This is a genomic window from Foliimonas ilicis (genome assembly GCF_039939195.1).
GTDB classification, from domain to species: Bacteria; Pseudomonadota; Alphaproteobacteria; order Rhizobiales; family Rhizobiaceae; genus Foliimonas; species Foliimonas ilicis.
In genome coordinates, this window is the sequence record NZ_JBDUUH010000001.1 from 343904 (window position 1) to 399349 (window position 55446).

Genomic DNA, 55446 nt, shown 5'->3' on the forward strand with positions numbered 1-55446 from the left:
AGCTTTTCTTCATTCGCCCTCGCCTTCCGCCTGCTCGCCATCGCCACCTGCCGACCATTCGAGTACGCGGGCCAGATGGTCATAATCGCCATCCGTCTCGCCCTGCCGGAACGGCATTGCGCGCGAAAGATAGCCGCTGGACGGGTCGTCATAGTGCCGCAAAAGCTCTTCCAGACGATGCCAGGCGTCCTCCGAAAGATCGGCTGCGGTGCGCGGCTTGCGATTATATTCGAGAATAGACTCGTCATTCACTTCGCCATTCGGCTTGAGGCGTACGAAAACCAGATCAGAGGGTTCCGCCTTGCCCAAATCGGTGAATGCACCGCGTCTCAACAAAGCGCCTTCAAGCGCAAGCTGCGGGGCCAAAAGCGTATGCGCCTGCGCCTTCGACGGCGACGAGCCGGTCTTGTAGTCGAGAATATCGGCCATGCCGCCATGTAGGAGGTCGATGCGATCAGCATAGCCAGACAAGGTAACGCCCGACGAGCCGACGAGCGTCTTTTCGGCACGCGCTTCGGCATGGCGGGTCTTTATGCTGTCGGCACGCCTCGTTTCCCAACCGAGAATGCCAACCGCCATTTTCTCGAAGCGCGGCCACCATATGGCGCGCACATCGTCGGGAAGCGAGGCTTCCGAAAAACACTGCCTGCCGACATCGATAAGCGTTTCAAGTGCGACGGGCGCGCGGGGATCGACACCGGACGTCGAAAAGCGATGCAGGATTTCATGAAACAAAGTGCCGCGTTCGGCTGCACCCGGATCACGCACCAAAGGCTCAAGCGGCATCAGCGAGAGAATGCGCCGCGCGTAAATCGCATAAGGATCGCGCCGCAGCGTCTCGATCTCGGTTACCGAGAAATGGCGCGGCCGCACATCAAGCGGCGGGGTCGGGAAAGGCCGTTTCGCGAAGGCCACTTCCGGTGCATTGTCGAGCGCTTTTGCCCAACCAAGCAGTTCGTTCCCGCGCGCGCGCAACTCGTCCGCATGGCCCTTGCCGATGAAAGTCAGTAGGCGCTGCAACCAGCGCGAGGCGACCGCAGGTGCATCACCCGAACGAGCCGAGCGCGCCAGCACGACATTCTTCGCGCCCATCGCCATCTGGAAGTCATGCGCTGCCTGCCCGATACGGCGTTCCGGCGGTTCGAGATCGATGCCGGTCTTCATGACGCGCGACATGAAGCGATCCGCTTCCGCCTTTCGCGGCCAGCTTCCCTCATTCAGATCGCCAAGGATCAGCGTATCGACATGCTGAAGCCGCGCTTCGAGCGTGCCCCAGATCGCTATTCTTCGGTCCGAACCAGCGCGCGGTTTTACAGTTTCAGGCGCGATCAACGCCTCCATCACATCCGGCCACTCGCCGGACAAGACCGGAAAACTGGCCTGTGACGAGACGAGGCCCCGCAAGAGTTCGGCCAGCTTTTCGCCCGCGTCGCCCGCATAAAGCGTTTCCAGCGCGCCGCTTTCGTCGCGTCCAAGCGCTTCCAGCGCCGTCACACTAACGCGCACCAGTTCGCTGAGTTCGGCCTCGGTGCTGTCTCGCAAGCCAGCCAAGGGTTGCAGCGCCTTGCAAAGCCTCGAAAGAACCGCTTTCGCTTCCTCGATGCGCCGGGCCGATAGCCTCGGAAACCACGCAGGGGCACGACGATCAGTGCCGAGCGAGACAAGACGTGCATCGAAAACATCTTCTAGATATACAATGTCGGGCCTGCCGGTGCCGCCACGAAGACAGACGAGCTCTATCGTTTCGGCAGCCGACCGAACCGCCTTGCGATCCAGCCCAAGCATCAGCAGCGGGTGCTTCAGCAGGGACAGGACGGCAACCGGATCGCCCGGGCGGAAACTCGCTTGCAAAAGGATACGCAGCAAAGAGGCAGGCGGCGTCGAGGAAAGCAGCGTGCCGCCGGAATCATCGACGCGAATTCCAAAACGCAGCAATTCGGTCGAGACACGGCGCGCCAGATTGCGGTCGCCCGTCACCAATGCAGCCGTGCTTTTCGGATCGTCCAGCGTTCGTCTCAGCGCGATTGCGATCGCAGCGGCCTCGTCCCGTTCATTGGCCGCTTCGATCAGCGTTACGCCCGCCAATGCGTTGCTGAGCGCATCTGAACTCAACTCTGGCCTTGTTTGCGACCAGACGTCAGTTGTTTCCGCAGGGCGCAGGGCCTCGCTGACGACACCGGCGCGGACCAGAAGCGCGTCTTCCACTTCCCCGATTTCATCGATGTCGTTTCGCAAAGCACCCATTTTGCGCAACAGGCGGGAAAGCCCATACTGCGGATGGCCGAGGATTGCGGGTTCGGGTGCCGGAGAGCCGATCACTGACCAGGAGTTCTCGTCGAGCATCTTGTCGAGGCCGGGCAAAACCACCGCGCCTTGGGGCAGGCCGGCGATGGTTGCCAGCAATTGTGCGGTCGCCGGAATTGAGCCGGTCGAGCCTGCCGCGATTACCGGGCCATCTGGCGGATTGCGACGCAGCCGGTCTGAATAAAGCTTGATAAGCGCGCTGCGGTGGGCTGCCGGATTGGACAGGCCGCGCTCTTGCAGCATGCCCGGCCAATGGCTCGAAACGATATCGAGGAAATCGAGCGTCACCTGCCACCAGCCCGCCAGATCGCCCGAGACGAGATCGCGCAGGCGCTTCCAGTCGGTACCTTCCGTCTCGACCTCGTCCATCAGATTGGCAAGATCGCGCGCCAGCCAAATGGCATCCGCCGACGAGGCAGGCACCACCATTTCTTCTTCGAACAGGGCCGCGACATGCGCCGGAAGCCGCCGCTTCCACGCGCGCACCAGCGGCGCCAGTAGCAATATGCGATCTATCGCGGCAATCGGTGGATCGAGCGTCAGCTCGTCAGCACCGGAAGAATCGAACGCCGTTTCGTCCTCGTCGAATTCGCCCAGCGGGCGGATCGTCGGCAAAATGGCAGACTGAACGTCGGCCTTTTCCACGAACACACTGCGCAATTCGCGGGCGGCGCGTCGTGTCGGCACGAAGATGGTAACGGATGCAAGGGCCAGCGGGTCGCCATCGAAACGGAAACCGGGAACCAGAGTGCCGTCGATCAGCCGGTCGGCAAGCGTTCGCAGGAAATCGGCGCCGGAAGGTATCGATAGAATGCGTGGCGTGTGCCGTCCCGTCATGCCCTGCCAGCCGTGGCCGCCAGAAATGCCGCTTCCGCCTCGGGAATTGCCTGCGGCGTGCCGACCGTTATCCAGCTTCCATTCATCTTCATGCCGTGGAGACGCCCCATCTTTATGGCGCGATTGAAATAGGCATTCAGCGAATGCGGCGTCGCTTCCGCGCCTTCGAAAATGCGCGGATGAACGATCGCTGCGCCAGCATAGATCAGGCCAGCCGGATCGCCTGCGGCACGGCTCAGCGTACCATCATCGGACACGAGAAAATCGGTGCCGCCGCTATGGCCCGTTGCCTGATCGAGTTCTGCCAGCATCAGAAGAATATCCATCTTCGAGGCATCCCATGCAAGGGCAAGCCTTTCCAGATTGGGCTTGCCTGCATCGATCCAGAACGTATCGGCATTGAGAATGTAAAACGGATCGGGGCCAATTTCCGGGAGCGCTTTGACTATACCACCAGCCGAATCGAGCAGCATGTCACGCTCGTCTGAAATGATGATCTTCGGCTCAGATCGGTCCGCAACATGCGCGATTATCTGATCTCGCAGATAATGCACATTGACGATGATCTTCGCTACGCCAACCTCAGCCAGACTGTCCAGCCCATAGTCGAGCAGGGTCTTCCCCGCGATCTTGACCAGCGGTTTTGGTATCGCATCGGTGATCGGTCGCATGCGCTTGCCAAGACCGGCGGCCAGCACCATCGCAGTTTTAGGCGCGGCAATCGTCAAATTTTGCGCTCCTCGAGCAGGCCGTGGCGTTCGTAAAGATCGGCCAGATCGGACAAAGCGGGATGTTGTAGCGCGCGGCGCACATAGTCGCGGATACGCGGCAGATGCGTGAGATATTGCGCCTTGCCATCGCGCCGGTGCAGGCGAACAAAGATGCCGAGTATCTTCGAATTACGTTGCGCGGCCATGATCGAATAGGCTTCCTCGAAGGCTTGTTCGTCAAAGACCCCTGCGGCGTGGCGTGCCTGCCTGTAGGCAGCGAGCGTCGTCGCCTCGATTTCGCACGGTATGTCGACACGCGCATCCATTGCAAGCGAGGCGACGTCGTAGGCGGCAGGGCCGATCATTGCATCCTGAAAATCGATAATGCCGAGGCGCTCATGATTTTCATGCTCCGGCCGCCAGATGATGTTCGGTGAGTGGAAGTCTCGAAGAACAATGCTTTGTTCCTTGCTTTCCAACCGGTCGAAGAGCGCGTTCCAGATGGCAGCGAATTCCTCGCGCAAGCGTTCGTCCGCCACCACGCCCGTAACTGCTGGAATGTACCACTCCAAAAGCAATTCGACCTCGATCATCAGTGCGTCGCGGTCGAAGGACGGGATTTTATGAAACTGATCGGGCGCGAATTCGATGTCAGCTTGCCATTCCTGCGCATGGATCATCGCGAGAAGTTCAGCGGCGGCGGCATATCGCTCTGCTACCGGCTTGCCCTCATCATCCAGAAAACGCCCGCTGCCAAGATTTTCCAGTATCAGGAAACCCTGCTCCAGATCGGCCGTAATGATTTCTGGAACCGTTACGCCAGCCTGCTGCAAAGCATGATCGATGCCCACAAAGGCCGAAACATTCTGCGCCGTGTGGGCGATCTCGGCATAGGGCCTGCCGTTTTTGACAGGCGGTCCGAGCACCAGCGCGGGTGCATTCATCAGCAGCAGTTCCGGCTCACCGTCCTGTCTCAAGCGCTCATATGAACGCGCCGATGCATCGCCCTGAAACGGCGTTCTGCGCGCGCCGCGATAGCCCGAATTGTCGAGAAAATCGCGGATGGAAAACGAGCGTTCAATACGCGAGAACGGTGCGTCGCTGCCGGAAATCCTGACTCGGCGACCTTCGCCTTCATGAAAAAGCTCAATACGGACCAAATTGTCAGGAAATGCGCCTTCGGCTTTTTCAGGCCATTCGACGAGCGCGGCGCCGTCGGAGATCGCCTCATCGAAGCCAAGCTCGGCAAGTTCGCCTTCCGACGAGAGCCGATAGAGATCGTAATGATGAACCGGCGGCGAGGTCCCATAGCTCTGCACCAGCGTATAGGTGGGGCTCGGCACTTCGTGGAACGGGTCGTCCGCCAAAGTGCGGATCAGGCTGCGCGCAAGCGTCGTCTTGCCGGTGCCGAGATCGCCGGACAGAGCCAGCACGTCGCCCTTGCGAAGTGCCAGCGCCAAATCTTCACCCAGCCTCGCTGTCGCTTCCTCGTCGGGAAGGAACCTCTCCACAACCCCGCCACTCATGCGGTGTTCTACTCTGCCGCGACCCGGACACCGCCCGATGGCGTTTCCGGGAAAAGGCAGATCACCGTCGTCCCACGATCAGCACCCGTTTCGAACTGCACCTTTCCACCGTGCAGCTCCACGAAGCTTTTGACGATTGAGAGTCCGAGGCCAGCCCCGCGACGGCGTCCACCATTCACGCGCGGCTCGAAACGCTTGAACACCGTGTCCAGCATGTCAGGCGTCATGCCGGGGCCATCGTCATGAACGGCAAATTCCACACCTGTCGAAATCTGGCGGCAGGAAAGCGAGATCGTGCTGGCCTGCGGCGCATAATTCACCGCGTTGCTCAAGAGATTGTAGAGGATCTGGCGAATGCGCGTTTCGTCGCCATAAAAACTCTTCGGGGCGGAAGCCTGATCGATCTTCAGCTTGATGGAATGTTCTTCCATACGCTCGGACACCAGTTCTGCTGCAGCCGCGATGGTGCGGTCTACGCGCACTTCGGCAATGTCCAGTTCCATGATGCCGGCATCGACGGTCGCCAGATCGAGAATGTCGTTGACGATTGTCAGAAGCGTCGATGACGACGATCCGATATGGCCGACATATTCGCGCTGGCGCGGGCTTAGCGGGCCGGTGGCAGGTAGCGACAGAAGCTCGGTAAAGCCAATGATGTTGGTGAGCGGCGAGCGAAGCTCGTAGTTCACATGCTGAACGAAGTCGTTCTTGAGCTGATCGGCCTTCTGCAAGGCCTCGTTCTTTTCCTTCAGCGCACGCTCGACATTCACGCTGTCCGTCACGTCGACGAAGGTCATCATGACCTGCCCGTTTGGCAGATGGATGATGCCGTAATGCAGCACCGAGCCGTTTTGAAGTTCGGTCCGGCCCTGCCTGTTGCTGCGGTCTTCATCGAAACCGGTAACGGCTGCCACGAACCCGCCCCATGGGCTGTCGGTGGCTCGCGCTTCACACTGCGTGCGGATCGCGGAGATGTGGGCATCCGGTTTCACCGCGCCTTCATCCAGGCCCCAAAGCAGGCTGAATGCTGGATTGGACAGGCGCAAGCGCCCATCCGGGCCAAACACGCAGACGCCTTCTGCAAGATTGTCGAGCGTTTCGCCCTGAACCCGCACCGCCGTCTGATAGCGGCTTTCGAGATTGATCTTTTCCGTGACGTTTTCGAAAACCCAGGTAACGCCGCCCTTTGGCTGCGGATTGGCGATGACCCTGATCGTGCGGGAATCCGGCAGATGCCACCAATGCGACTGCGATTCGACCGCGCGATAGGCGTCGAGAAGGTTTTCTTTCCAGCGGCGCCATTCAGGCTGTTCCGGGATTTTCCCTTCGCTGCGCAGACGATCGAGCAGCAATGCATTCTCCGGCTTGCTCTCCAGAAACACCTGATCGAGATTCCATAGTTTCTGGAATGCCTGATTGAAGAAACGCAGCTTTTGATGCTCGTCAAAAATCGCAACGGCAGTGGTGAGCTGGTCGAGCGTATCAGCATGACTGCGAACCGTGCGCTCATATTCTTCGCGAATGGCTTCAACACCGCTCATGTCGGCAGCAATGCCGGCAGAGCCATCCTCGCCCGCAACATCCGTCACAGCAAATACGCGGCGGTCGCCGCCGATCACCGTAGAAAGTGTCTGGCTGAAAACCGGGTTTGCACGATGCTGATGCGCAATCGTCTCCCGCGCCTGCGTGCCCAGAAACTCTGCTGCATCGCGCACAGCCGTTTCGCTGTTATCGGCTTCAACCGCCTTTGCATATGCACGGTTGACCCATTTCAGGCGCCCGTCCGACGACCTGATCCAGAACGGCATTTCGAGCCGGTCGACCAGGCCGATCATGTTGTCATGTTCGGCAGACAGGCGCTTGTTCTCTATTCTGAGACGCGCTTGCACGCGCTGCGTTTCAGACAAGGACACGAAGCGTACGATCGTATGCGCCGCGTTCTTTCGGCCCTGAACCTCCAGAGGTGCGCCGATCTGCGATTCAATGACGAGATCGAACGGAGTGCCTTTCTCGCGCAGGCTGGCGACTGCGTGGTCGAGCGCTGCCGCAGAAGCGGGCATCAGCCACCTGCCGAATGCGAGGAAGGAGGCGCGCTCTTCCGGTGCACCGGCTTCAGCAGTCAGGCTGCCGACGATTTCCGGCTTCTTGTGCTCGCGTTCCCAGATAATGACGCGCTGGTCGCGCAGATTGAGAAGCGCTTCCGAGCGCTGCAGCGAAGCGGTAAGATCGGCAACGCGGCCACGCAGATCGACATTGTCAGAAGCGATACGTCCCTTTTCGCGGATCAGCCAGATCGCGCAAAGCAGTGCCGAACCGATAATGCCTGCAAAGACGGCGAGTTGAATGACTTCGACGGCACCCACGGACAGTCCAAGTTCCTGAAGCGGTTGTTGCTGCGCATGCGCTTCGAAAGCCAGACCAGCCAAGGCACTGGTTGCCAGTGCGCGTTTTACGAAAAATCGCGTGATGAGCCTTGCGCCAAACCCTTTGCGGGCAGGCGTTCCATTGCTCGAATCCCGATGGCCGCCGGAGACGGCCTGTCCCGCGCTAAGCGGGTTTTCCCCCGGCATGTCTTGTTCCTCTCCGCCGCATGAATGCAAGACCGCCCAATCACTCCGAAGTCCCCCGACCACGGAGCCGAGGCGTCGCGAATCACTCCACAATAACCTTTGCGCGAATCGTCGTGAAGGCGGCACGGCGGCAAAAAAGAAGCCGGGCAAAAGTCAATCGCCCGGCTTCCATATGTAGTGTTTTACTTGAGGCTGATCAGTACCTGTAGTGTTCAGGCTTGAACGGACCCTTCGGCGTCACGCCGATATAGGCTGCCTGTTCATTGCTGAGCTCGGTCAGTTTCGCGCCGAGCTTGTCGAGATGCAGGCGCGCTACTTTCTCGTCGAGATGCTTCGGCAGCACGTAGACCTGGTTCTGATACTGGCCGGGCTTCGTCCAAAGCTCGATCTGCGCGAGAACCTGATTGGTGAACGAGGCGGACATGACGAAGCTTGGATGGCCGGTCGCGTTGCCTAGATTGAGCAGACGGCCTTCCGAAAGCAGGATCATGCGCTTGCCATCCGGGAAGGTGATCATGTCGACCTGCGGCTTCACATTCGTCCATTTGAGATTGCGCAGCGCAGCGACCTGAATCTCATTGTCGAAATGTCCGATATTGCCGACGATCGCCATGTCTTTGAACAGGCGCATATGGTCGAGCGTGATGACATCCTTGTTGCCGGTCGTGGTGATGATGATGTCTGCATAAGGTGCAGCATCTTCCAGCGTTACGACTTCGAAACCGTCCATCGCGGCCTGAAGCGCGCAGATCGGATCGACTTCCGTCACCTTGACGCGGGCGCCGGCGCCCGAAAGCGACTGGGCCGAACCCTTGCCGACGTCGCCATAACCGCAAACGACAGCTACCTTGCCGGCCATCATGACGTCGGTGCCGCGGCGGATGCCATCGACCAGCGATTCCTTGCAGCCGTATTTGTTGTCGAATTTCGACTTGGTGACGCTGTCATTCACATTGATCGCTGGGAAGGGCAGCAGGCCCTTCTTCTGCAACTGGTAAAGCCGGTTCACGCCGGTCGTCGTCTCTTCCGTCACGCCGCGGATCGCTTCACGCTGTTTGGTGAAGAAACCTGGCGTCTCGGCAAGACGCTTCTTGATCTGTGCGAAGAGAATTTCCTCTTCCTCGCTGCCGGGATTGGACAAAACATCCTCACCAGCCTCGGCGCGCGCGCCGATCAAAATATACATGGTGGCATCGCCGCCATCGTCGAGAATCATGTTCGACTGGCCGCCATCCGGCCACTGGAAAATCCGGTCGGTGTACTGCCAGTAGTCGTCAAGCGTCTCGCCCTTGATCGCGAATACCGGAACGCCGGAAGCAGCGATTGCTGCCGCTGCATGGTCCTGCGTCGAGAAAATATTGCACGAGGCCCAGCGAACTTCTGCACCAAGCGCCGTCAGCGTCTCGATGAGCACCGCGGTCTGGATGGTCATGTGCAGCGAGCCGGTGATGCGCGCGCCCTTGAGCGGCTTGGTCGTGCCGAACTCTTCGCGGGCGGCCATAAGGCCGGGCATTTCTGTTTCGGCGATGTCCATCTCCTTGCGGCCCCAATCGGCCAGCGAGATGTCGGCGACGATGTAATCCTGTTGACCTGCCATGGCAGTTCTCCGATTCAATCTGTTGTTCGATGCGCCCGGCAGCGGAAAGCGAAGGTGGCGCGGAAATGCAAATGCAGCTAGCAGAAGAGCCGCAAAATCACAATAGATATAAAGAAATCTTTATTCGTGCATATGGCGTAGTGCCGTATGTCTTTGTCCTCAGACTTCCTCGCCGAAGCGGGCCGCAACGAGCTCTTCGAGCGCCTGCATGGCTTCTTCCGCCTCGGGCCCGGTGGCGCTGACATTGATGCTGCAGCCAGGACTGGCGGCCAGCATCATAAGGCCCATGATGGAGGTTCCGCCAACGCTGATGCCGTCTTTCTCGACGGATATGGCGGCATCGAACTTGCCCGCGACCTGTACGAATTTCGCAGAGGCCCGCGCATGCAGCCCGCGCTGGTTTACGATCGCAAGCACCTTGCTGATCGCCCCATTCTTGCGCACATCCGATGTCCCGATCATTTACTGCTCAAAAGCTGCGACGCGACATTGATGTATTTTCGGCCTGCGGTTTGCGCTTCTTCAAGCGAAGCCTGCATGTTTCCGGCCTTGCGTACACTCGAAAGCTTGATGAGCATCGGCAGGTTCACGCCTGCGATAACCTCGGTGCGACCCGATTCCATCACCGATATTGCGAGGTTGGACGGCGTTCCGCCAAACATATCAGTCAGCACGATTACGCCCGACCCCGTATCGACGCGGGCAACTGCATCGACGATGTCGCGGCGACGCTGTTCCATATCGTCATCGGCACCGATGCAGACCGTGTCGAAAAATTCCTGCGGGCCAACGACGTGCTCGACGGCGTTGCGGAATTCTTCAGCCAGCCGACCGTGCGTAACGAGCACGAGTCCAATCATTGTGCCTCGGCTCCCGTCATCGCCCCTTCACGGACCCTTGGTATGGTTACCTGCATTTCAATCCTTCACGGTCGGCAAGGAGGGCTATCTTGTCGAGGCGTGAATCGTTTACAAGCCCAAACTTTCATCAAATGCTGTCATTTTGACGCATTTTGGTCGCTCGACCGCCCGCTTTGGCCAAAAGGCAACAGCGAAAACCAGGCCTCGACCGCCTGAGCGGCACCCTGAACATCACGCAGCGGCAAATCGAGACAAGCTATGGTTGTGCCAAACATCGGTTGCGGCAACGCTTCCTGAAAACGCGGCGCGTTTTCCGAATCGACCAGCCGGACAACCATATCGAGAACCGCTTCGCCAACAAATGCAACGCGGCTGGGCTGAAATCCGCGAATCTCGACCAGCCCCGCGATTGGGTCCGGCGCACGACAAAGCAATTGTCCGCCCGGAAGCGCATCGAGAAAGAGCTGATCATCCGAAAGTAGCCGCGAAAATATGCCCTTGGCGCGAAAACGCCGGATAAGGACAAGCGCCAGACCAGTCTTGCCCGATCCGGATTCGCCGGTAATCATCACGCATCGATCGCCAAGAACGACCGCAGTTGCATGCGTGTTGTTGGCGGCCATGTCGAGGATCAGTCTTCGGTGGGCAATGCGACCGTGAAGCGCGCACCGCGCAAATCGCCGGGTTTCGTGCCCAGAATATTCTCGGCCGTCAGCGTACCGCCATGCGCTTCCACAATCTGGCGGCTGATGGAAAGACCAAGCCCGGAATTCTGCCCGAAAGCCTCGCCCGAAGGGCGATCCGTGTAAAACCGTTCGAAAATCCGCTCGATATTCTCGGCCCTGATACCCGGACCATTGTCCTCGACGGTAACGATGTTGAACTTGCCCACCCGCGACAGCGAAATGGTAACGGCACCGGTATCGTCCGGCACGAAAGAGCGCGCATTCTCGATCAGATTGGTGATGACCTGCCCGAGCCGCAAATCGTGACCATTGACGAAATAGCCCTTATTGCCTTGCAGCTTGGCAGACTTGAACTCGATCTTGACCTTCTTTTTGTGACGGCCCGTATCCTGCGAAACCTCGACCAGATCGCTGATAAAACCATTCAGATCGACCTTTTCGGCATCCTCGCGCGCCAGTTCGGCATCGAGACGCGAAGCATCTGAAATGTCGGTGATCAGGCGATCGAGACGACGAACGTCGTGCTGAATGATCTCCATCAGCCTTGCCCGCGAATTCTCGTTCTTGGCAAGTGGCAAGGTTTCGACCGCACTGCGCAACGAGGTCAGCGGATTTTTGAGCTCGTGACTGACATCTGCCGCGAAGCTCTCGATCGCCTCGATGCGCGCATATAGCGCGTTGGTCATGTCGCGCACCGATGCGGAAAGATTGCCGATTTCATCCTGGCGATCCGAGAAATCAGGAATTTCCTCACGGCTTTTTGTGCCTCTGCGCACGCGCACCGCAGCGGCCGAAAGACGGCGCAGCGGATTTGCAATGGTGGACGCCAGAAGCAGCGACAGGATCGCCATGACGAGTGCTGCCACGCCGAACACACGCAGGATCGCCTTGCGTTCGGCAGCGACGATCTTGTCGATGTCGCCACCCTCCGTCGAAAGCATCAGCACGCCGAGCACGCCGCGAAAGCGCTGGATCGGCACCGCGACCGAGACGATCTGCTCGCCCTGCTCGCTGATACGAACGATGGTGGACGGGCTGCCGGTCAGCGCCTGCATGACTTCGGGAAACGCAGCGCCGCTGCCGCCCGGCTGCTCGCGATAGACGGGAAGCTCACCGTTGCGGAAAAAGTCGAACACGAATTTCTGCGCCCGCTCGAAAATGTCAGGTTTGTCTTCCTGCACGGGTGGCAGATCATAACGAAGGATCTGCCCGCGCGAATAGAGATGGCGTGAATCGAGCAGAAGGTTGGTGTCGCGGTCGTAAATACGAGCGCGTGTTTTGGTTGGCGAGATCAGCCGCCGAAGAACAGGCGCCACACGTTCGGGATTGATCGGGAAATCAAGACTGTCGAGCTGATCCGAGCCCGGCCCGATGCTCTCGCCTGCCTGAAGCTCCAAAAGCTTTTCCGGGTCGATGCTGATGGAATCGGTTTCGACGGTCGCCGAAGCGGCGATCGCGCCGGCAATGATCTCGCCCTGCGTCATCAGGCTTTCGACCCGCGCGTCGATCAGGCCGTCGCGGAAAGTATTGAGATACAGAATGCCGACGAGAAGAACGGCGAGGCCTGTCAGATTGAGAAACAGGATTCGCCGCGTAAGGCTCGAAAACACGTAATGGCCGAGCGTGCGCCGGATCGCCAGAAATATACGCGACAGCCAACCGGGCAGGTTCCAGCCTGCGCGCTTGGCCGCCGATCTGGGCTTCTTTAAATGGGCATCAATCGCCATGAATCAGCCGTTGCCGCGCTCACGCCTCGCGGAATCTGTAGCCAACTCCGTAAAGCGTCTCGATCATCTCGAAATCGTCATCGACCGACTTGAACTTCTTACGCAGCCGCTTGATGTGGCTGTCGATGGTGCGGTCATCTACATAGACCTGCTCATCATACGCCGAATCCATCAGCGCATCACGGCTTTTTACGACGCCGGGACGCTGCGCCAGCGAATGAAGGATGAGGAACTCGGTGACCGTCAGCGTCACAGGCTCGCCCTTCCAGGTGCAGGTGTGACGTTCCTGGTCCATGACGAGCTGGCCGCGCTCGAGCGAACGCGCCTGCTGGTTCGGCGTTTTGGCAGCCGCTTCGCGTGCACTTGCACGGCGCAGCACAGCCTTGACGCGCTCTACCAGAAGGCGCTGCGAGAACGGTTTGCGGATGAAATCGTCGGCGCCCATCTTGAGGCCGAAAAGCTCATCGATCTCATCGTCCTTGGATGTCAGGAAGATTACCGGCAGATCGGACTTCTGGCGCAGCCTGCGCAGCAGCTCCATTCCATCCATGCGCGGCATCTTGATGTCCAGAATGGCAAGGTTCGGCGGACGCGCTGCCAGACCCTCGAGCGCGGAAGCACCATCCGTATAGGTCTCGACCCGATAGCCTTCGGACTCCAGAGCGATCGAAACCGATGTCAGGATGTTGCGGTCATCATCGACCAGGGCGATTGTTGCCATGTCAAGCTGCTCCCTCATGAGCGGGTCCCTTCTAGTTGGAAACCGGCTTTTGCAGGACAAATTAGGTACAAAATGTGGCATAGACCCTTCGAAGTGCCACCGCAACCCCATGGCGGAGGCGCTCGAGGCGCTTAAACTTGTGCCGGGCAGCCAGCCACGCGGATCATCCGTTGCCGGCATGGTATGAATATTCCGCGCAATATAAACGATTTAAAAATAAATCAAAAAATTTAAATCGATTAATGATTTGAAATTGTTCGTTTTTTCTGTTTCTCCCAAATCTCGCCTCTAAAATCTGGAGGTTAGTCCAAGCGGCGGGTTCGTCCCGGCCTGATCTGAAACTTGGCCTCACGAGGGGTAAATGAGCGAAATCGGCAAACGTAATCACGGTATCGAAAAAGCGGGCCTGAAGACCTCAGGCGCGGTCCACTACAATTTGAGTGAGGCCGAGCTTTATGAGCAGGCTATTGCTCGCGGCGAGGCAAAGCTCACCGCAGCGGGCGCGCTGGTCGCTTATACCGGCCAGCATACGGGCCGTTCGCCGAAGGACAAATTCGTCGTTCGCGACGCCGCGACCGAGCCGCATATCTGGTGGGACAACAACAAGCCGATCACGCCGGAACAGTTCGATACGCTGCTTGCAGATTTTACAGCGCATCTGTCGGACAGGGATCTCTTCGTTCAGGATCTGATCGGCGGCGCAGACGCCGCGCAGTCGCTGCCGACGCGCGTCATCACCGAATATGCCTGGCATTCGTTGTTCATCCGCAATCTTCTGATCCGTCCGGAGCGTTCGGCACTGGCTGATTTTGCGGCAAAGATGACGATTATCGATCTGCCGTCCTTCAAGGCCGATCCGGCCCGTCACGGCTGCCGTACCGATACCGTCATCGCAATCGATTTCTCGCGCATGATCGTGCTGATCGGCGGAACTTCTTACGCGGGCGAAATGAAGAAGTCCGTTTTCACGGCGCTGAACTACCTTCTGCCCGAAAAGGGCGTCATGCCCATGCACTGCTCGGCAAATGAAGGGCCGGATGGCGACGCCGCCGTGTTCTTCGGCCTTTCCGGCACCGGCAAGACGACGCTTTCCGCCGACCCTTCGCGCACGCTTATCGGCGATGACGAGCATGGCTGGGGACCGGAAGGCATCTTCAATTTCGAAGGCGGCTGCTATGCCAAGACGATCAAGCTTTCGGCCGAAGCCGAGCCTGAAATCTTTGCGACCACGCAGCGTTTCGGTACGGTTCTGGAAAACGTCGTTCTGGATGAAAGCCGCGTTCCCGATTTTGACGACGGTTCGCTGACCGAAAACACGCGCTGCGCCTATCCGCTGCATTTCATTCCGAATGCCAGCGCTACCGGGCTTGCAGCGCATCCGAAGAACATCATCATGCTGACCGCAGATGCGTTCGGCGTCATGCCGCCCATCGCGCGTCTCACGCCCGCACAGGCCATGTACCACTTCCTTTCCGGCTACACGGCCAAGGTTGCGGGCACCGAAAAGGGCGTCACCGAACCGGAGGCGACCTTCTCGACCTGTTTCGGCGCGCCCTTCATGCCACGCCACCCTTCCGAATACGGCAATCTGCTGCGCGATCTCATCGCCCGTCACGGCGTCAATTGCTGGCTGGTGAACACCGGCTGGACCGGCGGTGCTTATGGCGTTGGCAAGCGCATGCCGATCAAGGCAACGCGTGCGCTGCTGGCTGCAGCACTCGACGGTTCGCTGAACGAAGTCGAGTTCCGCACGGATGCCAATTTCGGGTTCTCCGTGCCGGTATCTGTGCCGGGAGTCGACAGCTCGATCCTCGATCCGCGCTCGACCTGGGCGGATCAGGCAGCCTACGACCGTCAAGCTTCCAAGCTCGTCGGCATGTTCATCGACAATTTCGGCAAGTTCGAAAGCCACGTCGATGCCAGCGTGCGCGGTGCAGCGCCGCAGTCGCGCGAAGCAGCCGAATAGGTTTTCATATCGTTCCAGATCAGGCCCGGCTCGTCCGGGCCTTTTCTTTTGCGCTTTGTCGCGGCATGAGTAACCTCATGAGCGCCGACGAAATCATCACAATCAGCCATGAGGCCGTCATTCACCCTGACGATCTGTCGGAGAGCTTTATCCGCTCATCCGGCCCCGGCGGGCAGAACGTCAACAAGGTCGCGACCGCCGTCCAGCTCCGCTTCGATGCGAAAAATGCCGCTGGCCTGTCAGAGCGTGTGCGCGAACGGGTCATCTCCATGGCGGGCAGCCGCGCTACCAAGGACGGCGTAATCGTCATCGAGGCCGGGCGCTTCCGCACGCAGGAGCAAAACCGCTCCGACGCGCGAGACCGATTGAGCGAACTCGTCGGCAAGGCTGCCGAACCGCCACCCAAGCCACGTCGCAAGACGCGGCCTTCGAAAGGCTCCGTCGAACGCCGCTTGAAAAGCAAGGCCGGGCGCTCGACCGTGAAAAAGCTGCGCGGCAAGATTTCGGACGACTGATGCGCCCGCGCGCACTACATTCGATCTATGCAGGTTCTTCCCAAAGGCATTCGCCACATCCCCTCTTTTCTCGACATTCAGGCGCAGCGCGCGCTTGTTGAAGAAATTCGCGAGATCGTGAAACAGGCGCCGCTTTACGTGCCGGAAATGCCGCGTACCGGAAAGCCGCTCAGCGTGCGCATGACCAATTGCGGGACGCTCGGCTGGGTCACCGACAAGGATCGCGGCTATCGATACCAGCCGACGCATCCGGCGACCGGCGAACCATGGCCGCCGATACCCGCATCGCTGCTGTCTCTCTGGAATGAAATTGCCGGTTATCCGCTTCCGCCAGAGGCATGTCTCGTCAATTTCTACACGGACACGGCCACGATGGGGCTGCATCAGGATCGCGACGAGAACAATCTCGAAGCGCCCGTACTGTCCGTATCATTGGGAGACGATTGCCTGTTTCGCGTCGGCGGCAAATCCCGCCACGACCCGACCGTCTCGTTCAAGCTGCGAAGCGGCGACATCGTCGTTCTGGGCGGCGAAGGACGGCTGGCATTCCACGGGGTCGACCGGATTTATCCGACAACTTCCGCACTTCTGAAAAAGGGCGGGCGGATCAACCTCACGTTAAGGCGTGTGACCAAGGCCGCCTAAATCTTACGAAGCGCCACTTCCGCAACGCGATGATTGTCGCTCTTGCGCATGATGAGATCGGCGCGCGGGCGCGTCGGCAGAATATTCTCGCGCAGATTCTTCAGATTGATATTCGACCACAGCCCTTCGGCAATTGCCTGCGCGGAATCCGGCGAGAGCTGCGAATAGCGATGGAAGAAGGATTGCGGGTTGCGAAATGCCGTGTCGCGCAGGCGCATGAAGCGCTGAATGTACCAATTGTGGATCAGATCTTCGTCAGCATCGATGTAGATCGAGAAATCGAAGAAATCGGACACGAAGGGCACGAACTTCCCATCCTTGGGCAATTCTCGCGGCTGAAGCACGTTCAGCCCTTCGAAAATCAGAATGTCCGGCCGGTCGATGGTGACATATTCGCCGGGCATCACATCGTACGTAAGATGCGAATAAAGCGGCGCGCGGACATTTGGCTGGCCGGACTTAATCGCCGACAGGAACCGCAGAAGCGATCCGACATCGTAGCTGTCTGGAAAGCCCTTGCGCTCCATCAGGTTTTCGCGCCGCAGGACGGCGTTCGGATGAAGAAAGCCGTCGGTCGTCACCAGATCGACCTTGGGGCTGGACGGCCAGCGCCCCAAAAGTTCCTTCAGGACACGCGCGGTCGTCGATTTCCCAACCGCGACCGATCCAGCCATGCCGATAATGAACGGCGTCTTGACCGGCTCACCGCCGCTGAAAAACACCTGCCGCTGCCGGAACAAAAGCTGGCTCGCCTCGACATGCGCATAGAGCAGCCGCGACAGCGAGAGATAGATGCGCCGCACTTCATCGAGATCGATGGGCTCGTAAAGCGAGGAAAGCCGCTGGACCTCGTCTTCGGTCAGCGTCAGCGGCGTGTCGGCACGAAATTCCGCCCAGCGTTCGGCGGTAAAGAACCGGTAGGGCGAATATCGTTCAGTGGGTGCGAGCTGGTCCATCGATCCACGAATCTCCCCGGCTCCGAACATTTCGGTCAGGCCTTGTCACCGCGGGCGGCCTTTTCGGCAACGCCTGAACGGCCGGTACGGCTTTGCAGTTCCGCAAGTACATCGGAAAGCGGTACACCTGACAACGCCAGAACCACGAGCCAATGATAGATAAGGTCGGCGCTTTCTGAAACGACCGCCTCACGATCCTTGTGAACTGCCGCGATCACCGTTTCGACGGCTTCCTCGCCGAGCTTCTGCGCCGCCTTGTCGATGCCGCGCGCAAAAAGCTTCGCCGTCCATGAATCCGGGTCGCCGGAACGCGCGCGCTCCGCAATGATCTTTTCGAGGTCGTCAAACGAAAAATCGCTCATAACGGGCCGTTTAAGACTGTTGCGCTGGAGAGTCCAGCCGCATGGGCAGGCCAGCCGCCGCCATGTGGGCCTTGGCCTCCGCGATCGTATAGGTGCCGAAGTGGAAAATCGAGGCTGCCAGCACCGCCGTCGCATGCCCGTCCCGAATGCCCGCCACCATATGGTCCAGCGTTCCGACACCGCCAGAAGCGATGACCGGCGCACGAACCGCATCGGCCACGGCGCGCGTCAGTGCGATGTCATATCCGATTTTCGTACCATCACGATCCATCGAAGTCAGCAGGATTTCGCCCGCGCCCAGATCGACCACCTTGCGCGCGAATTCGACCGCATCGATGCCGGTGTTCTCGCGTCCGCCATGGGTGAAGATTTCCCAGCGATCCGCCTCGCCAGCGCCGGACACTTTCTTGGCGTCGATCGCAACGACGATGCACTGATTGCCGAATTTATCAGCGGCTTCGGCAACGAAATGCGGATTTTTCACCGCTGCCGTGTTGATCGAGACCTTGTCGGCGCCTGCCAGCAGCAGCTTGCGAATGTCGCCGACCTGGCGAACGCCGCCACCGACCGTCAGCGGCATGAAGCACTGCTCGGCAGTGCGCGCAATAACGTCGAAAATCGTCTCGCGATTGTCGGATGACGCCGTAATGTCGAGGAAGCAAAGCTCGTCTGCACCAGCCAGATCGTAAGCTTTCGCTGCCTCCACCGGATCGCCTGCATCGACCAGATCGACAAAATTGACGCCCTTGACGACGCGGCCATCCTTCACATCAAGGCAGGGAATTACACGGGCCTTGAGAGTCAACGCACGGCCTCCTTCAGAAGAGCCAGCGCCTCTGCCGGATCGATGCGCCCGTCATAGAGCGCCCGGCCGGAAATCGCGCCTTCGAGCTTTTGAGCGTCGGGCATGGTCATGCGAACGATATCGGCAATCGAGGCCAGACCGCCGGATGCGATGACCGGGATGGAAACCGCGTCTGCCAGCGCAATCGTCGATTCCCAATTGATGCCGGTCAAAATGCCGTCGCGGTCAATATCCGTATAGATGATCGCGGAAACGCCCGCGCCTTCGAACTTTTGAGCAAGTTCAGCCACGCCCAGCGACGAGGCTTCGGCCCAGCCTTCAACGGCGACCTTGCCGCCCTTGGCGTCGATGCCCACTGCAACCTTGCCCGGAAACAGGCGGCAGGCTTCTTTCACCAGATCGGGATCGCGCACTGCGACAGTGCCGAGGATGACCCGCGCGAGACCCTTGTCGAGCCAGCTTTCGATATGGGCCAGCGTGCGAATGCCGCCGCCAAGCTGCACAGGGTTTTTCGTCGCTTTAAGGATCGCCTCGACCACCGTGCCATTGACGCTTTCGCCTGCAAACGCGCCGTTCAGATCGACGACATGCAGCCACTCGAAACCCTGATCTTCAAACGCTTTGGCCTGCGCGGCAGGGTCAGGGTTGTAGACCGTCACTTGTGCCATATCGCCGAGTTTCAAGCGTACGCACTGGCCGTCTTTGAGGTCGATTGCCGGAAAAAGGATCAAGGCTTCCACCTCAGGAAATTTGCAATGAAGGCCAGACCGAGCGCCTGGCTTTTTTCAGGATGGAACTGGGTTCCGACGAGATTGTCGCGCGTAACAGCAGCCGTAACCGGCCCGCCGTAATCTGCAACGGCCAGAACCTGCTCCGCGTTGGTTGCGTCGAGATGGTAGGAGTGCACGAAATAGGCATGAAGCCCGTCCGCGCCGGTCCGAATACCGTCGAAAAGCGGGTGGTTTTGACGAATTTCGATCGTGTTCCAGCCGATTTGCGGAATTTTCAGCGCGGGATCTGAAGGTTTTATCTCCTTCACGTCACCGGAAATCCACCCGAAGCCCTTCGTAGTGGTCTTTTCCAGACCGCGTTCCGACATCAATTGCATACCCACGCAGATGCCCAGAAAGGGCCGCGCCTGCCGGACCGCGACTTCCTCGATCGCGTCCGCCATGCCTTCGACGGCATCAAGCCCGCGCCTGCAATCGGCATAAGCGCCGACACCCGGCAGGACGATGCGGTCTGCGGTGCGGACGCGTTCGGAATCTGCCGTCAGTTCGATTTCAGCGGAAATTCCGCTTTCGCGCGCGGCACGCTCGAAAGCCTTGGTGGCCGAGCGAAGATTGCCCGACCCGTAATCGATAATCGCTACCCGCATTTTTACCGCCCGCCCGGATATTGCAAAAGCCCAAGCGACGGCTGGCGTGGTGCCGCCGGACCCGTGCGCTTGTCTGTGATCGTCACCGTTTCGATCGGAGCATCGTCATCCGGGAGATCGGCTGCGCTCAGATAGCGAACTTCGGCATCGGGAACGGATGCCGCTTCCAGCGCACCCCATTCGCGCCAGCCCTTACGGCGAAGTGCAGCAATGCGCATATTCTGTCCTTCGAGGCCGACATAGATCGAAACGAGCAGCGACAGAAGCTGCCCTGTCAGCCCTAGACCCAGCGCCTGCCCGATTGCTGCAATTGCAAGTGCCGCCAGAACAGCAAACGCCGCCTCGATCCAGAGCTTGTTCCACAGCAGCCAGAAGGGCGGGATGAGGAACCCCAGAAAGGCAAAGCCATCGCGGATGAAAACGGCTTCATCCGCTGGATTTTTCGCGCCTTCCGGTGGCTCCATTACCACGTAAAAAGCCATGGTCGCCTTATCCTTTCAGGCTTCCCTTGGTGGAGGGAACGGCATCGGGCTGGCGCGGATCGAATTCCAGCGCCATGCGCAAAGCGCGCGCAACCGCCTTGAAGCAGGTCTCGGCAATGTGATGGTTGTTCGCGCCGTAATGATTGGTGACATGCAGGGTGATGCCCGCATTCTGCGCGAAAGCATGGAAGAATTCGCGCACCAGCTCGGTGTCGAACGTGCCGATCTTCGGCGCGGAAAACTTCACGTCCCAGACGAGAAACGGCCGGCCGGAAACGTCGAGCGCTGCGCGCGTCAGCGTCTCGTCCATCGCCAGATCGATTGACGCATAGCGCATGATGCCGCGACGCTCGCCAAGCGCCTTCGACAGAGCCTGACCGAGCGCAATGCCGCTATCTTCTACTGTGTGGTGATCGTCGATGTGAAGGTCGCCTTCGGCGCGCACATTCATATCGATCAACGAATGGCGCGAAAGCTGGTCCAGCATATGGTCGAAAAAGCCGACGCCGGTCGCGATTTCCGACTTGCCGGTCCCGTCAACATTCAGCGATACCGAAATCGCCGTTTCCTTCGTCCTGCGACTTGTTTCGCCAGAACGCGCCACGATGCTCGACGCCATGGAAAATCCCTTTACTGCAAAAGCAAGCGCCTTCTAGCAGCAACGTCACCCGATTTCCAGTTCGCGTGCGCGTAACCCGGCTGATTTGCCGTGGTTGGCAATCGCCAGCGAGATGCATACATACTGGCGCATCGAAACACTCGTACCGCGCGCGCTGCCATATGGAGCCGTGCGTCATCGGAGAAATACATGTCGAACGAAATCAGCATGCACGCAACGACGATCATTACCGTGCGCAAGGGCAACAAGGTCGTCATCGCCGGCGACGGTCAGGTCAGCCTCGGCCAGACCATCATGAAGGGCAACGCCAAGAAGGTTCGCCGCATCGGCAAGGGTGGCAGTGTCATTGCAGGCTTTGCGGGCGCGACCGCCGATGCCTTCACGCTTCTGGAGCGCCTTGAAGCCAAACTCGAACAATATCCTGACCAGTTGACCCGCGCATGCGTCGAACTTGCCAAGGATTGGCGCACAGACCGCTATCTGCGCCGTCTTGAAGCCATGATGCTGGTAGCCGACAAATCCGTTTCGCTGGCATTGACCGGCAATGGCGACGTGCTGGAGCCCGAACATGGCGTCATGGCTATCGGCTCCGGCGGCAATTACGCGCTGGCCGCCGCACGCGCGCTGATCGATACGGACAAGGACGCCGAGGAAATCGCCCGCAAGGCAATGGCGATTGCCGCCGATATCTGCGTCTACACCAACCATAGCTTCGTCATCGAAACGCTGGACGCCGAGTGAGCGAGGATTTCAGCTATAGCTTCCGGCCGGTAACACGCAAGGATTTGCCGATGCTGGCCCGATGGCTCGCGCAGCCGCATGTCGCGGAATGGTGGGACGATCCTGAAACCGAACTCGCCTCCATCGAAGAACATATCGACAGCATTTCCGTCGAACCGTTCATTATCGAGATCGACGGGAAGCCGGTCGGCTACATCCAGTCCTACGATCCGCATCTGGAAGACGATCATCCCTATCAGGACCAGCCATTCGGCACGCTGGGCGTCGATCTGACCATCGGCGAGGCCGACTATCTCGGACTCGGCCATGGATCGCGCTTGCTTGAGGAATTCGTCGAGCAGCTTTTCGAGGAAGGCGCGCCGCGCGTCATTATCGATCCGGATCCGAAAAATGCACGGGCCATCCGCGCTTACGAGAAAGCCGGATTCGCCACTTTCGACAGACGAGAAACGATCTACGGCAAAGCCGTCATGATGGCGCGCGACGCCGAGGAAGAATAACGGGCCGAACTACTCGGCCCGTTTGTTTATGCAGAATCGCTGCGGTCGATCAGAAGACGCAGCTTCTGCAGGCGGGTCTCGGCGTTTTCCTCATAGGAAATCATGCCGGAAAAATCACCCTTGTCGTCCATCAGATAGACGGACGCGGTGTGATCCATCGTGTAATCGCCACCTTCCACCGGCACCCTCTTCCAATAGGCGCGATAGGCTTTGCCGACCGCGTCCACTTCAGCCTGCGTGCCGGTCAGCCCGACGACATTGTCGCCGAAGGACTGAATGTAGCTGGCGAGCACTTCCGGCGTGTCGCGCTCCGGATCGACGGACACGAAGACCATTTTGAGCTTTTCCGCATCTTCTCCCAGCGCCTTCATGGCTTCAGACATTTCCCAAAGCGTGGTCGGACAGACCTCCGGGCAATGGGTGAAGCCGAAAAAGACAGCGAAAGGCTTTCCCTTGAGATCGTCAGCCGAGAGTTTTTCTCCCGTATGAGATGTCAAAGTGAACGGCCCGCCGATCGTTACCGTTTGCGCCGTGCTCGACAAATTTGCAGGGCTTTTCGGCGCAAGCAGATAGATCGACGCAACATCGAGCACCGCAGCACTGACGGCAAATGCCATCAGCGCCCGATTTTTGCGTGGTGCCGCCATATCAGCCGCCGTGGTTTTCGTGACCGCCACCTTGATGGCCGCCGCCCATGGCTTCAACTGCGAATTCGACATCAACCGAACCGGCCTTTTCGAAGACGAGCGTTCCCTTGAATTTTTCGCCTTCCTTGGCGGGGCTTTTCAGGTCCATGAACATCAGATGGTATGAGCCGGGCGCAAGTGCGGTCTCGCCGCCTGCCGGAATTTCAACCCCATCTGGCACGCCGCGCATGGTCATGACGCCCTTGTCGTCGACGGACATTTCATGAATTTCGCCCTTGCCGGAAATTTCCGAGCTTACCGAAACGAGACGGTCAGGCGTCGATCCCGCATTCTTTACGACGAAATAGCCGGCGGCAACTTTTGCGCCTGCGGGCGTTGCGCGCGACCAGGGATGATCGATCGTCAGATCGCCGACCTTGAAGTCATGCGCGAAAAGCGGCTGGCTCATAACGAACAGCGAAAGAACCGCAAAGGCACTCAGGCCAAGGCGTTCCTCGATGCTGCGAAAGCGGCGGAAGAAGTTGAAACCGGACAGGTTGCGAATAGAATTGGACATGGTGAAGCTCCACTAAGGATGCGTTTGCACGCGCGGCAAACGGAAATGCAGAATGATCAAAGGGTGCGCTGGAAAGCGCGGCAATCAGACTGCGAGTGGCGGAGCGCGTGGACTGCCCGGATCATGCTCAGGCGACCGAGCAATAACGGAGGCCGCAAGCGGGAGCAGAATAGCAAAGCTGCCGGTCCACTCATGCCGCAAAGACGCCGTCTCTGGCGGCGCGGAAGACACCGGCGCGAACATGCTGCAACCAAGAACGCAGCAATTCGGCATGACATGATCGATGTCCGAGCCTTGCTGGTCGGAACTCGTGATGCAGAGCGGATTGCCGAACACATCGAGCGTCATAGCGCCCGGAGCGGTGCCCAGGGCCAATGCGCCGAAGGTGGACTGAAGGACAAGCACATAGGCTGCGACAAGCGCCACCCAGAAGCTCGATCCTTTGTGCCTTGTGTTCACCACGGCCATCCTTTGCGGACAACTCTTTAGCATCTATCCGAAAGCGGAAAAACCATCCGCCGCGTCCTGCGGCAACTTGCCATTTTTGCCATGCGTCATTCTTGCGCAAACCAATGGCGCATGGTTCTTAAGGCACGCTGTCATTTCGGGGGTCGCATGAGCAACAATAATGGCATTGGGAAACCTGGCGGTTTTACCGGAATATCGTGGCAGACGGGATTTCTGATCACGCTCGGCCTGATGATGCTTCAGGCCGTCATTCTTTACGCGATGGGCCGGACACCGATCTGCGAATGCGGCACGATCAAATTCTGGCATGGCGTGGTGCAGAGCTCGGAGAATTCCCAGCACATAACAGACTGGTACACATTCTCGCATCTCATCCACGGCTTCCTGTTTTATCTGCTGTTCTGGTTCGTCGCGCCGAAATCCTCGCCCGGCTTCCGGCTTATCCTTGCCGTCGGCGTCGAAGGCTTGTGGGAAATCGTCGAAAATTCGAGCGTCATCATCGAGCGCTATCGCGAGGGCACGATTTCCCTCGATTATTTCGGCGACAGCATCCTCAATTCGGTGTCCGACACATTCGCGGCAGTCGTGGGCTTTGTTATGGCCGCAAGGCTCCCTATATGGGTCATCGTAGCGCTCGCGCTTGTCTTTGAAGTTGGTGTCGGCTTCGTCATACGCGATAATTTGACCCTGAACGTTATTATGCTGCTGTACCCATTCGAATCCATCCGGCAGTGGCAGTCTGGATCTGTTTAAAACATGAGCACATTTTCACCACGCGAGATCGTTTCCGAACTCGACCGTTTCATCATCGGCCAGAACGACGCCAAGCGCGCCGTGGCCATCGCATTGCGCAATCGCTGGCGTCGCCAGCAGCTCGAAGGGCAAATGCGCGAAGAGGTGATGCCCAAGAACATCCTGATGATCGGGCCGACAGGTGTCGGCAAGACCGAGATTGCACGGCGCTTGGCAAAGCTCGCCGGCGCGCCTTTCATCAAGGTGGAAGCAACCAAATTCACCGAAGTCGGCTATGTCGGTCGCGATGTCGAGCAGATCATCCGCGATCTGGTCGAGACTGCCATAGGCCTCGTGCGTGAAAAAATGCGCGAGGATGTGACGGCGCGCGCCCATATCAACGCCGAGGAACGCGTGCTTGAAGCGCTGGTCGGCAAGACCGCCAGCCCTGCAACCCGCGACAGTTTCCGCAAAAAGCTGCGCGAAGGCGAACTCGACGACAAGGAAATCGAAGTCGAAGTTTCCGATACCGGAAACGGCGGCATGCCAAGCTTCGAGATTCCCGGTATGCCTGGCGCCAATATCGGCGTCATGAACATCAACGACATGCTTTCCAAGGCGATGGGCGGCCAGCGCACCAAGACGCGCAAGACCACCGTCAAGGAGTCCTACAAGCATCTGATCAGCGATGAATCCGACAAGCTGCTCGATCAGGACGAAGTGATTCGCCGGGCGCTTGAATCGGCAGAAAATGACGGCATCGTCTTCCTGGACGAAATCGACAAGATCGCCACGCGAAGCGACGTTTCCGGCGGTCCATCGCGCGAAGGCGTGCAGCGGGATCTTCTGCCGCTGGTCGAAGGCACGACGGTCGCGACGAAATACGGGCCGGTGAAGACCGACCACATATTGTTCATCGCGTCGGGTGCATTCCACGTCTCGAAGCCATCCGATCTCTTGCCGGAGCTTCAGGGCCGTCTGCCGATCCGCGTCGAATTGCGGGCACTCGAGAAGGATGATTTCCGCCGCATCCTGACCGAGACGGAAGCCAGCCTCATCAAGCAGTATATTGCGCTGATGAAGACGGAAGGCGTCGATCTCGAATTCACGGACGACGCGATCGACCAGCTTGCCGGCATTGCAGTCGATCTCAATGCGAGTGTCGAGAATATCGGCGCGCGCAGGCTGCAGACTGTAATGGAACGTGTGCTCGACGATATTTCGTTCAACGCGCCCGACAAATCCGGCACCGAACTCAGCATCGATGCGGATTATGTTGCCAAGCATGTTGGCGATCTTGCCAAAAATACCGACCTGTCACGCTTCATTCTGTGACCAAAAGGCCGCCGTCTCGTTAAATCGAAACGGCGGCCAATCCCGCTTTCTCAAAAATACCTCGACTCGGCACAGCGCTTTTCATAGTTTGCGCGGCGTAAGTTCGGGTATCAGGGCCTGACAAGCACGGGCAAAGCCTGTTTCAATAGACATTATATTCACGCAAAACCTTGGATCAGCGTCGCGTTCCGATCCGAAAAGCGGGTGGATGAAGAGATTTCGGGCGGCATTGAGCATGAAACGGTCGGTTATCTTCTCAGCGCTGGTGTTTTTGGCATCGGCCATAATGCCCTCTTCGGCCGCGACCATTGTGCCGCCCGGCAATCGGAACGCTGAACAGCCCAATGTGCCCGGTGCTTCCGCACGGCGCACCGCCGCAGGCAATACCACCTATGATGCGAAATACCGCAAGGTCTATGCGCTGTTCAAAAACGATGCCGCACTTCGCTCAAAGATCAACACGGCGGCGGCTGCCTATGGCATCGACCCGATGCATATCGTGGGCGCAATCGTTGGTGAGCACACCTACAATGTAGACGCCTATGACCGTCTGCAGACCTATTATGTGAAGGCTGTTTCGTACCTCTCGAACCGTTTCAATTTCAGCTACAATGGCGAGGGCGTTACCGATTTCATTCGCCGTCCCGAATTTGCCAAGTGCCAGGAAGGCATGGGCAGCTACGATTTGTGGAGCTGCCGAGAGACTGTGTGGAACCGCAGCTTCCGCGGCAAAACCGTCGATGGAAATCGCTATCCGAACGACCGGTTCAGCGCGACCTTCTTCCAGCCCTTCTATGCCGGGCAGACATTCGGCCTTGGCCAGCTAAATCCGCTGACTGCGCTTCAGATGAGCGACATGGTGCATCGCGTGTCCGGCCTGCCCAAGCTCGACGCCAGCGATCCCAACGACGTCTACAAGACGATCATGGACCCGGATTTGACGCTGCCCTACGTGGCTGCCACGCTTCGCAAATCCATCGATGCCTACCGCACCATTGCCGGTTTCGACATTTCGCGGAATCCGGGTGTCACGGCCACGCTCTACAATATCGGCAATCCTGAGCAGCGCGCCTACGCCCTGAAGGCTGAAAACCAGAAGCGCCGAAGCGAAGGCCAGGCCGAACGCCTGCCCGAAGAAAATTACTATGGCTGGCTGGTTAATGAGCGTCTGAGTGAACTCGAGGCGCTGTTTTAACGCTCCGGCGGCGGCACGATTTCCGCAATCAATCTGTCGATCTTCTTTTCATCCAGCCGGCCGATATTCACCGCCAGCAGATTTGCAAGCTCCGTCGCGCGCGGCGAAAGGTTTGATGTGTCGATCGTCACACGCGGATGCGAGGTTTCAGCAAGCCGCGTCAACTCCTCGGCATCGTCCCAGATAATGTTGAAATAGCCGATTATCTTCTGGATCATCGGCCAGGTCGGCGCGCCGCGTTTGCCGTGCTCCAGCGCAGATAGATAGGCAGCGCTCACGCCGAGCGCCTCCGCCATGTCTTTCTGGCTCAGCCCGCGTTCGCGCCGCAGATCGCGGATTTTCTGGCCGAACGGGGTCATGGCACCGCCTTCTGACGGCGCAAACGAATGTAGATCGCGCCCGACCCGCCATGATGCCGCGCCGCCAGATCATGGCTGCTGACGAGCGCTCTGAAAGGCGGCGTTGCCAGCCAATGCGGAACTGCGCGCCGCAAGACACCGTCCCCGCCAGATGACGATCCTTTGCCCGTTATGACCAGAACATAGCGAACACCGCCCGCATGCGCGCGCTTCAGGAACGACAAAAGCAACGAATGCGCCTGATCCTGCGTCATTCCATGCAGATCGACCCGGCCTTCAATGGGCAACCGCCCCTTGGAGAGCTTGTCCAATGTCGGCGCGTCGAGCGATGCGGATACCCATTGCTTGGGTGGGATTGCCGGAGATTTGGTCAAAGCAACAGCCTTCGGCACCGTTTTGGGCGGATCTTCCTGCTTCGGCACAGGGGAACTCGGCACTTCGAGCGTTGATTTCCCCTTCAGCGGCGTCGTCGATTTGGCGACAAGCGTCCAGAGAACGCGATCATCGTCGCTCAACTCCTTCGTGCGCCGACTGCTCACCGGAACCTCCCGGCAATCTCGTTGGGCACGAGCATGAAGAAATCCGCTTCGTTGCGTACCACGCCGGCGATTTCGCCTGCCGCATCGCCGCTTCCGGCAAAAAGGTCGCCGCGCGCGGGGCCGACGATCGCAGACCCGGTGTCCTGCGCGATCATCAATCTGCGGAAGGGCGTGCCAAAGGCAGTAAGTTCGGGAGCGTGAATGAAAAACGGCGTACCGAACGTGTGAAGCAGCCGGTCGACAGCAACGGAGCGACCGGGCGTCAAAGGTACTTTCGCCGCCGCAATAGGACCCAGATCAGGATCATCCACCGCGGCCTCGCGAAAGAAAATATAGGAGCGATTCTGCCAGAGAATTTCGTCGATACGTGCCGGATTTTGTGAAAACCAGCCACGAATGGATTGCATCGTTATTTTTTCGAGCGGGATTTCGCCGATTTCGGCCAGTATTTTTCCCGGTCCGGTAAAGCGCTGACCACTCTTTGCCGCATAGGTCACGCGAGCAAGCGTTCCGTCCGTCATTCTCAGCCGTGCCGCGCCCTGCACATGAATGAAGAACGCATCGACCTTACTCACCACAAAAGCGATTTCCAGCCCGCGCCCGAAAAGTGCACCGCGCTCTATCGCCTCGCGATCATGATATTCGACCAATCCATTCGGCGTTTGCCGGGCAAAAGCCAGATAGGCATCCATTCCATTCGGGCGGTTGGTATCGTCAATGTCGATAAGATCGTCGGGACGGGCCAACAGCGGTACAGTGAACTCATCCGTTCGCACCCGTGAGGCTTCGACGATAGGCTCATAGAACCCCGTTACCAGTCCACGGCTGCCACTCTCGGGCAAAATATGGACCGGCGTGAAATATTTCTCGAAGAAGGCGCGGGCATCGCGCGCATTTATGTCTTTATGTTCTCGCGCGGCGGCATAAGCATCGGAAAAGGTTTGGAAATCGACGCCGAGGGAACCGGTGCGGTAGGGTTTTACCGTCGCCTGAAACGCCGACCGGCGAAACGCCTCATAGGCTGGCAGAGGGTTATCCTCCAGCCAGCCCGGCAAATCCTGAAATGTAAGAGAATGAAAAACAGGTGCGGACGACACGGAAAGTGCCCTCCGGCTTAGTCTTCTTCTTCAGTCGCGACCAGCTTCCAGTTCGGGTCCTTGGCGCGGGTGTCGCGGGCAAAGGTCCAGACGTCTTTGACCTCGGCGACGGTTTCAGGATCGCCGTCAATGACCTCACCTGCTTTATCGCGTGTCGCCGAAATCAGCTCGCTGACGATACGCAGGGTGACATGCGCCTCGCCGTTTTTCATTTCCGCAGACACGATCTCGGCCTTGTCGATACCGACAAAAGAAGACTGGATTTTCTCGGAGCGGGATTCGCGATCGGAAATCGCCGAAACGAAACCGTCGAAAACCTCACGGGAAAGCAGATTTTTCAACGTTTTGCGGTCGCCATCAGCATAGGCAATAACGATCATCTCATAGGCCATCTTGGCGCCATCGACGAAAGTCTTCGGCTCAAAAGAAGGATCGGCGTCCTTGATGGTCCGCAGGCCCTTGTTCAGGTCCGTATTCGGCCTGGCAAATGCATCAATGGAAGCATAGCTGGCTTCGACATCGGCTGGCGTCTTCTTGCGCGGCAGAGAAACGACGTTCTCCGGCGCTGCCTGCTCGTCCTTGTTCGCGGAACGGCCAGCCGTATAGGGATCGAATGGCGGGCGCTCATTGCCCGTACGACGGCCCAGAACGTTGCGGAGCTGAAAAAAGATCACCACCGCCGCGATCAGGAAAAAGATTGTGCCGAAATCGAAAAATTCCATATCTTTTGCCAATTGATCCCTTGTTTCGGCGGCCCGCAAGCCAGCCTTTAACGACTGTTGACGGACACGACAAACCTACACTACGCGAATTGCATATAGAACGCATCTCACGATCATTCAAATCAAAGCCATCCATCACTATCTTAATGCGGCAATTATTCTCGTCTAAAAGGCGGGCAACTTTACTCTGACAATCAGGCTTGAGCATTTGCGCTTATCATTCGTTCCTTTGATCCTTCTTCTCTTGCCGCTGGTCGAGATTGCCGGTTTCGTTCTCGTCGGGAGCCAGATCGGCGTTCTGGCGACGATCGGCCTGGTGATCGCAACCAGCATTGCCGGCGGTTTGCTCATGCGTTTCCAAGGGTTTGGCACGCTTGCGCGCATTCGTCAGGAGATGGAAGGCGGTCGTGACCCGAGTCGAAACCTTGCTCACGGCATAATGATCCTATTCGCCGGATTGCTTCTTCTGCTGCCCGGTTTTTTCACGGACATCATCGGAATCCTGCTTTTCATCCCTCCGATTCGCGATTTTGGCTGGCGGTTTTTGAAGAAACGCGTCGATTTTTCGGCAAACTTCACGACGTTTCGCGGCGGTGCGGGTCCACGCGGCGGAAATGGCCCGTCGAAAACCATCGATCTGGATGAGGACGATTATTCCAAGGACCCCGACCCGAATTCGCCTTGGCGCAAGCTGCGGGACGAGTGAAACGACGCTCTTAACCTTGTCTTGACATGACGGCCATGGTAGCCAACGCCGCAATTTCAATTGAGCCGCAAAGCGGCAAAACCAAGAGGACAGGCTATGGCCAAGAATGAGGATGCCCAGAAGGGTGCCGCAACCAACGGAAACGGCAGCACTGCCCAGCCCTCGCTCAATGTCCTCGTTCAATATGTGAAGGACCTCTCCTTCGAGAGCCCCGGCGCACCGAATTCGCTGCGCGGACGCGACAAGGCTCCAAGCATCAACATCAATGTCAACGTCAATGCCAATCCGATTTCGGACAAGGAATTCGACGTTAACCTGTCGCTGACGGCGAAAGCTTCCTTCGAAAAGGAAGTGCTGTTCAACGTAGAGCTCGTCTATGGCGGTGTTTTCCGCGTCGAAGGTTTTCCGCAGGAACACATGCTGCCGCTGCTCTTCATCGAGTGCCCGCGCCTGCTTTTCCCGTTCGCACGTCAGGTCATCGCGGATGCGACCCGCAATGGCGGCTTCCCGCCGCTGATGCTGGACCCGATCGACTTCGCGCAGATGTTCCAGCAGAAAGTTGCCGAGGAACAGGCTGCCGCAAAAGTTCAGGTCAGCTAATTTTTTTATGAATGACAAAAAGCCCGCGTCGAAAGATGCGGGCTTTTTTGTATCAGGCGGAAGCTGAAACTTCCGTTTCGAGCTTGGCCCAGACCGCATTCTCGCCCATGCCCGCAACCAGTTTGGCGTGAGCGGCGCGTTCTTCCTCGGTCAATCGCGACGGCAATGGATTAGGCCTCGCTGAAATGGTGATTTCCGTGTGGATTTCCGTCTGCTCAGAATTCGCATTCGATGAGCGGCTTTCAAGAACCAAAGCAGTCTGCTTGCCGCCAATCAGCTCGATATAAACTTCGGCCAGAAGCTCGGAATCGAGCAAGGCGCCGTGTTTGGTACGGCGGCTGTTGTCGATACCATAGCGGCGGCAAAGCGCATCAAGCGAATTCGGACCCATTGGATGCTTGCGCCGGGCAAGCGCCAGCGTGTCGATGACAAAATCCTGCGAAACGCTTTGATGGCCGAGCCGCGTCAGCTCGGCGTTGATGAAGCCCATATCGAAATTGGCATTGTGAGCGACGAGCTTCGCGCCTTCGATAAAGGTCAAGAACTCTTCGACGATATCCTGAAATGGCGGCTTGTCGGCAAGATCCGCATCGCTGATGCCATGCACGGCGAGCGCGTCCGGGTGAACGGCGCGTCCCTGCGGGTTGATATAGACATGGAATGTGCGCCCGGTCACAAAGCGGTTTACGAGTTCGATGCCGCCGATCTCGATGATACGATCCTCGCGTGAATCAAGGCCGGTCGTTTCCGTGTCGAAGATAATCTCGCGCAACGAATCACTCCCTGTGTGAGCTAGAGTTTTCGCCCGCCAGCAGGTTCGAGACAAGATCGTTGACTGCTGAACGCGCCGCGTCGAGACCTTTTCCCGTGTCTATTATAAAATCGGCCTGCTCGCGCTTTTGCGCATCCGGTACCTGGCGCGCAAGAATCGCCTCGAATTTTTCAGGCGTCATGCCCGCTCGTGCAAGCACCCTCTCCCGCTGGATCTCTGCAGGAGCCGATACGACGACCACCTTGTCGACGCGATCGCGGCCACCGGTTTCGAAAAGCAACGGAATATCGAGTACGGCAATCGGCGCGCCGGCCTCGCGGTGCCTTGCAACGAAGTCATTGGCGTCCGCCCGGACAAGCGGGTGGATGATGGATTCCAGCATCTTCAATGCTGAAGGATTGCCAAGCACTTTCGCACCGAGTGCTTCTCGGTTGACCTTGCCGTCACGCACCGTTCCGGGAAACGCCTGTTCGATCAGCAGAGCCGCAGCACCCGAATACAGCCTGTGTACCGTCTCATCGGAATCGTGAACCGGTACGCCCGCATCGACGAACATTTTTGCCGTCGTCGATTTTCCCATGCCGATCGAGCCAGTGAGGCCAAGCAGGATCATGCGTGCTTTTCCATATCCGCTACTATCAAGGCCCGAAGTTCAGGTGTCACTTCCGGGCGCTTGCCGAACCATTTTTCGAAGCCCGGTACTGCCTGGTGAAGCAACATGCCAAGACCATCGACGGTTTTCAGCCCTCGGCGTTTAGCCGCTGCCAACAAGGGTGTTTCCAGCGGCACATAGACGAGGTCGGTGACAATCGCATTATCGGGCAGATGATCAGGATTGGCTGGCAATTCGACATTGCCGTGCATACCGAGAGAGGTCGTGTTCACCAAAAGATCAGCATCCGACATCAATTCATCGATCATCGCTACAGGCTGTGCGGAAACGTTTTTGCCGAAGCGGTCTGCCAGTTCTGTTGCTCTGGCGAGTGTGCGGTTGACGATCCTGATGTCGCGGAAACCGCGCTGGATAAGAGCGTAAATTACGGCGCGCGCGGCACCCCCCGACCCAAGCACGACGGCAATGCCATTGCCTTCCCAGCCGGACGCGTACTCATCCAGATTGGCAGCGAAGCCATGCGCATCGGTATTGGTGGCAAAGAGCTCGCCGTTTTCGAACCACAGCGTATTTGCCGCGCCGATCAGTTCGGCGGTTTCGTCCGGGCGCTCGGCAAGGCGAAATGCCGCTTCCTTATGAGGAAGCGTGACATTGCCGCCGGCAAGCCCCTGCTCTTTCAGCGTGCGGACAAAATCCGGAAATGCCTCAGGCAGAATATCGATGGGGCAATATGTGCCTTCAATGCCGTACAGGTTCAGCCAGTAATTGTGGATTTTCGGCGAGCGGGAATGCGCGATCGGATTGCCGCAGACAAAAGCATTTCTGTCAGCCATCGAGCGCACCGAGTTCGCGCAACTCTGCCAGAACAGCCAGAAGCGGCAGGCCGACTATCGTGAAATAGTCGCCGTCAACCTTCTCGAAAAGCTGGATGCCCTCGCCTTCGATCTGATAGGCGCCGACGCTTGAAAGCGCGATATTGCCAACGTGCGCCAGATGGCGGCCAATGAATGCCGGATCGAGCGGGCGCATTTTCAGATTTGCGATGCCGACGTAACGCCACAAAGTTACGCCGTCGCGAACAAGCACTGCAGCGCTATTGAGCTGATGTGTCTTGCCGGACAGGGCAAGCAGATGACGGCGTGCACCTTCCATATCCTTCGGCTTGTGAAAAACCTCGCCATCCAGCGAAAGCGTCTGGTCACAACCGAGAACCAGCCGGCCCGGATAGCGTTCACTGACATCCTGCGCCTTTGCCTCGGCAAGCACTGCCGCAACATCTTGCGGCGACGCTCCGCTTCCCTCAAGCGGCGCTTCCAATGCCCGCTCATCGACATCTGCGGCTATCGCAGCGAAATCGATTCCCGCATTTGAGAGCAAGGTTTTTCGGAATGGGCTTGCCGAAGCCAGGATGATTTTTTCGCTCATGGGATTGTCCTCGGATAAGAGCGTTTTGAATGCCTGTTAACGCGTCCGGTTTCTCAGGGCAACGATTGCGGCAGCCGTCTCCTCGATCGAGCGACGGCTGACATCGATCGTTGGCCAGTTATGGCGCGTGCAAATTTGTCTCGCATAAGCCAATTCCTGAGAGATCGAAGCGCGATCCACATAATCCTGCGAGGCATAACCGGCAGTCGTTCCCAACGCCCGGTTCTGGCGAACATGGGATATGCGCTCAGCGGTTGCGATAAGCCCGACAATCAAAGGTTTTTGCGCCGTGGCAAGCGATTCCGGCAGCGGCACGCCAAGGACGATAGGTATATTCGCTGTCTTGATGCCCCTATTGGCCAGATAAATGCTGGTCGGCGTTTTCGAAGTGCGCGATATGCCGATCAGAATGACGTCTGCTTCCTCGATATCGTAGGGAAGCTGCCCGTCATCATGTTCCATGGTGAAATTAAGCGCGTCGATGCGCCGGAAATAATCCGCGTCCAGCACATGCTGTGCACCGACACGGCGACCGGCCGGCGTTCCGAGATAGGACTGAAAGACGGTCAAGACCGGCTCCAGCACCGAAACGCAAGGCAGACCCATCTCCGCACACCGCGCATCAATGCGCCCGGCGAGAGCCTGATCCACGACAGTGTAAAGAACTATGCCGGGTTCTTCTTCAATATCGTCGAAAACTTTCATTAACTGTTTGTCTGTACGAATGAGCGGGTAGATGTGCTCGATGGCGCGCGCATCCTTGTATTGGGCGGCGGCCGCACGGCCTGCAGCCAAGAGAGTTTCGCCGGTGGCGTCCGAAATAAGGTGCAGATGAAAGAAACTCTGCGGCTTGTTCACAGGCATGCCCCGGTTCTGTGGTCTGGTGTGGATAAGTCGGCGCTGTCGTGCCGCGCTTTCGGCCGGACTGTATCAGATAGCGACTTGTCCACAATTGGTGCTGCTGTCTGTATCGCGATGGCCCTGTGGATGATGTCGGGGACTTCGGAAACTTGTTCGATGTTCCACGTGAATCATGATCAAATGGATGTCTGGCTAAGTATTTGAATTTGCAACCGATGTGGCGCTTATCCCCGTAATTAGGTCTTCATGCCTACAAACGGGGCGCGACAATCTGCAGTCTCGCGGCGCGTGGCGGATTCGGGATAAGTCGTAATCACCGATTCCAACAGAGTCTAAGAATCAGAAGACTCTCTTTCATAGAAATTTTATTTAAAGATAGGCTTTCGGGTTTGGAGGCTTGATGTCCGTAAAACGCCCTATGCTCGAAGTGCTGAAGGGAGAGAAATCTTTCCCTCCTCCAATCTGGATGATGCGCCAAGCTGGACGCTATCTTCCCGAGTACCGACAGATCCGCAAAGAGGCAGGAAGCTTTCTCGATCTTTGCTACAACCCCGATCTGGCTGTCGAAGTGACATTGCAGCCAATCAGGCGATTTGGCTTTGATGCATCGATCCTGTTCTCGGATATCCTCGTCATTCCGCACGCTCTGGGAAGAGATCTGTCTTTCGAGGAAGGTCGCGGGCCGATCATGACGCCGATCCGCGCAGAAGAGATCGCTAATCTCGAGACTTCGGGTTTTCACGATCATCTGGCGCCGGTCTATGAGACGGTTCGTCGTCTTCGCAAGGAATTGCCTGACGAGACCACGCTGATCGGTTTCTGCGGGGCTCCCTGGACGCTGGCGACCTATATGATCGCGGGGCATGGAACGCCGGACCAGGCCCCTGCCCGGCTTTTCTCGTACCGGCACCCTGAAGCTTTTTCGAAGCTTCTCGAAATGCTGGCCGATTGTTCTGCTGATTATCTCATCCGGCAGATCGAAGCCGGTGCCGATACGGTGCAGATTTTCGATTCATGGTCAGGCGTTCTGGATGAGAGCGGATTTGAAAACTGCTGCGTGAAACCGGTCGCGCGGATCGTGAAGAAAGTTCGTGAAGCCTATCCGGATGTTCCGATCATCGGATTTCCGAAAGGTGCCGGCACGCGTTACGACAGCTATCGTCAGAAAACCGGCGTGACCGGGCTTGGGATCGATTGGACGGTTCCAATGGCGCAAGCAAAGTTTTTGCAGGATGGCGGCGCGGTACAAGGCAATCTCGATCCGCTGCGACTCGTTGCAGGTGGAGATGCGCTGAGCCAAGGCGTTGAAACCATTCTCGAGGCGCTTGCCGATGGACCGTTTATTTTCAATCTGGGCCATGGAATTACGCCGGAAACACCGATCGAGCATGTCGAGCAAATGATTTCGCTGGTCAGAAAGTATCGTCGATGAGCACGGTTCAGACTTCATCCAGCGGTGCGCAGGCCGGAAAACGAGCGTTTCTGGCGATTCTGATATTCGCTCTTCTGACTGGATTTCTGTTTTATCTCGATCCCGATAATTTCTATCTATGGGCAAAAGCATTTCACGTGATTGCCGTCATCTCGTGGATGGCGGGAATGCTCTATCTGCCGCGGCTCTTCGTCTATCACGCGCAGTCGGAGAAAGGTTCGGAACAGTCCGAGACCTTTAAAATCATGGAAAAGCGGCTGCTGCGGTTTATCATCAACCCGGCAATGATCGTGACCTGGGTGTTCGGGCTCTATCTCGCCTGGAAGGGTTTTGGCTTTGCCGGCGGTTGGCTGCATGCGAAAATCACAGCGGTTATTTTGCTGTCCGGCGTGCATGGTTATCTCGCAGGCGCGGTGCGCCGTTTTGGCGAAGATCGTAACGAAAAGCCGTCGCGTCATTGGCGGATCGTCAACGAAATCCCGACCCTTCTGATGATCCTCATCGTCATACTCGTGGTCGTAAAGCCGTTTTGACCTCTAAGAGCAGGCTTGCTCTTTTTTCTCGAGGACGTTAAAAGACGGTCCTTCCTTCTTTTCCTGCGCCACGTTTTTTACCCGGCCGCGCAGGGTGCTTATCGCATTTCGCCGATACATTTTCCCATATCACAGCCAGAGTCCGTCCATGCAGGAAATGAAACTCCAGGAGTTCAAGAACAAGAAGCCGACCGATCTGATCGCGTTTGCTGAATCGCTTGAAGTCGAAAACGCCAGTGTCATGCGCAAGCAGGAGCTGATGTTCGCTATCCTTAAGAAGCTTGCAGCTCAGGATATCGAAATCATCGGCGACGGCGTGGTCGAAGTTCTCCAGGATGGTTTCGGGTTTTTGCGCTCCGCGAATGCGAACTATCTGCCGGGCCCGGACGATATCTACATCTCGCCATCGCAGATCAGGCGCTTTTCGCTGAAAACCGGCGATACGGTCGAGGGTCCGATTCGCAGCCCCAAGGAAGGCGAACGCTATTTCGCGCTCCTCAAGGTCAATACGATCAATTTCGACGATCCGGAAAAGATTCGTCACAAGATCCATTTTGACAATCTGACGCCGCTTTACCCGACGTCGCGGCTCAAGATGGAAGTCGAAAATCCGACGACAAAGGATATTTCGCCCCGCGTCATCGATCTTGTCGCACCGCTCGGCAAAGGCCAGCGCGCGCTGATCGTTGCACAGCCGCGTACGGGTAAGACCGTTCTTCTACAGAATATCGCGCACTCCATCACGACCAATCATCCGGAATGCTATCTGATCGTTCTACTGATCGACGAGCGCCCGGAAGAAGTGACGGACATGCAGCGTTCGGTGAAGGGCGAAGTTGTCTCCTCAACTTTCGACGAACCGGCTGTGCGCCACGTTCAGGTTGCCGAAATGGTTATCGAAAAGGCCAAGCGCCTTGTCGAGCATGGCCGCGATGTCGTGATCCTGCTCGATTCCATCACGCGTCTTGGACGCGCCTACAACACCGTCGTTCCATCATCCGGCAAGGTTTTGACCGGTGGTGTCGATGCGAACGCCCTGCAGCGTCCTAAGCGCTTCTTTGGCGCCGCACGTAACATCGAGGAAGGCGGCTCACTGACGATTATTGCGACGGCACTCATTGATACTGGCAGCCGTATGGACGAAGTGATTTTCGAAGAGTTCAAGGGTACGGGCAATTCCGAAATCGTGCTGGACCGCAAGGTTGCCGATAAGCGCATCTACCCGGCGATGGACATCCTCAAATCCGGTACGCGTAAGGAAGATCTGCTCGTCGCAAAGCAGGACCTCCAGAAGATCTTCGTTCTTCGCCGCATTCTGGCACCGATGGGAACAACCGATGCAATCGAGTTCCTTATCGACAAGCTGAAACAGACGAAGACGAATGCCGATTTCTTCGACTCGATGAACACCTGATATTGGATCAGTCGGGCTTGCAGTGAATACGTAAGCCTGACTGGATCTTTATGTCTCATAAGGCAGAGAAGCGGGTTGTTCATCCGCTGCCTTTTGACTACCAGCAGGTCTGTCTGTATCGATTCGTCACCGAAACGGATGCTCTTTCGGGACCAAATATTCATGGGCGTGTTTGTCTCTTTGGGAGTCGAATTGTTCGAAACCCAGACGACAATTATTTCGATTCGCCTCCGAAACAAAGATTCTCAGATCTCGACTGAAAATTTGCATAGAAGGGGACCGCCGGTTAAGCGGATAATCCCTATACTGATGCGAAATTAAATTCTTTAGAGGCGTGGGCAATGGCATTTGCCAATTCGATATTTGCACTGTCCAGTGGCCGGCTTCCGTCAGGCGTTGCGATCGTGCGTGTGTCTGGCCCGCATTCGCGGCAGGTTCTTGAGACTGTTTTCGGTTCTGTCCCCGCGTCACGCCTGGCATCTTTTGGACCACTAAAGGATATTCAGGGTAATGTTCTGGACAGAGCGTTGGCCATGTTTTTTCCGGGGCCTAACAGCTTTACCGGCGAAGATGTTGCGGAGTTTCACCTTCACGGTGGCCGAGCTGTCGTAGCATCGGTACTAAATGCTCTTTCCGGCTTCGAGGGGCTGACCCATGCCGAAGCTGGCGAATTCACGAAACGCGCGTTTCTGAACGGAAAACTCGATCTCCTGGAAGCAGAAGCCCTGGCAGATCTCATCGCCTCTGAAACCGAAGCGCAGAGACGATTTGCCGTAACAAACTCTTTCGGAGCGCAAAGCGAGCTTTATCAAAGCTGGAGAAAGCGCTTGATCCACGCGCGGGCGATGATCGAGGCCGAAATGGATTTCGCAGATGAAGGAGATATTCCCGGTTCTGTATCTGCAACTATCTGGAAAGATATGGAGTTGCTGCCACAGGAAATAAGCGCTCATATATCAGGGTTTTCAAAAGCGGAAATTATAAGGGATGGTTTTGAAGTCGTGATCCTCGGCGCGCCAAACGCCGGAAAGTCGAGTCTTCTTAATGCGCTGGCGAAGCGCGATGCTGCAATCGTTTCGGAAGAAGCAGGAACCACACGTGATTTTGTCGAAGTCGCACTTGATGTAGGGGGTGTTAAAATTCGCCTCGTGGACACTGCCGGGATTCGGGATAACGCGGGTAAGGTTGAGCAGATTGGTATTGAGCGCGCGTTGGCCAAGGCTAAATCTGCGAATCTTGCGCTTTTCTTACACGATCTATCTCAACCCCTTCTTGAAATTGCCGAGGGCGCGATATCGGATATCCCAAGTATCAGGGTAGGGACAAAGGTAGATCTATCGTCGGGAAAGCCGGAAGGCTGTTTCGATTTTACGATATCCGCGCAAACAGGTGAGGGTCTTACGGGCTTACTGTCGCAGATCGGAGAAATTGCCGCTGGCGCCGTCGGTTTGAGTGGAGACATCCTGCCATCACGCCTGCGCCACGTTTCGCTTCTGACTGAAGCCGTCGATTGGATTGAATCAGCCGGCGCAGATAAAGACCTCGAACTGCGCGCCGAGGATCTAAGAATAGCCTCAGATAGAATAGGAAAGGTCAGCGGCGCAGTGGACGTGGAAGATCTTTTGGATGTCGTATTTTCACAATTTTGCGTCGGCAAGTGATTCACGTGAAACGTTATCTTAAAATGACTCACGTGAAACAGCGCGAGGCCAATCGAATGTTTCACGTGAAACCGCTTGGGGACAACGCGGTCCTTGACTTGAAAATAGGATCAGATCATGAGTCGCCCCACGACGGAGCATTGTATGAACTCGGATTTTGATGTCATTGTTATTGGCGGCGGACACGCGGGGAGCGAGGCCGCGAGCGCGAGCGCGCGCGCCGGTGCGAGAACCGCGCTTGTAACTTTACGGTCGGATAATGTCGGCGTCATGTCATGCAACCCAGCGATCGGTGGCTTGGGTAAGGGCCACCTTGTTCGAGAAATCGACGCGCTAGATGGTTTGATGGGACGCGCTGCCGATATGGGAGGCATTCAATTTCGAATGCTGAACCGGCGAAAAGGCCCTGCTGTGCGTGGCCCGCGCACCCAGGCAGATCGCCGCCTTTACGGGCAGGCCGTGCAAAGCCTTATATTCGAGCAGGGAGACTTGGAGATCGTTGAAGGCGAAGTCGTCGACATCGCTCTTTCTGAGCAACGGGATGTAACCGGCGTTATGCTGGCTGATGGACGGTTGCTTAAATGCGGCGCCGTCGTTCTTACGACAGGTACTTTTCTACGAGGCTTGATACATATCGGAGAACGGAAATTTCCAGCCGGGCGCATGAATGAAAAAGCGTCACTCGGATTGTCGGAAACTTTATCGCGGGTGGGTTTTAAACTCGGCCGCCTTAAGACTGGAACGCCTCCGCGACTGGACGGTAAAACCATTGATTGGACCTCTCTCGATAAGCAGAGTGCTGACGAAGATCCTGTTCCGTTTTCATTGATGACAAAGCGTATAACTAACCCACAGATTGATTGCGGAATTACACGCACTGTTTCCGAAACGCATGAATTGATCCGCCAGAATATTCATCGTTCGGCCATGTACTCCGGTTCCATCGAAGGGATCGGTCCCCGTTATTGCCCTTCCATTGAAGACAAGATTGTTAAATTCGGCGACCGGGATGGGCATCAGATTTTTCTGGAGCCGGAAGGACTTGATGACGATACGGTGTATCCAAACGGGATATCCACGTCGTTGCCGGAAGACGTTCAACTTGAAATCCTGAAGACGATTCCTGGCCTTCAGAATGCGCATATGATTCAGCCCGGCTATGCGATTGAATATGATCACGTAGATCCGCGCGAACTTACCCCTTCTTTGGAAACAAAAAGGATTTCGGGCCTTTTCCTTGCCGGTCAGATTAACGGCACGACGGGCTATGAAGAGGCGGGAGCGCAGGGTTTGATTGCCGGGCTCAATGCGGCGCGGAAGGCTGGAGATTCCGAGCCTTTCATTATGAGTCGTACGCAAAGCTATATTGGCGTCATGATCGACGATCTAATCACAAGGGGTATCTCGGAACCCTATCGTATGTTTACGTCGCGGGCAGAGTTTCGTTTGTCGCTTCGAGCTGACAATGCCGATGCGCGATTGACGCCGCTTGCAATTGAACTCGGTATCGTATCGACCGACCGCGAAATTGCATTCGGGGCGATGGAAGCTTGTGTATCTTCGGCTCGAAATTTGCTGGAAAGCCTGCAGATTACTCCGAACGAGGCGTCCAAATACGGGCTGGTGATCAACAAGGACGGCGCTCGCCGGACGGCTTATGATCTCTTGTCCTATCCTAATATCGAGCTGAAGGATTTGGCGAGGGTATGGCCACAGCTTCAGGACATCGATGAAAGCACTGCCGAAACCGTTACGACGGAGGCGCGCTACTCGGTTTATCTTGATCGACAGAAGTCGGATGCGGTCAATATCCAGCGTGAAGAAGCGCGAGTGATACCGGCTGATGTTGATTTTTCTGCGCTCCCCGGTCTTTCGAATGAACTTAAGCAGAAGATATACCAGCGTCAGCCCCGGACCTTGGCCGATGCAATGAAAATTGATGGTATGACGCCGGCAGCTTTAGCGTTGATAATTGCCCATGTTCGAAACAGTGAAAACTCATACAAGCGAAATGTTGCGTGACCAAATTCAGTTATGATTCGCTTTGTGACGCGGCAGGAATAGTTTCACGTGAAACGCACCAACAGCTTGTCGCTTTCCACGACTTTTTCTTGAAATGGGCTGAACGAATAAATCTCGCGTCACCATCAACGTTCAATACAGTCTGGGAGCGCCATATTCTGGACAGTGCGCAGCTTCGTTCACTTGATGGCATTTCGAAAAAATGGATTGATCTGGGGTCGGGCGGCGGATTTCCAGGGCTCGTTATGGCCTTTCTGCTCAAAGAAAATGACGCCAGCCGAATAAAACTGGTCGAAAGCAATCGAAAGAAATGCGGCTTTCTGCAAGCGGCTGTCGGTACGTTTAATCTTTCTGCGACCATCGATGCCCGGCGAATAGAAGACGTCCAGAAGGATGAAGAGCAATTCGACGTGGTGACTGCGCGTGCGCTGGCGCCGCTAAATGTGCTTTTCCATCTGTCGGAAGCCTGGCTATCCAACGGTGCCAAGGGCCTTTTTCACAAAGGGCGGGATTACGAGGCTGAAATCAAAGAAACCGCTGACTTGTGGCAATACGACCTGATAGAACATCGAAGCAGGGTGAATTCCGAAAGCGTGATTCTCGAAATCGTGAATCTCAAAAGGAAATAATCCTGATATATATCGATTAACGGAAGTCAGCAGCGCGCAGATCATGCAGATGAGCCCGAGAATCATTACGGTCGCCAATCAAAAAGGTGGCGTAGGGAAGACAACGACAGCCATCAATCTCGCAACCGCGCTGGCGGCGATAGGCGAACGTGTGCTTATCGTCGATCTTGATCCGCAGGGTAATGCGAGCACGGGTCTTGGTATAGACCGGCAGAACCGCAACGCGTCTTCTTACGATGTACTTACCGGAAAAATGGACCTTGAAGCAGCGGCAGTGCCAACGGCAGTACCTGGTCTTTCGATCGTTCCTTCGACGCTTGATCTTCTCGGAGTCGAAATGGAGATCGCTAATGCGCCAGATCGTGTTTTGCGGTTGAGGAATGCGGTTCAAGCTGCGTCCGCTCGGTCGAGCGATTTCACATACATTCTTATCGATTGCCCGCCATCATTGAATCTTTTGACGTTGAATTCGATGGCGGCAGCGGATTCGGTACTTGTGCCGCTTCAATGCGAATTTTTCGCACTTGAAGGTTTGAGCCAGCTACTGGAGACGGTAAGCGAGGTTCGCGCCTCTATAAATCCAAATCTGACCATTCAGGGCATCGTGCTGACGATGTATGACGGCCGCAACAATCTCGCCAATCAGGTGGTTGATGATGTCCGTGCGCATATGGGCGAAAAGGTCTATCAGACGGTAATTCCTCGCAATGTTCGGGTGTCGGAAGCGCCCTCGCATGGAAAACCTGCAATACTTTACGATCTGAAATGCTCGGGCAGCCAGGCTTATTTGCAGTTGGCGTCGGAGGTTATTCGTCGTGAGCGTCAGCTCAAGGCAGCCTAAATTCGATTCGCATACGTAACAATTCGGACCCGAAATGACTGAAGATCCATCAAAGAAAAGGCTGGGACGTGGTCTTGCAGCCCTGATCGGTGAAATTGATAAGCCGATCGTGTCGGCCGCCAAGGCGACAAGTGCTGATGGCAAAGTGCCGATTGAGTTTGTCTCGCCCAATCCTCGCAACCCGCGTCGTCATTTTGGCGATTCCGAGCTTACCGATCTTTCCCAGTCAATTCGGGAGCATGGGGTCGTTCAGCCGGTGGTCGTTCGTCCGGCGCCGGGACAGGCCGATCGCTATGAAATCATCGCGGGTGAACGGCGTTGGCGTGCGTCTCAGCGTGCCGGCCTGAGCGAGATTCCGGTCATCGTTCGTGATGTCGACGACCGTGTGGCGCTTGAGCTGGCAATTATCGAGAACGTGCAGCGTGCGGATCTCAATCCTGTCGAAGAGGCTCTGGGATATCAGCAGCTTATTGATGATCACAGCTATACGCAGGCCGACCTTGGCCAGGTCATCGGAAAGAGCCGCAGTCACGTTGCAAATACACTCAGGCTTTTGAAGCTTCCGGATGTCATTCGCGACATGCTGGTTGATGGCGCATTGTCGGCAGGCCATGCTCGTGCACTGGTGACGGCCACTGACCCTGCCGGGCTGGCGAAACGTATTGTCGAAGACGGTTTGTCAGTGCGCCAGGCTGAAGCGTTGGCACAGACTCCAGACGCGCCCGTTCAGCCTCGCAACTCGCGTACGCCTGTTGAAAAGGATGCGGATACGGTTGCGCTTGAAAAGCTTCTTTCCGATGTGACAGGTCTGCATGTTTCCATCGCTCATAAGGAAAATGGCGGTGAGGTGCGTATCGGCTACAAGACATTGGAGCAGCTTGACGATCTTTGCAGACGGCTCAAGGACTGAGCTCTTTAGATCCAGCTTCGCTTCCACGCTGTAAACCTGACTTTAAATTCTTCCAGCCATTGTGTCGTCATGGCTGGATTTTCACTTCCAAAACTCAGATGGCTGGTGATCGGCGCGGTGGCTGCCGGTGTCTGGGCGATGACGCAGGAACCTCCGTCGTCAAGCCCGAAGCCGCCGGCGCGTGTCGTTGAAAAACGAACTACGCCGACAGAACGGCGCATCGAACCGACGCGCCGTCCACCCGAAATCGTTACGAGTTCGATAAAACGACCCGATAGTCCGGTAGAGCGCCCGGTTGCTTCCGTTCTGAAAACCACAGAACGGGTAAACCTTCGCGTCAGGCCTGATATATCGGCAAAAATCGTTGCAAGACTGCAATCCGATACTGCCGTAAAAGTTTATTCGAAATCCGGTAGCTGGAAGCTGGTTACGGCTGGAAGCATGAAGGGCTGGGTGCACGGCGATTATCTGGCAAAACCCGACGAGCCACCGCGCCCTTCGGCACCTGTCGCGGGTAAACCTACGAATAATACGCCCTCTCTGGTTTCCTCAAAAATCCCAAGCCTGAATCTGTTCGGCGGTAAAACGCCGATTCGCAAGCCGCAGGGTGGGAATTGCCAATGTCCTTACGACCTCATGCTCAGCGGTAAGCAATGCGGGGAGCACAGTGCATATGAGAGGAATGGCGGCGGCGTGCAGTGCTATCGGTGACTCACGTGAAACGGCGAATATTTGCCGGCTAATATTAACCTTGTTTCACGTGAATCACGAAGCTGAAAATCAGGCTCGCGCGCGCTGAGAAAGACGTGCACTTTCTATGGCTATGCCAAGCATTGCCTGACGTGCGATAGGCTCCGAGAGATCGGCGCGCTTGCGGGTCTGGAGGATGGCGGACTGAATGCGCTGTAGCGCTCGCGTCAAACCTTCTCTGCTCCAACGCGACAGCGCATTCTCAACGAGCTTTTTGCGGGCATAAAAAACAGGTGGACGGGCGGAAGCTACTGCTGAGGCCGCGTTCTTTCCGGTCTCATCCATGGAACCACGCATGACTTGCAGCGCATGAAGCTGTCGCATGCAGGCGGCAAGAAGCAAAAACACCTGTGCGCCAGAGCGAACGTGGCGACCGAAAGCCTGATCGAAATCATGAACGCGGCCCTCAAGCATCGCATCAACGGCTTCATCTACGGAAAGTGCAGATACGTCTCCTGTCGAAGCGAGGACATCTGGAAGTTCGATCTGCTTCTGACCATGGGCATAAAGTAAAAGCTTTTCGATCTCGCCACGGGAAGCGAGGCGATCGCCTCCAAGACTTCTGCGCAGTGCTTGGCGCGCGTCGAGCGACATCGCCATGCCTGATTTTTGAAGCTCCTGGTCGATGATGCCATCAAGCCCTTTCGCTTCATCTATATAGCAGGGCAGGGCCATGCCAATGAAACTGCCCTCGATCGTGGTGCGAAGTGCTGCACCTTTTTTAAGTTCGCCCGCTTCGATCAGAATGATGGCGTCGGGCGAGGGCTCAGTGCAGAGGGCTTTTACATCGTCGGCGAACCCTTTCTGGCCGCCGGCATTTCGAACCCAAAGCAAGCGTTTGGAGGAAAACATCGGCACGGTGCGCGCTTCATCAAGCAGGCGGCCGTCGCCCTTTTCAGCTTCGGAAGCGTCCAGCCTGACAACCGAAAAGGGATCATCCAGCGGCAAGCCTGTGCGTACAGCAAAAGCGCGCGCCCGTTCTGCAACCAGCCCGCGATCGGGACCGTAAAACAGGACGATGCTCGTTTCAGGACTGGGTCGCGCAAGCCATGCATCGACCTCGAATGCTTTCTTCTGTGCCATGTTCTCCGATTAGCACGGAGCGGGCATGATCAACCAGAAAAATGAAACGCAGCTGCACGAGGACGGGCTACTTTGCTTGCGAGTCCGGTACGACGACCAGCTTGCCGACAAAGCCCTTTGAAACGAAATCCGCTTGCGCACGATGAAAGTCAGAGAGGCGGTAAGTACCGCCCACCAGCGGACGGATTTTCTTTTCTTCGATGTAGCGGACGATACGGCGAAAATCGCCGCGCGTACCCTGGCTCGATCCGTGAAGCTGTAGCTGCTTCAGATACATGGTGCGTAAATCGAGCTGCACGACAGGCCCGGCAATGGCACCGGCGGTCGTATAGCGGCCTTCGGGACGGAGAAGGCGCAGCAAATCGTTGAAAATCGCGCCGCCAACCAGATCGGCGACAACATCCAAGGGCTTACCATCAAGGGCCTGCTCGACCGCTTCAATGAAGTTTCCTTTTCCGCGCGTGATGACCGCTTCCGCGCCAATATCCAGCAGAGCCTGTTCCTTGCCGGAGCCAACGACTGCATAGGGAATCGCGCCACGCGCTCTCGCAAGCTGGACGATACCGGAGCCGACGCCACCGGAAGCCCCCGTTACCAGAACACGTTCTCCGGCTTTCAGCGCGGCGCGTTCCAGCATCTGTTCGCCGGTCAGATAAGCGCAGCAGAAGGTCGCAAGTTCGATGTCGGTCAGATCGGTATCGACGATATGGGCGTTTTCGGCGGGTAATGTCTGGTATTCGGCATATCCTCCATCCCGGCCATGACCCATATAATCGATGTCGGCCAGGCTATCGTCGTCCCGATTGTAGATTGAGAAATCGACCATAACGCGTTCGCCGATGCGGGAAGTATCGACGCTGTCGCCGACTGCAACAATTGTTCCGACGGAATCCGTTCCCTGAATGCGTGGGAAAGTCAGCGTATTTTCCTGCCGCCTCCAGGTCGATACCGCGCCTGAATCCTCCTCAGTGCCGTAAGCGCCTTCACGCACCCACACATCGGTATTGTTCATGCCGCATGCCGTGACGCGGATAAGCACTTCGCCGGGAGCCGGTTTGGGAACCGGAACATCGGTGCGATAGACGAGTTTGTCAGGCCCGCCATGACCGACAAGCTGCACGGCAGCCATTGTGGAAGGGATTGCAGGATCGAAATTCATGCGTGTCATTCCAGATTGTTAAACGGAATACCCTCATTCGCCCGGTGCACGAATGAGGGTGTTGATGTTCAGAGGTTGGCAAATACGTTCTTTACAGCGTCTGCCGTCTTCTCGACGACGATGTCGGCTTCTTCGCGGGTCAGGCAGAGCGGCGGTGCAAAGCCCAGAATGTCGCCCTGCGGCATGGCGCGTCCGATGACGCCGCGCTCGGCAAGTGCTGCCGAGATTTGCGGGCCGACTTTCTGCGATACATCAAAGAAGACACGGTCATCCTTGTCCTGAACGAACTCGACCGCGGCCATCAGGCCGTCGCCGCGAACGTCGCCGACATTTGCGTGCGAGGCGACGGCATCAGCTAGTGCCTTGCGGAAATAAGCGCCGGTTTCGCTTGCATTTTTCACCAGATCGAGCTGGTCGATTACTTCAAGATTGGCAACGCCGGCTGCCGCGCAAATCGGATGTGCCGAATAGGTCCAGCCATGGCCGATGGCGCCCAAGGCATCGGAGCCCTGTACCAGAACCTGCCAGACCTTGTCGGAAACGATGGTGCCGGAAAGTGGCAGATAGGCGGAGGTGAGACCTTTGGCGATGGTGATGAGATCCGGCTTCATGCCGTAATGGTCCGAACCGAACATGGTGCCGAGGCGACCAAAGCCGGTAACGACTTCGTCGGCAACAAGGAGGACGTTGTATTTCTTCAGAACGGCCTGGATTTTTTCCCAATATCCGGCAGGCGGGGGTACGATGCCGCCGGTGCCGAGAATAGGTTCACCGATGAAAGCTGCGACCGTATCGGGGCCTTCCGCGAGAATCATTTCCTCAAGCTTGTCAGCGCAATGCTGCGAGAATTGTTCCTCGCTCATGTAGCGGTCTTCGCGGCGGAAATAGTATGGCGCTTCGGTGTGAAGGATTGGCGCGCGGGGCAGATCGAATGCGTTGTGGAAGAGCTGAAGGCCGGTCAGCGAGCCGGTCATGACGCCTGAACCGTGATAACCGCGCCAGCGCGAAATGATCTTCTTCTTTTCCGGACGGCCAAGGACGTTGTTGTAATACCAGATCAGCTTGATGTTGGTTTCGTTTGCATCCGAGCCGGAAAGCCCGAAATAGACGCGACTCATGCCTTCGGGCGCACGGTCGATAATCATTTTGGAAAGCGTGATCGAAGCTTCCGTGCCGTGGCCGACATAGGCGTGATAATAGGCCAACTCTTTCGCCTGCTTGGCGATAGCGTCGGCGATCTCTGTGCGGCCATAGCCGACATTGACGCAATATAGGCCTGCAAAAGCATCGAGGCTGGTCTTGCCGTTCGTATCCGTGATGTACACACCCTTGCCGCCAGCGATCACGCGGGTCGGAGTTTCGCCGCGCGCATGCGCTCCCATATGGGTCGATGGGTGGAAAAAGTGGTCACGGTCCCAGGCGTTGAGTTCGTTGGATTGTTCGAGCATTTTTCTATCCTTTTTAGATTTCAGGCGGTCAGCAGCCGTTGAGCTACGCGATGTCGAGGCAGATATATTTGAGGTCGGTGAAGGCTTCCAAGCCGTGGCGGGAGCCTTCACGGCCAACGCCCGACTGCTTCACGCCGCCGAAGGGGATCGGCGCGCCGGTGATCTTCACGCGGTTTATGGCGACCATGCCGTAGTCGAGCGTGCGGCCCATGCGCATCTGTCGTGCGCCGTTTTCAGTGACGACATAGGCAACCAGGCCGTATTCAGTACTGTTGGCGCGCGAGACGACTTCATCTTCCGTGTCGAAGACGGTTACGGCAGCGACCGGGCCGAATGTTTCCTCGCGCATGATCAGAGCGTCATCACCAACGTCCGACAGAAGCGTCGGTTCGTAGAACAGCGCGCCCGCTGTATGACGCTTTCCGCCCGTCAGGCATTTTGCGCCACGTGAAATTGCGTCGCGGACTTGCTCATCGACTTTTGCGACGGCGCGCGCATGCATTAGCGGGCCGATTTCTACGCCGTCTTCCAGTCCGGTGCCGACTTTGAGAGTTGCGATTTTTTCAGCGTAGGCTTTGACGAAACGATCATGGATGCCGCGTTGCACATAGATGCGGTTGGCGGCGAGGCAGTCCTGTCCGGAGGTTGCGAATTTTGCATCGACAGCGATTTTCACTGCCTTTTCCAGATCGGCATCGTCGAAAATAATCAGCGGAGCGTGGCCGCCAAGCTCCATCACAAGGCGCTTCATTGTAGGTGCGCATTGCGCGGCGATCAGGCGGCCGATTTCCGTCGATCCGGTAAAGGACAGCGCGCGCACGCGGTTGTCTTCGCAAAGGCGGCCGACAATCGCCGCCGCATCACCCGTCACGATGTTGAATACGCCTGCAGGCAGTCCGGCACGCTCGCCGAGTTCAGCCAGTGCAAGTGCGGAAAGCGGTGTTTCGGATGAAGGATGCGCGACGATGGTGCAACCGGCGGCGAGGGCCGCTGCAGCTTTCCGCGTCAGCATCGCTGATGGAAAGTTCCATGGGGTGACGATGCCGACGACGCCGAGCGGCTCGCGGCGGATCATCATTTCAGCACCGAGAAGGTGGCTCGTGACGCTCTCGGCGTTTATGCGTTTGCCTTCCTCCGCATACCATTCGACGAAGGATGCCGCATAGCCGATTTCCCCGATGGATTCAGCAAGGGGCTTGCCCTGTTCCAGCGTCATGATGAGCGCCAGATCATCCTTGGCAGCGAGGATCAGTTCGAACCATTTACGCAGGATCTCGGCGCGCTTCTGCGGCAGCAGAGCACGCCATTTCGGGAAAGCGGCAGAGGCTGCATCGATTGCGAAGGAGGTCTGGTCTGCACTAAGGGCCGCAACCCAGGCGACGGCAGCGCCGGATGCCGGATCGTTCACTTCGAAGACGGTGGCGTCCTCACCGGCGGTCCAATGACCGTCGACATAGGCCAGCTCCCGTAACAGGCGGCGATCGGACAATCTGTCGAGCGCGTCGTGTCTCTGGGCCTTCGCGAAATGAGCGGACATAGAAAATTCTCCCGATTTATTGGAGAATTCTATCTTTCCGGGAGGGATGAACTGGCTTTTTGCGGCTTGGTTTGAAGAGAGATCGACTAAATCACGCCTCTTTTCTGGAGAAACCAGCTATCAGTCCGTCGAGGCGTCATCCGACGGTGTTACGAGTTCTTCCACGGGCAGAACGCTGTCTTCCTTGACCGTGCGTGTAACGATGTAAGTGAAATAGCGATCGATGCCGATCTCGCGTTCGAGAAGCCGATCGACAAAACGTTGATAGGCGTCGATGTCGCGAGAAACGACTTTGAGGATGTAATCCACTCCTCCACCGACACTCCAGCAAGCGACGATCTCGGGCAAATCACGCACGGCGCGTTCGAATCGCTCGAAATCCGGCTGGCGGTGGGCGCCGAGCGTCACCTCCATCAAGACCGTCGTTACAGGTGCGATAAGTTTCAGCGCGAGCTTCGCGTGATAGCCGGTAACGATGCCGGCTTTCTCGAGCTTGCGAAGCCTTATCCAGCACGGCGTGGGTGAAAGACCGACGCGCTCGGAGAGCGCCAGCTTGGTTATTCTGCCGTCCTTCTGGATCGCGGAGAGAATGCGAAGGTCGATCGCATCGAGTTTCAGCGAGGTCATGCGCGTTTCCGTTTAGCAATACAAAAGCATGACGTTTGTTTTTTTCGATTGTCAATTGACCTGATTCTGATCACTTATAAGTCATGACAAGCTGGCGCCCCGATCCCGACCTCATTCGCCGCCCTGCCTATCTGTCGCTGGCCGACCAGATAGCGCGGGCGATTCAGGATGGGCTGCTGCGCGGCGGTGAGCGTTTGCCGACCCATCGCCACATGGCCGATGAGCTCCAGCTTTCCGTGCAGACCGTGAGTCGCGCCTATGAGGAGTTGATCCGGCGGGGATTGATTTCGGGTGAAATCGGACGCGGCAGCTTCGTTCAGGGGCGCAAGCGCGAGCCCGACCCGCCCTATCTGCCTGAGCGTCTGGGCGAGGTGATCGATCTGTCGATCCTGAAGCCGGTCTGCGAAACGTTCCATCTCGATACCATGAAGAAAGGTCTTGCCTGGCTTTCGGAAGCTTTGCCGCCGAGTTCTGCGCTTTCCTTCCGGCCAAATGTCGTTTTCCCGCGTCATCGGGCGATAGGGACAGAGTGGCTCAAGCGATGCGGTATCGAAGTCTCGCCGCAAAACATCAGTGTGACCAATGGTGCGACCGCGGGCATGACAGTGGCGTTCATGAGCGTTGCGCCTCCCGGATCCTTAGTGGTGACCGAGAGCATCGGACACCACACGCTGATGCCGCTTGCAAGCTATCTCGGCTTTACACTGAAGGGGCTGCCTATCGATTCGGAAGGTATTATCCCGGAGGCGCTGGACAAGGCATGCCGGGAATCCACGATACGCGCCGTCTTCGTGCAGCCCTCGGTCATCAATCCAACTGCAACGCTGATGGGATCGGTTCGCCGTTCGCAGATCGCCGAGGTCGCCCGGCGCCACGATATTGCGATTATCGAAAACGACGTGCTTGGCCCATTGGTTCAGAATCGTGCGCCACCGATCGCCCATTTCGCGCCGGAACGCACACTCTACGTGACGAGCTTCAGCAAGATAACGCTGCCGGGTCTGCGTATCGGCTATGTGTCTGCGCCGGATCGTTATGTGGCTGCTGTCGCCAATCGTCATCTCGTTTCCAACTGGATGGCGACGCCGATGGTCGCGGAAATCGCCTCGCATTGGGTGACGGACGGCACGGCCATGCAGCTCGTCGACTGGCAGCGTGAAGCGCTCAGCCGTCGCCATGCGATCGTCTCGGAAATGCTCGAAGGGCTTGAATACAAGTCGCATCCGAACAGTTTGCATATATGGGTTCCGCTGAGCCGCGAGCGCGGCGAAGATGCGTTCGTCGCGCAGGTCAGGTTGCAAGGTGTGGCGATTGCTGCGGGATCGTCATTCAGGATTACCGAGGACGAATGGAGCCCCGCTGTCCGCATTTCGCTAGGCTCGACCACCGAGGCCGAACTGCGGACGGGGTTGCGTGCTGTTGCCCGCCTTCTGCTCGGCGACCCGGAACACCTGCTGCTCGCTATCTAGGCAAAACGCGCATTTATTATGCGCGAATTTTAATATTGTCATGATATTATTTTACTAATTGACATGATTTCATAATCTAATCATCGTTACTGCACGACCGCTCCAAACAAGGAGAGACGTGTATGTCTTCGCCTATCATCGAGATCGACGGTATTTCCAAAAGCTTTGGTGCCTTCCAGGTGCTGGACGGCCTGTCGCTCAAAGTAAACCCTGGCGAAAAGCTGGCGCTTATCGGTCCGTCCGGTTCCGGCAAGACAACGATCCTGCGTATTCTGATGACGCTTGAATCCATCGATGGCGGTCACATTCGCGTCGATGGCGAGCAGCTTTACCACATGGAGCGGGAAGGCAAGCTAATCCCGGCCAATGAAAAACATCTGCACCGCATGCGCGAAAAAATCGGCATGGTGTTTCAGCTTTTCAATCTGTTTCCGCACAAAAGCGTACTCGACAATGTGACGCTTGCGCCAATGCTGACCAAGGGCACGCCGCGCGCCGCTGCCGAGAAACGCGGCATGGAACTTCTGGAAATGGTCGGCATGGCCGACAAGGCCAAGTCCATGCCGGCACAGCTTTCCGGCGGCCAGAAACAGCGCGTCGCAATCGCGCGGGCACTGGCGCTTTCGCCTAAGATAATGTTGTTCGACGAGGTGACGTCGGCGCTCGACCCGGAGCTGGTCGAGGAAGTGTTGAACGTCATGCGCAAGCTTGCCGACGAAACCGACATGACCATGTTGCTCGTCACGCATGAGATGGGTTTCGCCCATGATTTTGCCGATCGCATCCTTTTCTTCGACAAAGGCAAGATCGTCGAGGAAGGCAAACCGGACGAGATTTTCAAGAATCCGAAACAGGAACGCACACAGGCTTTCCTGAGAAAGATCATAGCGGCCGGACATCGCGTTTAAGCGAGCCGGACGGCATGGGCGGTCTTGAGACCGCAAACAAACAACAAAGACCAGAGGAGCAGGAACATGAAAATGAGGAATATTCTGGCGGGTGCCGCAGGCCTCGCAATCGTCTCGTCGCTCGTCGCCTTTTCCGGCGGCGCTTCGGCAGACGACAGCAAGCTCGAACAGCTCAAGGCGCAGGGTTTTGCGCGTATCGCGATTGCTAACGAGCCACCCTTCACCGCAGTCGGTGCTGACGGCAAGGTTTCGGGTGCAGCACCGGAAGTCGCGCGCGCGGTTTTCAAGGCGCTTGGCGTCGATGACGTTGTTGCTTCGATCTCCGAATATGGCGCGATGATCCCGGGCCTCCAGGCTGGTCGTCACGATGCCGTCACGGCGGGCCTTTTCATGAAGCCTGAGCGCTGCGCGGCTGTTGCCTATTCGGAGCCGGTTCTTTGCGATGCCGAGGCGATGCTTGTCAAAAAAGGCAATCCGATGGGCTTCAAGAGCTATGAAGACGTCGCCAAAAACGAAAGCGCCAAGATCGGTGCGCCAGGCGGCGGCACGGAAGAAAAGCTCGCGCTCGAAGCAGGCGTTCCGCGTGATCGCGTGATCGTGGTTCCGGATGGCCAGAGCGGTTTGAAGATGCTGCAGGATGGCCGTATCGACGCATATTCGCTGCCGGTTCTGTCGATCAACGATCTTGCCAAGAAGGCGAACGACCCGAATCTTGAAGTGATCGCACCGGTCGAAGGCGCTCCCGTCTATTGCGATGGCGCGGCGTTCAAAAAGGGCGATGAGGCTCTGCGCGATGCGTTCGACGTCGAACTGGCCAAGCTCAAGGAATCGGGCGAATTCGCCAAGATCATCGAGCCTTACGGCTTCTCGGCTCAGGCTGCGATGTCCACCACGCGCGAAAAGCTCTGCGCCGCGCAGTAAGCGGATAAAACCAAATCGGCTCGCGGCTTTCTCGAAGAGGCCGCGCGCCGAGTATCCGTAAAGCGGATTGCCGTCTGCCTTTGGCATGACCGCCCGCAATCCGCCCGAAACAAACAGCGAGGCAGTGTGCTCATGGACCAATGGTCCGGCTATCTATGGCTGATTCTCGACGGTGCGCTGGTCACGATCCAGCTCACTTTGATGGGATGCGCGCTGGCGCTCTTCATGGCCTTTGCGGCCGGGCTGGGCCGCCTTTCGCAGTTCTTCGCCGTGCGGGCATTGGCCACTGCCTATATCGAATTCTTCCGGGGCACGTCGATTTTCGTCCAGCTTTTCTGGGCCTATTTCGTGCTGCCCTTTTTTGGATTTTCTCTCACGCCGCTTCAGGCGGGCGTTCTGGCGCTCGGGCTGAATGTTGGAGCGTATGGGGCCGAAGTGGTTCGCGGGGCTGTCCGTTCCGTAGCGCGCGAGCAGTATGAGGCGTGTGTCGCACTGAATTTCAGCCGCTGGCAGACGATGCGCCACGTAATTCTGCCGCAGGCGCTTCTGGTGATGCTGCCGACATTCGGCAATAACGCGATCGAGCTGTTGAAGGCGACGGCTGTCGTCTCGTTGATTTCGTTGTCCGACATGACATTTCAGGCGCAGGTCGTGCGTGCGCAGACCGGCAATACGCTTGTGCCTTTCACGACGATTCTGATCCTCTACTTCGCGATGGCATGCGTCATCTCCTATTCGATGCGCGGGCTGGAACGCAGGCTGTCACGCGGCCTCGATGGCGTGAGGGTCTAGGCGATGGAGTGGGATTGGAATTTCGTCTGGCAAATCTTCCCGACCCTTATCGAGGGTGTGAAGATCACCATTCTTGCAACATTGCTCGGATCTGTGTTGGCTGCGGTTGTCGGCCTGTTCATCGCGCTTCTACGCCGCTCGCCCAACAAGCTCGTATCGCGCCCCATCGGATTCGT

The 55446-nt window shown here is 57.3% G+C and carries 60 protein-coding genes (2 of these 60 only partly in view); 24 read left to right on the forward strand and 36 right to left on the reverse strand.

Annotation, left to right across the window (positions count from 1 at the left end; all coding sequences use genetic code 11):
• From addA to ABFT80_RS01655, 11 genes are all read right to left on the reverse strand, one after another.
• Window positions 1–13, reverse strand: the 5' portion of a protein-coding gene (addA, locus tag ABFT80_RS01605; RefSeq protein WP_347970102.1) for a double-strand break repair helicase AddA. 3512 nt of this gene lie to the left of the window's left edge; 13 of the gene's 3525 nt are visible here — the first part of the coding sequence; the start codon lies at window positions 11–13; the stop codon falls past the left edge of the window.
• Window positions 10–3141, reverse strand: a complete 3132-nt coding sequence (addB, locus tag ABFT80_RS01610; protein WP_347970103.1) for a double-strand break repair protein AddB — start codon at window positions 3139–3141, stop codon at window positions 10–12. Before addB ends, addA begins: the two co-directional genes overlap by 4 nt.
• Window positions 3138–3842 carry a nucleotidyltransferase family protein gene (locus tag ABFT80_RS01615; protein ID WP_347970815.1) on the reverse strand — a complete coding sequence of 235 codons (705 nt, stop codon included), beginning with the start codon at window positions 3840–3842 and terminating at the stop codon, window positions 3138–3140. The genes addB and ABFT80_RS01615 overlap by 4 nt, the downstream gene beginning before the upstream one ends.
• A gap of 23 nt (window positions 3843–3865) precedes the next feature.
• The gene (gene tsaE / locus ABFT80_RS01620; RefSeq protein ID WP_347970104.1) at window positions 3866–5377 is read right to left on the reverse strand and encodes a tRNA (adenosine(37)-N6)-threonylcarbamoyltransferase complex ATPase subunit type 1 TsaE; all 1512 of its coding nucleotides are present in this window, start codon (window positions 5375–5377) and stop codon (window positions 3866–3868) included.
• 8 nt (window positions 5378–5385) lie between these two features.
• The gene (locus ABFT80_RS01625) at window positions 5386–7947 is read right to left on the reverse strand and encodes a sensor histidine kinase (protein ID WP_347970105.1); all 2562 of its coding nucleotides are present in this window, start codon (window positions 7945–7947) and stop codon (window positions 5386–5388) included.
• A gap of 196 nt (window positions 7948–8143) precedes the next feature.
• On the reverse strand, window positions 8144–9544 hold the full coding sequence (gene ahcY / locus ABFT80_RS01630; protein ID WP_347970106.1) for an adenosylhomocysteinase: 1401 nt from the start codon (window positions 9542–9544) through the stop codon (window positions 8144–8146).
• 159 nt (window positions 9545–9703) lie between these two features.
• Window positions 9704–10006: an HPr family phosphocarrier protein gene (locus ABFT80_RS01635; RefSeq protein WP_347970107.1), complete on the reverse strand. Its 303-nt coding sequence runs from the start codon at window positions 10004–10006 to the stop codon at window positions 9704–9706.
• Complete coding sequence (locus tag ABFT80_RS01640) at window positions 10003–10404, reverse strand: PTS sugar transporter subunit IIA (protein ID WP_347970108.1); 402 nt, start codon at window positions 10402–10404, stop codon at window positions 10003–10005. The genes ABFT80_RS01635 and ABFT80_RS01640 overlap by 4 nt, the downstream gene beginning before the upstream one ends.
• A 137-nt stretch (window positions 10405–10541) precedes the next feature.
• The gene (locus tag ABFT80_RS01645) at window positions 10542–11027 is read right to left on the reverse strand and encodes an HPr kinase/phosphorylase (protein WP_347970109.1); all 486 of its coding nucleotides are present in this window, start codon (window positions 11025–11027) and stop codon (window positions 10542–10544) included.
• Between the two features lie 8 nt (window positions 11028–11035).
• Window positions 11036–12817 (reverse strand): sensor histidine kinase, encoded by a 1782-nt coding sequence (locus tag ABFT80_RS01650; RefSeq protein ID WP_347970110.1) that lies wholly within the window; start codon window positions 12815–12817, stop codon window positions 11036–11038.
• 19 nt (window positions 12818–12836) lie between these two features.
• The gene (locus ABFT80_RS01655; RefSeq protein WP_347970111.1) at window positions 12837–13538 is read right to left on the reverse strand and encodes a response regulator transcription factor; all 702 of its coding nucleotides are present in this window, start codon (window positions 13536–13538) and stop codon (window positions 12837–12839) included.
• A gap of 361 nt (window positions 13539–13899) precedes the next feature.
• On the opposite strand from ABFT80_RS01655, the gene ABFT80_RS01660 reads away from it, so the two are divergent.
• From ABFT80_RS01660 to ABFT80_RS01670, 3 genes are all read left to right on the forward strand, one after another.
• Window positions 13900–15504 (forward strand): phosphoenolpyruvate carboxykinase, encoded by a 1605-nt coding sequence (locus ABFT80_RS01660; RefSeq protein WP_347970112.1) that lies wholly within the window; start codon window positions 13900–13902, stop codon window positions 15502–15504.
• A gap of 77 nt (window positions 15505–15581) precedes the next feature.
• Window positions 15582–16019, forward strand: coding sequence for an alternative ribosome rescue aminoacyl-tRNA hydrolase ArfB (gene arfB / locus ABFT80_RS01665; RefSeq protein ID WP_347970113.1), 438 nt, complete (start codon window positions 15582–15584; stop codon window positions 16017–16019).
• Window positions 16020–16046: 27 nt separating this feature from the next.
• On the forward strand, window positions 16047–16664 hold the full coding sequence (locus ABFT80_RS01670) for an alpha-ketoglutarate-dependent dioxygenase AlkB (protein WP_347970114.1): 618 nt from the start codon (window positions 16047–16049) through the stop codon (window positions 16662–16664).
• On the opposite strand, the gene coaA is transcribed toward ABFT80_RS01670, so the two are convergent.
• From coaA to hisB, 7 genes are read right to left on the reverse strand one after another with little or no spacing between them, the layout of a single operon-like run.
• Window positions 16661–17620: a type I pantothenate kinase gene (coaA, locus tag ABFT80_RS01675; RefSeq protein WP_455189857.1), complete on the reverse strand. Its 960-nt coding sequence runs from the start codon at window positions 17618–17620 to the stop codon at window positions 16661–16663. The two genes, ABFT80_RS01670 and coaA, sit on opposite strands and share 4 nt — an antisense overlap.
• Window positions 17621–17655: 35 nt before the next feature.
• Window positions 17656–17982 (reverse strand): phosphoribosyl-ATP diphosphatase, encoded by a 327-nt coding sequence (locus tag ABFT80_RS01680; RefSeq protein WP_347970115.1) that lies wholly within the window; start codon window positions 17980–17982, stop codon window positions 17656–17658.
• A gap of 10 nt (window positions 17983–17992) precedes the next feature.
• Window positions 17993–18787 carry an imidazole glycerol phosphate synthase subunit HisF gene (gene hisF / locus ABFT80_RS01685; protein WP_347970116.1) on the reverse strand — a complete coding sequence of 265 codons (795 nt, stop codon included), beginning with the start codon at window positions 18785–18787 and terminating at the stop codon, window positions 17993–17995.
• Complete coding sequence (hisA, locus tag ABFT80_RS01690; protein WP_347970117.1) at window positions 18784–19518, reverse strand: 1-(5-phosphoribosyl)-5-[(5-phosphoribosylamino)methylideneamino]imidazole-4-carboxamide isomerase; 735 nt, start codon at window positions 19516–19518, stop codon at window positions 18784–18786. The genes hisF and hisA overlap by 4 nt, the downstream gene beginning before the upstream one ends.
• Complete coding sequence (gene hisH, locus ABFT80_RS01695; protein ID WP_347970118.1) at window positions 19515–20165, reverse strand: imidazole glycerol phosphate synthase subunit HisH; 651 nt, start codon at window positions 20163–20165, stop codon at window positions 19515–19517. The genes hisA and hisH overlap by 4 nt, the downstream gene beginning before the upstream one ends.
• Window positions 20166–20167: 2 nt before the next feature.
• Window positions 20168–20647 (reverse strand): DUF2628 domain-containing protein, encoded by a 480-nt coding sequence (locus ABFT80_RS01700; protein WP_347970119.1) that lies wholly within the window; start codon window positions 20645–20647, stop codon window positions 20168–20170.
• Between the two features lie 7 nt (window positions 20648–20654).
• A complete protein-coding gene (hisB, locus tag ABFT80_RS01705) occupies window positions 20655–21266 on the reverse strand; it encodes an imidazoleglycerol-phosphate dehydratase HisB (protein WP_347970120.1) in 612 nt (203 codons plus the stop codon).
• 189 nt (window positions 21267–21455) lie between these two features.
• On the opposite strand from hisB, the gene hslV reads away from it, so the two are divergent.
• Window positions 21456–22007: an ATP-dependent protease subunit HslV gene (hslV, locus tag ABFT80_RS01710; protein WP_347970121.1), complete on the forward strand. Its 552-nt coding sequence runs from the start codon at window positions 21456–21458 to the stop codon at window positions 22005–22007.
• Window positions 22004–22507, forward strand: a complete 504-nt coding sequence (locus ABFT80_RS01715) for a GNAT family N-acetyltransferase (RefSeq protein ID WP_347970122.1) — start codon at window positions 22004–22006, stop codon at window positions 22505–22507. The genes hslV and ABFT80_RS01715 overlap by 4 nt, the downstream gene beginning before the upstream one ends.
• A gap of 26 nt (window positions 22508–22533) precedes the next feature.
• On the opposite strand, the gene ABFT80_RS01720 is transcribed toward ABFT80_RS01715, so the two are convergent.
• The 3 genes from ABFT80_RS01720 to ABFT80_RS01730 form a co-directional block, all read right to left on the reverse strand.
• Window positions 22534–23226, reverse strand: a complete 693-nt coding sequence (locus ABFT80_RS01720; protein WP_347970123.1) for an SCO family protein — start codon at window positions 23224–23226, stop codon at window positions 22534–22536.
• Window positions 23156–23710, reverse strand: a complete 555-nt coding sequence (locus ABFT80_RS01725) for a copper chaperone PCu(A)C (protein WP_347970124.1) — start codon at window positions 23708–23710, stop codon at window positions 23156–23158. The genes ABFT80_RS01720 and ABFT80_RS01725 overlap by 71 nt, the downstream gene beginning before the upstream one ends.
• 84 nt (window positions 23711–23794) lie before the next feature.
• Window positions 23795–24169, reverse strand: coding sequence for a hypothetical protein (locus ABFT80_RS01730; RefSeq protein ID WP_347970125.1), 375 nt, complete (start codon window positions 24167–24169; stop codon window positions 23795–23797).
• 156 nt (window positions 24170–24325) lie between these two features.
• On the opposite strand from ABFT80_RS01730, the gene ABFT80_RS01735 reads away from it, so the two are divergent.
• A complete protein-coding gene (locus ABFT80_RS01735; RefSeq protein ID WP_347970126.1) occupies window positions 24326–24931 on the forward strand; it encodes a DUF2585 domain-containing protein in 606 nt (201 codons plus the stop codon).
• Between the two features lie 3 nt (window positions 24932–24934).
• Complete coding sequence (gene hslU, locus ABFT80_RS01740; RefSeq protein ID WP_347970127.1) at window positions 24935–26245, forward strand: ATP-dependent protease ATPase subunit HslU; 1311 nt, start codon at window positions 24935–24937, stop codon at window positions 26243–26245.
• An 81-nt stretch (window positions 26246–26326) separates the two neighbouring features.
• On the opposite strand, the gene ABFT80_RS01745 is transcribed toward hslU, so the two are convergent.
• Complete coding sequence (locus ABFT80_RS01745) at window positions 26327–26530, reverse strand: hypothetical protein (protein ID WP_347970855.1); 204 nt, start codon at window positions 26528–26530, stop codon at window positions 26327–26329.
• Here ABFT80_RS01745 and ABFT80_RS01750 point away from each other — a divergent pair.
• Window positions 26481–27440, forward strand: a complete 960-nt coding sequence (locus ABFT80_RS01750) for a DUF1402 family protein (RefSeq protein WP_347970128.1) — start codon at window positions 26481–26483, stop codon at window positions 27438–27440. The genes ABFT80_RS01745 and ABFT80_RS01750 overlap by 50 nt on opposite strands.
• On the opposite strand, the gene ABFT80_RS01755 is transcribed toward ABFT80_RS01750, so the two are convergent.
• Genes ABFT80_RS01755 through ABFT80_RS01770 form a run of 4 tightly spaced genes read right to left on the reverse strand, consistent with a single transcriptional unit; the run spans window position 27437 to window position 30157 of the window.
• Window positions 27437–27799 carry a helix-turn-helix domain-containing protein gene (locus ABFT80_RS01755; protein ID WP_347970129.1) on the reverse strand — a complete coding sequence of 121 codons (363 nt, stop codon included), beginning with the start codon at window positions 27797–27799 and terminating at the stop codon, window positions 27437–27439. The genes ABFT80_RS01750 and ABFT80_RS01755 overlap by 4 nt on opposite strands.
• Window positions 27796–28338, reverse strand: a complete 543-nt coding sequence (locus ABFT80_RS01760; protein ID WP_347970130.1) for a Smr/MutS family protein — start codon at window positions 28336–28338, stop codon at window positions 27796–27798. Before ABFT80_RS01760 ends, ABFT80_RS01755 begins: the two co-directional genes overlap by 4 nt.
• The gene (gene mltA, locus ABFT80_RS01765; protein ID WP_347970131.1) at window positions 28335–29435 is read right to left on the reverse strand and encodes a murein transglycosylase A; all 1101 of its coding nucleotides are present in this window, start codon (window positions 29433–29435) and stop codon (window positions 28335–28337) included. The genes ABFT80_RS01760 and mltA overlap by 4 nt, the downstream gene beginning before the upstream one ends.
• 17 nt (window positions 29436–29452) lie before the next feature.
• Window positions 29453–30157: a Tim44/TimA family putative adaptor protein gene (locus ABFT80_RS01770; protein WP_347970132.1), complete on the reverse strand. Its 705-nt coding sequence runs from the start codon at window positions 30155–30157 to the stop codon at window positions 29453–29455.
• 208 nt (window positions 30158–30365) lie between these two features.
• Between ABFT80_RS01770 and ABFT80_RS01775 the strand changes: the two genes are divergently transcribed.
• Both ABFT80_RS01775 and secB read left to right on the forward strand, forming a co-directional pair.
• Window positions 30366–30863, forward strand: coding sequence for an FxsA family protein (locus ABFT80_RS01775; protein WP_347970133.1), 498 nt, complete (start codon window positions 30366–30368; stop codon window positions 30861–30863).
• Window positions 30864–30959: 96 nt separating this feature from the next.
• A complete protein-coding gene (gene secB, locus ABFT80_RS01780; RefSeq protein WP_347970134.1) occupies window positions 30960–31463 on the forward strand; it encodes a protein-export chaperone SecB in 504 nt (167 codons plus the stop codon).
• Window positions 31464–31515: 52 nt separating this feature from the next.
• Here the strand turns inward: secB and dnaQ are convergent, their stop codons facing one another.
• From dnaQ to ABFT80_RS01805, 5 genes are read right to left on the reverse strand one after another with little or no spacing between them, the layout of a single operon-like run.
• On the reverse strand, window positions 31516–32235 hold the full coding sequence (dnaQ, locus tag ABFT80_RS01785; RefSeq protein ID WP_347970135.1) for a DNA polymerase III subunit epsilon: 720 nt from the start codon (window positions 32233–32235) through the stop codon (window positions 31516–31518).
• 4 nt (window positions 32236–32239) lie between these two features.
• The gene (gene coaE, locus ABFT80_RS01790) at window positions 32240–32848 is read right to left on the reverse strand and encodes a dephospho-CoA kinase (RefSeq protein WP_347970136.1); all 609 of its coding nucleotides are present in this window, start codon (window positions 32846–32848) and stop codon (window positions 32240–32242) included.
• Window positions 32845–33681: a shikimate dehydrogenase gene (locus ABFT80_RS01795; protein ID WP_347970137.1), complete on the reverse strand. Its 837-nt coding sequence runs from the start codon at window positions 33679–33681 to the stop codon at window positions 32845–32847. Before ABFT80_RS01795 ends, coaE begins: the two co-directional genes overlap by 4 nt.
• The gene (locus tag ABFT80_RS01800) at window positions 33674–34273 is read right to left on the reverse strand and encodes a Maf-like protein (protein WP_347970138.1); all 600 of its coding nucleotides are present in this window, start codon (window positions 34271–34273) and stop codon (window positions 33674–33676) included. Before ABFT80_RS01800 ends, ABFT80_RS01795 begins: the two co-directional genes overlap by 8 nt.
• A gap of 36 nt (window positions 34274–34309) precedes the next feature.
• The gene (locus tag ABFT80_RS01805; protein ID WP_347970139.1) at window positions 34310–35137 is read right to left on the reverse strand and encodes a pyruvate, water dikinase regulatory protein; all 828 of its coding nucleotides are present in this window, start codon (window positions 35135–35137) and stop codon (window positions 34310–34312) included.
• 397 nt (window positions 35138–35534) lie between these two features.
• Here ABFT80_RS01805 and hemE point away from each other — a divergent pair, with 397 nt between their 5' ends.
• The 9 genes from hemE (at window position 35535) to ABFT80_RS01850 (ending at window position 45287) form a co-directional block, all read left to right on the forward strand.
• The gene (gene hemE / locus ABFT80_RS01810) at window positions 35535–36566 is read left to right on the forward strand and encodes a uroporphyrinogen decarboxylase (RefSeq protein ID WP_347970140.1); all 1032 of its coding nucleotides are present in this window, start codon (window positions 35535–35537) and stop codon (window positions 36564–36566) included.
• Window positions 36563–37099 (forward strand): protoporphyrinogen oxidase HemJ, encoded by a 537-nt coding sequence (gene hemJ / locus ABFT80_RS01815; RefSeq protein ID WP_347970141.1) that lies wholly within the window; start codon window positions 36563–36565, stop codon window positions 37097–37099. The genes hemE and hemJ overlap by 4 nt, the downstream gene beginning before the upstream one ends.
• Before the next feature lie 148 nt (window positions 37100–37247).
• Window positions 37248–38513 (forward strand): transcription termination factor Rho, encoded by a 1266-nt coding sequence (gene rho, locus ABFT80_RS01820; RefSeq protein WP_347970142.1) that lies wholly within the window; start codon window positions 37248–37250, stop codon window positions 38511–38513.
• Window positions 38514–38854: 341 nt separating this feature from the next.
• Complete coding sequence (gene mnmE, locus ABFT80_RS01825) at window positions 38855–40174, forward strand: tRNA uridine-5-carboxymethylaminomethyl(34) synthesis GTPase MnmE (protein WP_347970143.1); 1320 nt, start codon at window positions 38855–38857, stop codon at window positions 40172–40174.
• A gap of 144 nt (window positions 40175–40318) precedes the next feature.
• Complete coding sequence (gene mnmG / locus ABFT80_RS01830; RefSeq protein ID WP_347970144.1) at window positions 40319–42196, forward strand: tRNA uridine-5-carboxymethylaminomethyl(34) synthesis enzyme MnmG; 1878 nt, start codon at window positions 40319–40321, stop codon at window positions 42194–42196.
• A complete protein-coding gene (gene rsmG / locus ABFT80_RS01835) occupies window positions 42193–42825 on the forward strand; it encodes a 16S rRNA (guanine(527)-N(7))-methyltransferase RsmG (RefSeq protein WP_347970145.1) in 633 nt (210 codons plus the stop codon). The genes mnmG and rsmG overlap by 4 nt, the downstream gene beginning before the upstream one ends.
• 43 nt (window positions 42826–42868) lie before the next feature.
• A complete protein-coding gene (locus tag ABFT80_RS01840) occupies window positions 42869–43666 on the forward strand; it encodes a ParA family protein (protein ID WP_347970146.1) in 798 nt (265 codons plus the stop codon).
• Between the two features lie 34 nt (window positions 43667–43700).
• Window positions 43701–44576, forward strand: a complete 876-nt coding sequence (locus tag ABFT80_RS01845; protein ID WP_347970147.1) for a ParB/RepB/Spo0J family partition protein — start codon at window positions 43701–43703, stop codon at window positions 44574–44576.
• Window positions 44577–44645: 69 nt separating this feature from the next.
• Window positions 44646–45287 carry an SH3 domain-containing protein gene (locus tag ABFT80_RS01850; protein ID WP_347970148.1) on the forward strand — a complete coding sequence of 214 codons (642 nt, stop codon included), beginning with the start codon at window positions 44646–44648 and terminating at the stop codon, window positions 45285–45287.
• Window positions 45288–45356: 69 nt separating this feature from the next.
• Here the strand turns inward: ABFT80_RS01850 and holA are convergent, their stop codons facing one another.
• From holA to ABFT80_RS01875, 5 genes are all read right to left on the reverse strand, one after another.
• Window positions 45357–46409, reverse strand: coding sequence for a DNA polymerase III subunit delta (holA, locus tag ABFT80_RS01855; protein ID WP_347970149.1), 1053 nt, complete (start codon window positions 46407–46409; stop codon window positions 45357–45359).
• A gap of 67 nt (window positions 46410–46476) precedes the next feature.
• Complete coding sequence (locus ABFT80_RS01860) at window positions 46477–47568, reverse strand: alcohol dehydrogenase family protein (protein ID WP_347970150.1); 1092 nt, start codon at window positions 47566–47568, stop codon at window positions 46477–46479.
• Window positions 47569–47636: 68 nt separating this feature from the next.
• A complete protein-coding gene (locus tag ABFT80_RS01865; protein ID WP_347970151.1) occupies window positions 47637–49016 on the reverse strand; it encodes an aspartate aminotransferase family protein in 1380 nt (459 codons plus the stop codon).
• Window positions 49017–49059: 43 nt separating this feature from the next.
• Window positions 49060–50553: an NAD-dependent succinate-semialdehyde dehydrogenase gene (locus ABFT80_RS01870; RefSeq protein ID WP_347970152.1), complete on the reverse strand. Its 1494-nt coding sequence runs from the start codon at window positions 50551–50553 to the stop codon at window positions 49060–49062.
• Window positions 50554–50673: 120 nt separating this feature from the next.
• Window positions 50674–51180: an Lrp/AsnC family transcriptional regulator gene (locus ABFT80_RS01875; protein ID WP_347970153.1), complete on the reverse strand. Its 507-nt coding sequence runs from the start codon at window positions 51178–51180 to the stop codon at window positions 50674–50676.
• Between the two features lie 83 nt (window positions 51181–51263).
• On the opposite strand from ABFT80_RS01875, the gene ehuR reads away from it, so the two are divergent.
• From ehuR to ehuD, 5 genes are all read left to right on the forward strand, one after another.
• Complete coding sequence (gene ehuR / locus ABFT80_RS01880; protein ID WP_347970154.1) at window positions 51264–52649, forward strand: MocR-like ectoine utilization transcription factor EhuR; 1386 nt, start codon at window positions 51264–51266, stop codon at window positions 52647–52649.
• A 122-nt stretch (window positions 52650–52771) separates the two neighbouring features.
• Window positions 52772–53557 carry an ectoine/hydroxyectoine ABC transporter ATP-binding protein EhuA gene (ehuA, locus tag ABFT80_RS01885; protein ID WP_347970155.1) on the forward strand — a complete coding sequence of 262 codons (786 nt, stop codon included), beginning with the start codon at window positions 52772–52774 and terminating at the stop codon, window positions 53555–53557.
• A gap of 66 nt (window positions 53558–53623) precedes the next feature.
• Window positions 53624–54478, forward strand: coding sequence for an ectoine/hydroxyectoine ABC transporter substrate-binding protein EhuB (gene ehuB / locus ABFT80_RS01890; RefSeq protein ID WP_347970156.1), 855 nt, complete (start codon window positions 53624–53626; stop codon window positions 54476–54478).
• 132 nt (window positions 54479–54610) lie between these two features.
• Entirely contained in the window at window positions 54611–55270 is a 660-nt protein-coding gene (gene ehuC / locus ABFT80_RS01895; protein WP_347970157.1) for an ectoine/hydroxyectoine ABC transporter permease subunit EhuC, read from the forward strand.
• A gap of 3 nt (window positions 55271–55273) precedes the next feature.
• A protein-coding gene (ehuD, locus tag ABFT80_RS01900; RefSeq protein ID WP_347970158.1) for an ectoine/hydroxyectoine ABC transporter permease subunit EhuD crosses the window boundary here: on the forward strand, window positions 55274–55446 show its 5' end (the start). It continues 484 nt past the right edge of the window; the window shows 173 of its 657 coding nt (coding positions 1–173); its start codon is at window positions 55274–55276; its stop codon lies beyond the right edge, outside the window.

Bases quoted from the DNA above. Each gene is read 5' to 3' on its own strand.
- addB (WP_347970103.1), bottom strand. From the start codon at position 3,141: ATGACGGGACGGCACACGCCACGCATTCTATCGATACCTTCCGGCGCC.
- ABFT80_RS01615 (WP_347970815.1), bottom strand. From the start codon at position 3,842: ATGGTGCTGGCCGCCGGTCTTGGCAAGCGCATGCGACCGATCACCGAT.
- tsaE (WP_347970104.1), bottom strand. From the start codon at position 5,377: ATGAGTGGCGGGGTTGTGGAGAGGTTCCTTCCCGACGAGGAAGCGACA.
- ABFT80_RS01625 (WP_347970105.1), bottom strand. From the start codon at position 7,947: ATGCCGGGGGAAAACCCGCTTAGCGCGGGACAGGCCGTCTCCGGCGGC.
- ahcY (WP_347970106.1), bottom strand. From the start codon at position 9,544: ATGGCAGGTCAACAGGATTACATCGTCGCCGACATCTCGCTGGCCGAT.
- ABFT80_RS01635 (WP_347970107.1), bottom strand. From the start codon at position 10,006: ATGATCGGGACATCGGATGTGCGCAAGAATGGGGCGATCAGCAAGGTG.
- ABFT80_RS01640 (WP_347970108.1), bottom strand. From the start codon at position 10,404: ATGATTGGACTCGTGCTCGTTACGCACGGTCGGCTGGCTGAAGAATTC.
- ABFT80_RS01645 (WP_347970109.1), bottom strand. From the start codon at position 11,027: ATGGCCGCCAACAACACGCATGCAACTGCGGTCGTTCTTGGCGATCGA.
- ABFT80_RS01650 (WP_347970110.1), bottom strand. From the start codon at position 12,817: ATGGCGATTGATGCCCATTTAAAGAAGCCCAGATCGGCGGCCAAGCGC.
- ABFT80_RS01655 (WP_347970111.1), bottom strand. From the start codon at position 13,538: ATGGCAACAATCGCCCTGGTCGATGATGACCGCAACATCCTGACATCG.
- ABFT80_RS01660 (WP_347970112.1), top strand. From the start codon at position 13,900: ATGAGCGAAATCGGCAAACGTAATCACGGTATCGAAAAAGCGGGCCTG.
- arfB (WP_347970113.1), top strand. From the start codon at position 15,582: ATGAGCGCCGACGAAATCATCACAATCAGCCATGAGGCCGTCATTCAC.
- ABFT80_RS01670 (WP_347970114.1), top strand. From the start codon at position 16,047: ATGCAGGTTCTTCCCAAAGGCATTCGCCACATCCCCTCTTTTCTCGAC.
- coaA (WP_455189857.1), bottom strand. From the start codon at position 17,620: ATGGACCAGCTCGCACCCACTGAACGATATTCGCCCTACCGGTTCTTT.
- ABFT80_RS01680 (WP_347970115.1), bottom strand. From the start codon at position 17,982: ATGAGCGATTTTTCGTTTGACGACCTCGAAAAGATCATTGCGGAGCGC.
- hisH (WP_347970118.1), bottom strand. From the start codon at position 20,165: ATGCGGGTAGCGATTATCGATTACGGGTCGGGCAATCTTCGCTCGGCC.
- ABFT80_RS01700 (WP_347970119.1), bottom strand. From the start codon at position 20,647: ATGGCTTTTTACGTGGTAATGGAGCCACCGGAAGGCGCGAAAAATCCA.
- hisB (WP_347970120.1), bottom strand. From the start codon at position 21,266: ATGGCGTCGAGCATCGTGGCGCGTTCTGGCGAAACAAGTCGCAGGACG.
- hslV (WP_347970121.1), top strand. From the start codon at position 21,456: ATGTCGAACGAAATCAGCATGCACGCAACGACGATCATTACCGTGCGC.
- ABFT80_RS01720 (WP_347970123.1), bottom strand. From the start codon at position 23,226: ATGTCGAATTCGCAGTTGAAGCCATGGGCGGCGGCCATCAAGGTGGCG.
- ABFT80_RS01725 (WP_347970124.1), bottom strand. From the start codon at position 23,710: ATGTCCAATTCTATTCGCAACCTGTCCGGTTTCAACTTCTTCCGCCGC.
- ABFT80_RS01735 (WP_347970126.1), top strand. From the start codon at position 24,326: ATGAGCAACAATAATGGCATTGGGAAACCTGGCGGTTTTACCGGAATA.
- hslU (WP_347970127.1), top strand. From the start codon at position 24,935: ATGAGCACATTTTCACCACGCGAGATCGTTTCCGAACTCGACCGTTTC.
- ABFT80_RS01750 (WP_347970128.1), top strand. From the start codon at position 26,481: ATGAAACGGTCGGTTATCTTCTCAGCGCTGGTGTTTTTGGCATCGGCC.
- ABFT80_RS01745 (WP_347970855.1), bottom strand. From the start codon at position 26,530: ATGGCCGATGCCAAAAACACCAGCGCTGAGAAGATAACCGACCGTTTC.
- ABFT80_RS01755 (WP_347970129.1), bottom strand. From the start codon at position 27,799: ATGACCCCGTTCGGCCAGAAAATCCGCGATCTGCGGCGCGAACGCGGG.
- ABFT80_RS01770 (WP_347970132.1), bottom strand. From the start codon at position 30,157: ATGGAATTTTTCGATTTCGGCACAATCTTTTTCCTGATCGCGGCGGTG.
- secB (WP_347970134.1), top strand. From the start codon at position 30,960: ATGGCCAAGAATGAGGATGCCCAGAAGGGTGCCGCAACCAACGGAAAC.
- coaE (WP_347970136.1), bottom strand. From the start codon at position 32,848: ATGATCCTGCTTGGCCTCACTGGCTCGATCGGCATGGGAAAATCGACG.
- ABFT80_RS01795 (WP_347970137.1), bottom strand. From the start codon at position 33,681: ATGGCTGACAGAAATGCTTTTGTCTGCGGCAATCCGATCGCGCATTCC.
- ABFT80_RS01800 (WP_347970138.1), bottom strand. From the start codon at position 34,273: ATGAGCGAAAAAATCATCCTGGCTTCGGCAAGCCCATTCCGAAAAACC.
- ABFT80_RS01805 (WP_347970139.1), bottom strand. From the start codon at position 35,137: ATGCCTGTGAACAAGCCGCAGAGTTTCTTTCATCTGCACCTTATTTCG.
- hemE (WP_347970140.1), top strand. From the start codon at position 35,535: ATGTCCGTAAAACGCCCTATGCTCGAAGTGCTGAAGGGAGAGAAATCT.
- hemJ (WP_347970141.1), top strand. From the start codon at position 36,563: ATGAGCACGGTTCAGACTTCATCCAGCGGTGCGCAGGCCGGAAAACGA.
- rho (WP_347970142.1), top strand. From the start codon at position 37,248: ATGCAGGAAATGAAACTCCAGGAGTTCAAGAACAAGAAGCCGACCGAT.
- mnmE (WP_347970143.1), top strand. From the start codon at position 38,855: ATGGCATTTGCCAATTCGATATTTGCACTGTCCAGTGGCCGGCTTCCG.
- mnmG (WP_347970144.1), top strand. From the start codon at position 40,319: ATGAACTCGGATTTTGATGTCATTGTTATTGGCGGCGGACACGCGGGG.
- ABFT80_RS01840 (WP_347970146.1), top strand. From the start codon at position 42,869: ATGCAGATGAGCCCGAGAATCATTACGGTCGCCAATCAAAAAGGTGGC.
- ABFT80_RS01845 (WP_347970147.1), top strand. From the start codon at position 43,701: ATGACTGAAGATCCATCAAAGAAAAGGCTGGGACGTGGTCTTGCAGCC.
- ABFT80_RS01850 (WP_347970148.1), top strand. From the start codon at position 44,646: ATGGCTGGATTTTCACTTCCAAAACTCAGATGGCTGGTGATCGGCGCG.
- holA (WP_347970149.1), bottom strand. From the start codon at position 46,409: ATGGCACAGAAGAAAGCATTCGAGGTCGATGCATGGCTTGCGCGACCC.
- ABFT80_RS01860 (WP_347970150.1), bottom strand. From the start codon at position 47,568: ATGAATTTCGATCCTGCAATCCCTTCCACAATGGCTGCCGTGCAGCTT.
- ABFT80_RS01865 (WP_347970151.1), bottom strand. From the start codon at position 49,016: ATGCTCGAACAATCCAACGAACTCAACGCCTGGGACCGTGACCACTTT.
- ABFT80_RS01870 (WP_347970152.1), bottom strand. From the start codon at position 50,553: ATGTCCGCTCATTTCGCGAAGGCCCAGAGACACGACGCGCTCGACAGA.
- ABFT80_RS01875 (WP_347970153.1), bottom strand. From the start codon at position 51,180: ATGACCTCGCTGAAACTCGATGCGATCGACCTTCGCATTCTCTCCGCG.
- ehuR (WP_347970154.1), top strand. From the start codon at position 51,264: ATGACAAGCTGGCGCCCCGATCCCGACCTCATTCGCCGCCCTGCCTAT.
- ehuA (WP_347970155.1), top strand. From the start codon at position 52,772: ATGTCTTCGCCTATCATCGAGATCGACGGTATTTCCAAAAGCTTTGGT.
- ehuB (WP_347970156.1), top strand. From the start codon at position 53,624: ATGAAAATGAGGAATATTCTGGCGGGTGCCGCAGGCCTCGCAATCGTC.
- ehuC (WP_347970157.1), top strand. From the start codon at position 54,611: ATGGACCAATGGTCCGGCTATCTATGGCTGATTCTCGACGGTGCGCTG.